Origin of the sequence: Cupriavidus sp. HMR-1 (assembly GCF_000319775.1) — a bacterium.
GTDB lineage: Bacteria > Pseudomonadota > Gammaproteobacteria > Burkholderiales > Burkholderiaceae > Cupriavidus > Cupriavidus metallidurans.
Genome location: NZ_ANKP01000071.1, coordinates 1 through 53123 on the forward strand (window position 1 = coordinate 1; position 53123 = coordinate 53123).

48 protein-coding genes are annotated in these 53123 nt (G+C 63.1%); 23 read left to right on the top strand and 25 right to left on the bottom strand.

Translation table 11 applies throughout. The features are described from left to right. Window positions 1-237, bottom strand: a 237-nt coding sequence (locus D769_RS10725; RefSeq protein WP_008644891.1) for an NAD-binding protein, incomplete at its 3' end; no start/stop codon positions are given. A 10-nt stretch (window positions 238-247) separates the two neighbouring features. Here D769_RS10725 and D769_RS10730 point away from each other — a divergent pair. Continuing rightward, window positions 248-1303 (top strand): CDP-6-deoxy-delta-3,4-glucoseen reductase, encoded by a 1056-nt coding sequence (locus D769_RS10730; RefSeq protein WP_008644894.1) that lies wholly within the window; start codon window positions 248-250, stop codon window positions 1301-1303. Between the two features lie 277 nt (window positions 1304-1580). Further along, window positions 1581-2768 carry an acetylornithine transaminase gene (locus D769_RS10735; RefSeq protein WP_008644896.1) on the top strand — a complete coding sequence of 396 codons (1188 nt, stop codon included), beginning with the start codon at window positions 1581-1583 and terminating at the stop codon, window positions 2766-2768. Window positions 2769-2880: 112 nt separating this feature from the next. On the opposite strand, the gene D769_RS10740 is transcribed toward D769_RS10735, so the two are convergent. The 7 genes from D769_RS10740 to D769_RS10770 all read right to left on the bottom strand — a co-directional run bounded on the left by D769_RS10740 (window position 2881) and on the right by D769_RS10770 (window position 10088). After that, entirely contained in the window at window positions 2881-3597 is a 717-nt protein-coding gene (locus tag D769_RS10740; RefSeq protein ID WP_008644899.1) for an ABC transporter ATP-binding protein, read from the bottom strand. A 16-nt stretch (window positions 3598-3613) separates the two neighbouring features. Next, window positions 3614-4390: an ABC transporter ATP-binding protein gene (locus tag D769_RS10745; RefSeq protein WP_008644902.1), complete on the bottom strand. Its 777-nt coding sequence runs from the start codon at window positions 4388-4390 to the stop codon at window positions 3614-3616. Between the two features lie 13 nt (window positions 4391-4403). Then, a complete protein-coding gene (locus D769_RS10750; protein ID WP_008644903.1) occupies window positions 4404-5558 on the bottom strand; it encodes an ABC transporter ATP-binding protein in 1155 nt (384 codons plus the stop codon). A gap of 13 nt (window positions 5559-5571) precedes the next feature. Further along, window positions 5572-6507, bottom strand: a complete 936-nt coding sequence (locus D769_RS10755) for a branched-chain amino acid ABC transporter permease (RefSeq protein WP_008644904.1) — start codon at window positions 6505-6507, stop codon at window positions 5572-5574. Window positions 6508-6724: 217 nt separating this feature from the next. After that, a complete protein-coding gene (locus D769_RS10760; RefSeq protein WP_008644905.1) occupies window positions 6725-7930 on the bottom strand; it encodes a branched-chain amino acid ABC transporter substrate-binding protein in 1206 nt (401 codons plus the stop codon). A gap of 674 nt (window positions 7931-8604) precedes the next feature. Next, complete coding sequence (ispH, locus tag D769_RS10765; RefSeq protein ID WP_008644906.1) at window positions 8605-9597, bottom strand: 4-hydroxy-3-methylbut-2-enyl diphosphate reductase; 993 nt, start codon at window positions 9595-9597, stop codon at window positions 8605-8607. After that, the gene (locus D769_RS10770) at window positions 9597-10088 is read right to left on the bottom strand and encodes a peptidylprolyl isomerase (RefSeq protein ID WP_008644907.1); all 492 of its coding nucleotides are present in this window, start codon (window positions 10086-10088) and stop codon (window positions 9597-9599) included. Before D769_RS10770 ends, ispH begins: the two co-directional genes overlap by 1 nt. A gap of 382 nt (window positions 10089-10470) precedes the next feature. On the opposite strand from D769_RS10770, the gene rpmB reads away from it, so the two are divergent. The 3 genes from rpmB (at window position 10471) to nadB (ending at window position 12677) form a co-directional block, all read left to right on the top strand. After that, on the top strand, window positions 10471-10704 hold the full coding sequence (rpmB, locus tag D769_RS10775) for a 50S ribosomal protein L28 (protein WP_008644908.1): 234 nt from the start codon (window positions 10471-10473) through the stop codon (window positions 10702-10704). Window positions 10705-10717: 13 nt separating this feature from the next. Continuing rightward, a complete protein-coding gene (gene rpmG / locus D769_RS10780; protein ID WP_008644909.1) occupies window positions 10718-10888 on the top strand; it encodes a 50S ribosomal protein L33 in 171 nt (56 codons plus the stop codon). Window positions 10889-11069: 181 nt separating this feature from the next. Then, entirely contained in the window at window positions 11070-12677 is a 1608-nt protein-coding gene (gene nadB, locus D769_RS10785) for an L-aspartate oxidase (protein ID WP_008644910.1), read from the top strand. Window positions 12678-12704: 27 nt separating this feature from the next. Here the strand turns inward: nadB and nadC are convergent, their stop codons facing one another. The 6 genes from nadC to purN all read right to left on the bottom strand — a co-directional run bounded on the left by nadC (window position 12705) and on the right by purN (window position 19776). After that, window positions 12705-13568, bottom strand: coding sequence for a carboxylating nicotinate-nucleotide diphosphorylase (gene nadC, locus D769_RS10790; protein ID WP_008644911.1), 864 nt, complete (start codon window positions 13566-13568; stop codon window positions 12705-12707). Further along, window positions 13565-14719 (bottom strand): quinolinate synthase NadA, encoded by a 1155-nt coding sequence (gene nadA / locus D769_RS10795; protein WP_008644912.1) that lies wholly within the window; start codon window positions 14717-14719, stop codon window positions 13565-13567. Before nadA ends, nadC begins: the two co-directional genes overlap by 4 nt. Window positions 14720-14860: 141 nt before the next feature. Beyond that, a complete protein-coding gene (locus tag D769_RS10800; RefSeq protein ID WP_008644913.1) occupies window positions 14861-16051 on the bottom strand; it encodes an acyl-CoA desaturase in 1191 nt (396 codons plus the stop codon). 295 nt (window positions 16052-16346) lie between these two features. Continuing rightward, complete coding sequence (locus D769_RS10805) at window positions 16347-17717, bottom strand: mechanosensitive ion channel domain-containing protein (protein WP_008644914.1); 1371 nt, start codon at window positions 17715-17717, stop codon at window positions 16347-16349. After that, complete coding sequence (locus D769_RS10810; protein WP_008644915.1) at window positions 17717-19117, bottom strand: class I SAM-dependent methyltransferase; 1401 nt, start codon at window positions 19115-19117, stop codon at window positions 17717-17719. Before D769_RS10810 ends, D769_RS10805 begins: the two co-directional genes overlap by 1 nt. Then, a complete protein-coding gene (gene purN / locus D769_RS10815) occupies window positions 19114-19776 on the bottom strand; it encodes a phosphoribosylglycinamide formyltransferase (protein WP_008644917.1) in 663 nt (220 codons plus the stop codon). Before purN ends, D769_RS10810 begins: the two co-directional genes overlap by 4 nt. A 237-nt stretch (window positions 19777-20013) precedes the next feature. On the opposite strand from purN, the gene D769_RS10820 reads away from it, so the two are divergent. Further along, the gene (locus D769_RS10820; RefSeq protein WP_008644919.1) at window positions 20014-20673 is read left to right on the top strand and encodes a response regulator transcription factor; all 660 of its coding nucleotides are present in this window, start codon (window positions 20014-20016) and stop codon (window positions 20671-20673) included. A 65-nt stretch (window positions 20674-20738) separates the two neighbouring features. Here the strand turns inward: D769_RS10820 and D769_RS10825 are convergent, their stop codons facing one another. Next, window positions 20739-22577, bottom strand: a complete 1839-nt coding sequence (locus D769_RS10825) for a hybrid sensor histidine kinase/response regulator (RefSeq protein ID WP_008644921.1) — start codon at window positions 22575-22577, stop codon at window positions 20739-20741. A 1385-nt stretch (window positions 22578-23962) separates the two neighbouring features. On the opposite strand from D769_RS10825, the gene ltrA reads away from it, so the two are divergent. The 7 genes from ltrA (at window position 23963) to dut (ending at window position 33263) form a co-directional block, all read left to right on the top strand. Next, on the top strand, window positions 23963-25663 hold the full coding sequence (gene ltrA / locus D769_RS10830; protein WP_008644923.1) for a group II intron reverse transcriptase/maturase: 1701 nt from the start codon (window positions 23963-23965) through the stop codon (window positions 25661-25663). A 123-nt stretch (window positions 25664-25786) separates the two neighbouring features. Continuing rightward, window positions 25787-26770 carry a bifunctional riboflavin kinase/FAD synthetase gene (locus tag D769_RS10835; protein ID WP_008644925.1) on the top strand — a complete coding sequence of 328 codons (984 nt, stop codon included), beginning with the start codon at window positions 25787-25789 and terminating at the stop codon, window positions 26768-26770. Window positions 26771-26889: 119 nt separating this feature from the next. Then, window positions 26890-29769, top strand: a complete 2880-nt coding sequence (gene ileS, locus D769_RS10840; RefSeq protein ID WP_008644928.1) for an isoleucine--tRNA ligase — start codon at window positions 26890-26892, stop codon at window positions 29767-29769. Further along, the gene (gene lspA / locus D769_RS10845) at window positions 29769-30305 is read left to right on the top strand and encodes a signal peptidase II (RefSeq protein WP_008644930.1); all 537 of its coding nucleotides are present in this window, start codon (window positions 29769-29771) and stop codon (window positions 30303-30305) included. The genes ileS and lspA overlap by 1 nt, the downstream gene beginning before the upstream one ends. 121 nt (window positions 30306-30426) lie before the next feature. After that, window positions 30427-31626 carry a bifunctional phosphopantothenoylcysteine decarboxylase/phosphopantothenate--cysteine ligase CoaBC gene (gene coaBC / locus D769_RS10850; RefSeq protein WP_008644932.1) on the top strand — a complete coding sequence of 400 codons (1200 nt, stop codon included), beginning with the start codon at window positions 30427-30429 and terminating at the stop codon, window positions 31624-31626. Between the two features lie 18 nt (window positions 31627-31644). After that, entirely contained in the window at window positions 31645-32664 is a 1020-nt protein-coding gene (locus tag D769_RS10855; RefSeq protein WP_008644934.1) for an LLM class flavin-dependent oxidoreductase, read from the top strand. A 104-nt stretch (window positions 32665-32768) separates the two neighbouring features. Then, window positions 32769-33263 carry a dUTP diphosphatase gene (dut, locus tag D769_RS10860; protein WP_008644936.1) on the top strand — a complete coding sequence of 165 codons (495 nt, stop codon included), beginning with the start codon at window positions 32769-32771 and terminating at the stop codon, window positions 33261-33263. A gap of 55 nt (window positions 33264-33318) precedes the next feature. On the opposite strand, the gene D769_RS10865 is transcribed toward dut, so the two are convergent. The 4 genes from D769_RS10865 to clpS form a co-directional block, all read right to left on the bottom strand. Then, entirely contained in the window at window positions 33319-34164 is an 846-nt protein-coding gene (locus tag D769_RS10865; protein WP_008644937.1) for a VOC family protein, read from the bottom strand. A gap of 14 nt (window positions 34165-34178) precedes the next feature. Beyond that, window positions 34179-35183 carry a tripartite tricarboxylate transporter substrate binding protein gene (locus D769_RS10870; RefSeq protein ID WP_024569074.1) on the bottom strand — a complete coding sequence of 335 codons (1005 nt, stop codon included), beginning with the start codon at window positions 35181-35183 and terminating at the stop codon, window positions 34179-34181. A 207-nt stretch (window positions 35184-35390) separates the two neighbouring features. Continuing rightward, a complete protein-coding gene (gene clpA / locus D769_RS10875; RefSeq protein WP_008644941.1) occupies window positions 35391-37688 on the bottom strand; it encodes an ATP-dependent Clp protease ATP-binding subunit ClpA in 2298 nt (765 codons plus the stop codon). Then, on the bottom strand, window positions 37685-38011 hold the full coding sequence (clpS, locus tag D769_RS10880) for an ATP-dependent Clp protease adapter ClpS (RefSeq protein ID WP_008644942.1): 327 nt from the start codon (window positions 38009-38011) through the stop codon (window positions 37685-37687). The genes clpA and clpS overlap by 4 nt, the downstream gene beginning before the upstream one ends. A 565-nt stretch (window positions 38012-38576) precedes the next feature. On the opposite strand from clpS, the gene D769_RS10885 reads away from it, so the two are divergent. Next, a complete protein-coding gene (locus D769_RS10885; RefSeq protein ID WP_008644945.1) occupies window positions 38577-38786 on the top strand; it encodes a cold-shock protein in 210 nt (69 codons plus the stop codon). 406 nt (window positions 38787-39192) lie between these two features. Here the strand turns inward: D769_RS10885 and icd are convergent, their stop codons facing one another. After that, window positions 39193-40443, bottom strand: a complete 1251-nt coding sequence (gene icd, locus D769_RS10890; RefSeq protein ID WP_008644947.1) for an NADP-dependent isocitrate dehydrogenase — start codon at window positions 40441-40443, stop codon at window positions 39193-39195. A 238-nt stretch (window positions 40444-40681) separates the two neighbouring features. Here icd and D769_RS10895 point away from each other — a divergent pair, with 238 nt between their 5' ends. From D769_RS10895 to D769_RS10905, 3 genes are all read left to right on the top strand, one after another. Next, window positions 40682-41326 (top strand): pseudouridine synthase, encoded by a 645-nt coding sequence (locus D769_RS10895; protein ID WP_008644949.1) that lies wholly within the window; start codon window positions 40682-40684, stop codon window positions 41324-41326. Between the two features lie 106 nt (window positions 41327-41432). Then, window positions 41433-41633, top strand: coding sequence for a hypothetical protein (locus D769_RS10900; RefSeq protein WP_008644951.1), 201 nt, complete (start codon window positions 41433-41435; stop codon window positions 41631-41633). A gap of 155 nt (window positions 41634-41788) precedes the next feature. Then, window positions 41789-42229 (top strand): DUF192 domain-containing protein, encoded by a 441-nt coding sequence (locus D769_RS10905; protein WP_008644952.1) that lies wholly within the window; start codon window positions 41789-41791, stop codon window positions 42227-42229. Window positions 42230-42285: 56 nt separating this feature from the next. Here the strand turns inward: D769_RS10905 and D769_RS10910 are convergent, their stop codons facing one another. Beyond that, entirely contained in the window at window positions 42286-42771 is a 486-nt protein-coding gene (locus D769_RS10910) for a YajQ family cyclic di-GMP-binding protein (protein WP_008644954.1), read from the bottom strand. A gap of 134 nt (window positions 42772-42905) precedes the next feature. Here D769_RS10910 and murB point away from each other — a divergent pair, with 134 nt between their 5' ends. Then, window positions 42906-43916: a UDP-N-acetylmuramate dehydrogenase gene (murB, locus tag D769_RS10915; RefSeq protein WP_008644956.1), complete on the top strand. Its 1011-nt coding sequence runs from the start codon at window positions 42906-42908 to the stop codon at window positions 43914-43916. A 56-nt stretch (window positions 43917-43972) separates the two neighbouring features. On the opposite strand, the gene D769_RS10920 is transcribed toward murB, so the two are convergent. Together D769_RS10920 and argF are read right to left on the bottom strand one after the other, a co-directional pair. After that, a complete protein-coding gene (locus D769_RS10920; protein WP_008644958.1) occupies window positions 43973-44284 on the bottom strand; it encodes a pyrimidine/purine nucleoside phosphorylase in 312 nt (103 codons plus the stop codon). Window positions 44285-44375: 91 nt separating this feature from the next. After that, entirely contained in the window at window positions 44376-45299 is a 924-nt protein-coding gene (argF, locus tag D769_RS10925) for an ornithine carbamoyltransferase (protein ID WP_008644959.1), read from the bottom strand. Window positions 45300-45735: 436 nt separating this feature from the next. On the opposite strand from argF, the gene D769_RS10930 reads away from it, so the two are divergent. Next, the gene (locus tag D769_RS10930; protein WP_008644961.1) at window positions 45736-46041 is read left to right on the top strand and encodes a DUF3579 domain-containing protein; all 306 of its coding nucleotides are present in this window, start codon (window positions 45736-45738) and stop codon (window positions 46039-46041) included. Between the two features lie 182 nt (window positions 46042-46223). Here the strand turns inward: D769_RS10930 and rpsT are convergent, their stop codons facing one another. Beyond that, window positions 46224-46490: a 30S ribosomal protein S20 gene (rpsT, locus tag D769_RS10935; protein WP_008644962.1), complete on the bottom strand. Its 267-nt coding sequence runs from the start codon at window positions 46488-46490 to the stop codon at window positions 46224-46226. Between the two features lie 388 nt (window positions 46491-46878). Here rpsT and murJ point away from each other — a divergent pair, with 388 nt between their 5' ends. Continuing rightward, on the top strand, window positions 46879-48429 hold the full coding sequence (gene murJ, locus D769_RS10940; protein ID WP_008644966.1) for a murein biosynthesis integral membrane protein MurJ: 1551 nt from the start codon (window positions 46879-46881) through the stop codon (window positions 48427-48429). Between the two features lie 13 nt (window positions 48430-48442). Beyond that, entirely contained in the window at window positions 48443-49291 is an 849-nt protein-coding gene (locus D769_RS10945; protein WP_008644968.1) for a SirB1 family protein, read from the top strand. Window positions 49292-49321: 30 nt separating this feature from the next. Here the strand turns inward: D769_RS10945 and D769_RS10950 are convergent, their stop codons facing one another. Continuing rightward, window positions 49322-49969, bottom strand: coding sequence for a VTT domain-containing protein (locus D769_RS10950; protein ID WP_234818943.1), 648 nt, complete (start codon window positions 49967-49969; stop codon window positions 49322-49324). 137 nt (window positions 49970-50106) lie between these two features. On the opposite strand from D769_RS10950, the gene mutL reads away from it, so the two are divergent. Further along, the gene (gene mutL / locus D769_RS10955; RefSeq protein WP_008644972.1) at window positions 50107-52065 is read left to right on the top strand and encodes a DNA mismatch repair endonuclease MutL; all 1959 of its coding nucleotides are present in this window, start codon (window positions 50107-50109) and stop codon (window positions 52063-52065) included. Between the two features lie 17 nt (window positions 52066-52082). Further along, entirely contained in the window at window positions 52083-53030 is a 948-nt protein-coding gene (gene miaA, locus D769_RS10960; protein WP_008644973.1) for a tRNA (adenosine(37)-N6)-dimethylallyltransferase MiaA, read from the top strand. Window positions 53031-53123: the final 93 nt, after the last annotated feature.

Genomic DNA, 53123 nt, shown 5'->3' on the forward strand with positions numbered 1-53123 from the left:
CGCCAGCGTGGCGGGCCGATCCAGGTCCGCCACCAGCGGCACCGCGCCGGCTGCGCGAAGCTCGGCCCGGCGTTCTGGTTGTGAAGTGACGGCGAATACGCGCATACGCGCGGACAGCAGGCGCAGGATGCGCGTGCCGACATCGCCGCAACCGACGATCAGCAGGCGCGGACGACCCAGGCGCCGTGCGCCCCGTGGGGAAGACAATGCCGTTCGCGGCGACAGAATTTGGCTCATAGATCCGATTATGGCGTATCAAGTCACCGTAATGCCCAGCGGCCACAAGTTCGAAGTGGCCACCGATGAAACCATCCTTGGCGCGGCCCTGCGCCACAGCATTGGCTTGCCCTACGGGTGCAAGAACGGTGCGTGTGGCTCCTGCAAGGGCCGCGTGCTCGAAGGCACGATCCACCAGGGCGACCACGCTGCCGCGGCCCTGACCGCCCAGGAAAAAACGGAAGGCCGCGCGCTGTTCTGCTGCGCCAACGCCACTTCCGACATCACGATCGAATGCCGCGAGGTGCATGGCGCCGGCGATATTCCGATCAAGAAAATCCCCTGCCGCGTGACCTCGGTGGAGCGCCTGGCCGACGACGTCATCGCCATCAAGCTGCAACTGCCCGCCACCGAGCGCATGCAGTACCTGGCCGGCCAGTACGTGGAATTCCTGCTGCGTGACGGCAAGCGCCGCAGCTACTCGATCGCCACGCCGCCGCACGAGGAAGGCCCGATCGAACTGCATATCCGCCACATGCCCGGCGGCGCGTTCACCGATTACGTATTCGGCGCCAAGGAAGGCGCGCCGGCCATGAAGGAGCGCGACATCCTGCGCTTCGAAGGCCCGCTCGGCAGCTTCTTCCTGCGCGAGGAATCGGACAAGCCGATCATCCTGCTGGCCTCCGGCACCGGCTTCGCCCCGATCAAGGCGATTGTCGAACATGCCGCGTACACGGGCATCACCCGTCCGATGACGCTGTACTGGGGCGGACGCCGTCCGCGCGACCTGTACATGCACGCGCTGTGCGAACAGTGGGCGCGCGACCTCCCGAACTTCAAGTACGTGCCAGTGGTATCCGACGCGCAGGCTGAAGACAACTGGACCGGCCGCACGGGGTTCGTTCACCAGGCGGTGATGGCCGACCATCCGGACCTGTCCGGCCACGAGGTCTACGCCTGCGGCGCGCCCGTGATGGTGAACGCCGCGCGCGGCGACTTCTCGGCGCAATGCAAGCTGCACGAGGACGCGTTCTTCGCCGACTCGTTCACGTCAGAAGCAGACCTGCACAAAGGTGGCGCGGCCTGAGGGCATTGCCCCCAGAACGCCACTCGCCGTTCCGCTGACACAACAATGGCACCCGGGCCTGCCAAATTTCGCTTTGACACCCGGGCCCATGCGTCTTATATTGGCCGCCATGAACACCGCCAACTTCATCCGACGCCGCGCTCGTACGTTGCTCCCATTCGGGGTGCCGCGCGGCTGACCGTCAACAGCGTCTGTTCAGGTCAACAAGCCACGGGCAATCCCCGTGGCTTTTTGCTTTTTTCGACTTTTAGTTTCATGCCGACCCCAGGAGTCCGCCATGGCATTTGCTGAGTTTCCCGTCCAATCCCTGATGTACATCACCAACCGGCCCGAACTGGTTTTCACCGAAGGCAAGGGGTCGTGGCTGACGGACCATAACGGCAAGCGCTATCTCGATTTCGTGCAGGGTTGGGCGGTCAACGCACTGGGCCATTCGAACGAAGGCATGATCCAGGCGCTGGAAAAGCAGGCGCGCAAGCTGCTGAACCCAAGCCCGGCGTTCTACAACGAGCCGATGCTGAAGCTGGCACAGCAGCTCACCGATAACAGCTGCTTCGACAAGGTCTTCTTCGCCAACAGCGGCGCGGAAGCCAACGAAGGCGCGATCAAGCTCGCACGCAAGTGGGGCCGCAAGCACAAGAACGGCGCGTACGAGATCATCACGATGGACCACAGCTTCCATGGCCGCACGTTGGCGACCATGAGCGCGTCGGGCAAGGCCGGCTGGGACACGATCTTCGCGCCGCAGGTGCCGGGCTTCCCGAAGGCCGAGCTGAACGACCTGGCTTCGGTGGAAAAGCTGATCACCGACAAGACCGTGGGCATCATGCTCGAGCCGGTGCAAGGCGAAGGCGGCGTGATTCCCGCCACGCGCGAATTCATGCAGGGCCTGCGCGCGCTGGCCGACAAGCACAAGCTGCTGTTCATCGTCGATGAAGTGCAGACCGGCTGCGGCCGCTGCGGCACGCTGTTCGCGTACGAACTGTCGGGTGTGGAGCCGGACATCATGACGCTCGGCAAGGGCATTGGCGGCGGCGTGCCGCTGTCCGCGCTGCTGTGCAAGGCCGATGTCGCCAGCTTCGAAGCCGGCGACCAGGGCGGCACGTACAACGGCAACCCGCTGATGACGGCCGTGGGCAGCTCGGTCATGGAACAACTGACCGCGCCGGGCTTCCTGGACGACGTGAAAGCCAAGGGCGAATACCTGCGCGAGCAACTGCTGGTGCTGACGAAGGAATTCGGTCTGGGTGGCGAGCGTGGTGAAGGCCTGCTGCGCGCGCTGGTGCTGGGCAAGGACATCGGCCCGCAACTCGTGGAAGAAGCACGCGAAATGTCGCCGGTGGGCCTGCTGCTGAACGCGCCGCGCCCGAACCTGCTGCGCTTCATGCCCGCGCTGAACGTGACCCGCGAAGAGATCGACCAGATGATCGGCATGCTGCGCGAGTTGCTGAAGAAGCTGGCCTGACTTCACGCCACGCAATGAAAAATGCCTCGCTTTCGCGAGGCATTTTTTGTTTGAGGCACCGGGTGTCTGCTCCCCTCTCCCGCAAGCAGGAGACAGGAGCACCATCGGCCTTTTACTCACCCAGATACGCGGCCCGCACCTTCGGGTCGTCGAGCATCTGCTTTGCGTCGCCGCTCATCGTGATCAGGCCGGACTCCATCACGTAACCGCGATCGGCCGCCTGCAGCGCCAGGCGCGCGTTCTGCTCGACCAGCAGCACAGTCACGCCCTGCGACGACACCGTGCGCACCACCTCGAAGATCTTCTCGACCATGATCGGCGAGAGGCCCATCGACGGCTCATCCAGCAACAGCAGCTTCGGCTGGCTCATCAGCGCGCGGGCCATCGCCAGCATCTGTTGTTCGCCGCCGGACATCGTGCCAGCAAGCTGGTCGGCACGCTCCTTCAGGCGCGGGAACGTTTCGAACATGCGGTCGATGTCGGCCTTGATGCCGGCCTCGTCATTGCGCGTGTACGCACCCATCTGCAGGTTCTCGGTGATCGTCATGCGCGCGAACACGCCGCGGCCTTCCGGCACCATCGCCAGCCCTTGCTTGAGCAGCGCATAGCTGGGCACGCCCTTGATCGACTTGCCCATGTACTCCACGTCGCCGCCGGCCCAGCCCTGCAGGCCGGTGATGGCCTTCATGGTGGTGGTCTTGCCGGCGCCGTTGGCGCCGATCAGCGTCACGAGTTCGCCGTCTTTGATATCCAGGTCCACGCCCTTGACGGCCTGGATGCCGCCGTAGGCCACTTTCAGGCCCGAGATCTTCAGGATCGTCTGTGTCATTTGCGTCTCTCCCGCCTTAGTGCGCCGCTGCGCCGAGGTAAGCCTCGATCACGGCAGGATTGTTCTGCACTTCGTGCGGCAGGCCCTGCGCGATGACCTTGCCGTAGTCCAGCACGGTGAGGCGGTTGCACAAGCCCATCACAAGCTTGACGTCGTGTTCGATCAACAGGATGGTCTTGCCATCGTTCTTGATCTTCTCCAGCAGGCCACGCAACTCCACCTTCTCGGTGGCGTTCATGCCGGCGGCGGGTTCATCCAGCGCCAGAAGCTTTGGCTCCGTGGCCAGCGCGCGGGCGATCTCCAGACGACGCTGGTGGCCGTACGACAGGTTGCGCGACGTGAAGTTGGCGTACTTGCCAATGCCAACGTACTCGAGCAGATCGTGGGCCATGTCTTCAACGGCCTCTTCTTCCTGACGCACCGAAGGCGGACGGAAGATGGCGCCGAACAGGCCTGCCTTGGTGCGCACGTGCCGGCCCACCATCACGTTTTCCAGCGCGGTCATGTCGCCGAACAGGCGGATGTTCTGGAACGTGCGCGCGATACCCGCCTTGGCCACTTCGTGGACGGCAGTCGGCTGGTACGGCTTGCCGCCCAGCACGAACTCGCCGGAGTCCGGCGTGTACAGGCCCGTGATCACATTGAAGAACGTGGTCTTGCCGGCGCCGTTCGGGCCGATAAGCCCATAGATCTCACCCGGCTTGATCTGCAGGCCCACATCGGACAGTGCCTGCAGGCCACCAAAACGTTTGTTGACCCCCTGTACGGACAGGAGGAAATCGGAATTGCTCATGTTGTCCCCCTGTTCAGAAACGACCGACACTGCCGGCACGACGCACAACCGGACGGTCTTCCTTGCGTGGTGATGGCCACAAGCCGGCCGGGCGATACAGCATCACGCCCACCAGGGCCAGACCGAACAACAACTGGCGCAACACTTCGGCATCGACAATGACCTGGCCGAAGATGCCGGTCTGAATCGGTTCCGCCACGGCGCGCAGCAGCTCCTGGAAGCCCACCAGAAGGATGCCGCCCAGGATCACGCCCGGGATGTGGCCCATGCCGCCCAGCACCACGATCGCCAGGACGTAGATCGATTCCCACAACGTGAACGATTCCGGCGAGACGAAGCCCTGGAACGCGCCAAAAGTCGCACCCGACGCACCGCCAAACGAGGCGCCCATGGCAAAGGCCAGCAGCTTGATGTTGCGCGTGTTGATACCCATCGCCTTGGCGGCGATCTCGTCTTCGCGGATGGCCACGAAGGCACGGCCGATACGCGAGTTCTGCAATCGCAGGCAGATAAACACGATGACAATGACCAGCGCCACCAGCAGGTAGTAGTACATGAACACCGGTGTGAACTTGAGCCCGAAGATCTCGTGCGACTTCGAGAAGTCGAAACCGAAGATGTGGACCGGATCCACTGCCGTGATGCCCTTGGGGCCGTTGGTGATGTTCACCGGACGGTCCAGGTTGTTCATAAAGATGCGGACGATCTCGCCGAAGCCCAGTGTCACGATGGCCAGGTAGTCCCCGCGCAGTTTCAGCGTTGGCGCACCCAGCAGCACGCCAAACGTGGCCGCCACCACCACCGCTATCGGCAGGACGAACCACATCGACAGGTGCAGTCCGTTAGGGAACAGCTGGTGGATCCACTCGAACTGATTGGACAGGTGAGGCGAGCCGAGCAACGCCATCATGTAGGCGCCTACCGCATAGAACGCGATGTAGCCCAGATCAAGCAGACCGGCAAAGCCGACCACGATGTTCAGGCCCAGCGCCAGCATGATGTAGAGCAGCGCGAAGTCGAGCACGCGCACCCAGTAGTTGCCGCCGAAGGTCTGAACGAAGAATGGAGCGCAGAGCGCGACCACCAGGAAGCCGACCAGCGCGGCCAGCGTCTTGGCCGGCACGCGCGACGGCGCCGCCACGGCTGTGGATGGAATCGGAGTATTCATGGATTCTCTCCCCTCAGGCGCGGTCAGCCACACGTTCGCCCATGATGCCGGACGGACGGAACACGAGCACGATGATCAGCACGATGAAGGCGAACACGTCCTGGTAGTTCGAGCCGAACACACCGTTGGTCAAGTCGCCGATGTAGCCCGCGCCAAGCGCCTCGATCAGGCCCAGCAACATGCCCCCGACCATTGCGCCGGCCAGGTTGCCGATGCCGCCGAGCACCGCGGCAGTGAATGCCTTCAGGCCCGGGATGAAGCCCATGTAGAAATGGGCATTGCCGTAGTTGGTGGCCATCATCACACCGGCCAGCGCCGCAAGCGCCGCACCGATCATGAACGTGGCAGAAATCACGAAGTTGGGGTTGACGCCCATCAGGCCCGCCACCTTCTGGTTCTCGGCGGTGGCGCGCATGGCGCGGCCGAGCTTGGTACGGTTCACCAGGGCCAGCAGGCCCGCCATCACCATCACGGCCAGGCCGATGATGACGATTTCCTTGCCGGTGATCGTGGCGCCGGTGGAGCCGATGTCGATCGGGCTCGACGGCAGCAGTTGCGGGAACGTCAGCGGGTTGCGCGACCAGATCAGCATCCCCATGGTCTGGAGAATGATCGAGACACCGATCGCGGTAATAAGCGGGGCCAATCGAGGTGCGTTGCGCAACGGCCGGTAGGCCACGCGTTCGATGGTATAGGCCAGAACTGCACAGACGGGCATGGCGATCAGCGTGGCGATCACCAGCGTCAGCCATTCGGGCAGGCCGGGGGCGAACTTTTGCAGCCCCATGATTGCCGACAAAGCGGTCAGCGCGCCAATCATCAGCACATCGCCGTGCGCGAAGTTGATGATGCCCAGAATGCCGTAGACCATGGTGTAGCCCAGTGCGATCAGCGCGTAGATGCTGCCGAGCACAAGACCGTTCACGATCTGCTGGATAAAGATATCCATGAAAACTCCTGCTTCAGCCCCGATCCGGCAGGCATGGTGTGGATGCCTCGGGTGGGACGGTAATGTTGGATGGGTCAGGTATGGGTGTTGCTCTGCTGGTGTGCCTCCCGCCCTGTTCCACCCTTGGTAAGGATGCTGTCAACACGTTGGCGAGACTAAAAAGAACGGCACCGTAAAAGTGCTCACGGTGCCGTTCGTCTGGGCTGGTAAGCCCTGATTACATCTTCACGACGTCGAGGACGGACTTCTTCTTGTCCTTGTAGTCGTACAGCGTGATGGTGCCCTCCTTCATGTCGCCCTTTTCGTCGAAGGCGATGTTGCCGATCACGCCCTTGTAGTTCGTCTTCGGCATCTCGGCCAGGATGGCCGCCGGGTCGGTCGAATTGGCGCGCTTCATCGCGTCGACGATCACCATGACGGCGTCATAGGTGAACGGCGCGTAGATCTGCACCGGCGAGTTGAAACGTGCCTGGTAGCGCTTCTCGAAGTCGGCGCCCTTCTCCATCTTGGACAGTGCCAGACCGGCTTCCGAGCAGATGAGGTTGTCCACGGCATCGCCAGCCAGTTCGGCCACCTTGTCGGTACAGACACCATCGCCGCCAACGATCTTCGCCGTGATGCCCAACTCCTTCGCCTGCTTGGCGAACGGGCCGCCGGTGGCGTCCATGCCACCGTACATGATCACGTCGGGCTTCTTGCCCTTGATCTTGGTCAGAATGGCCTTGAAGTCGGTGGCCTTGTCGTTGGTGGCTTCACGTGCCACTACGTTCACGCCATCGGCCTTCGAGGTCTTCTCGAACTCGTCGGCCAGGCCCTTGCCGTAGGCAGTGGCATCGTCGACGATGGCCACGGTCTTGGCGTGCAGGGTCTTGGCGGCGTAGTTGGCCAGTGCCGGACCTTGCTGGGCATCGGTCGCCACCACGCGATAGGTGGTCTTGAAGCCCTGCTTGGTGTAGTCGGGGTTGGTCGACGACGGCGAGATCTGGACGATGCCGGCATCGCTGTAGATCTTCGAAGCCGGGATCGACACGCCCGAGTTCAGGTGGCCCACCACGGCCACGACCTTGGCGTCCACCAGCTTCTGGGCCACGGCGGTACCGGTCTTCGGATCGGCCGCGTCGTCTTCGCCAACCAGTTCCAGCTTGATCTTTTTGCCGTTGATGGTCAGGCCATCCTTGTTGACCTCTTCCACGGCCAGGCGGGCGCCGTTCTCGTTGTCCTTGCCAAGGTGGGCAATGCCGCCGGTCAGGGGCGCCGCGTGACCGATCTTGACGATGGTCTCGCCGCCACTCGTGTCGGCTGCCGCCGTGGCAGCGGGTGCCGGTGCGGCCGATTCAACCGGCTTTTCTTCTTTCTTGCCACATGCAGCGACCAGCGCCACAGCGGCCGCGATCGGCAGAATCTTGGCAAACGTGAATTGCATGAGTGATCTCCTAGGATTCACAAAAACAGGGAATAAAACACGCCTCCCGGACGTATTCCCCGAACCGCCTTTGTTTAGTTTCAATTTGAAACGCGCGAATTGTATCCCCTTTCTTTGTAGATGCAATACGCGACGCAACAACCTGAACCTTTTACCCGCCAATTGAGCTAGGGAATTTCCCCAATGCACAAAATGGGGCAATCTCCGCTCACTTGGCAGACCCGTCACATACCCTTACAAGAATCGTGCCCAGCGCCCGCCTGACCAAGCGGCGCCGCCATATAAGCATTGCCGGAGCCACCTATAATCACCAACTATTAATTAGGCATTTCATTTCAAATGCAAGGTTGCCTCTCTAATGTGCAGAATATGTCGCCGCCCCAAAATAGGGAAAACCCCAGCATCGGGGATTACCCTGTATTGTCTGCGTGTATAGACACGCGAGAAACGCATTAATAAAGAAACGGCTATTACAGAAGTATTGGACGAGGAACAAATGCGCGTCGGCAGCGAACGTGCGGAATGACACCCAAGCACCAATCATGGGCGGGAGAAACGCGGTGCGGATTGCTGGGGAGGGATTTTGGTGCGGACACCGTCACGCGTGCGCGTGAGGTGTCCGACAGGGACGAGGCAGGCAGGGCGCCCAGCCTCGGGAACTCAGGACTTCAGAATCAGGACTGGACCGACACGCTGGCCAGGCCACGCGGCAGCGGGAACGACATGTTCTCTTCCACGCCCTCGAGCGCGCGCACGCTCTTGACGCCGAAAGTCCGCAGACGCTCGACGATCGCCTGGGCGAGCGCCTCGGGCGCCGAGGCGCCGGCCGTCAGGCCGATGCGGCGCTTGCCAGTCACCCATTCCGGCTTGAGCTGCTCTGGATCGTCCACCATGTACGCTGGCACGCCCAAACGGTCGGCCAGTTCGCGCAGGCGGTTCGAGTTCGAACTGTTCGGGCTGCCCACCACGATCACCACTTCCACCTGCGGCACCATGAACTTCACGGCGTCCTGGCGGTTCTGCGTCGCGTAGCAGATGTCCTGCTTCTTCGGCTCGCGGATCTGCGGGAAGCGTGTCTTGAGCGCGGCCACGATCTCGGCGGTCTCGTCCACCGACAGCGTGGTCTGCGTGACGTAGGCCAGCTGTTGCGGATCGGCAACGACCAGACGATTCACGTCGTCCACCGATTCCACCAGCAGCATCCCTTGTTCGGATTGGCCCATGGTGCCTTCCACTTCAGGGTGGCCCCGGTGGCCGATCATGATGATCTCGCAACCCTCGCCGCGCATCTTGCCGACTTCCACGTGCACCTTGGTCACCAGCGGGCAGGTGGCATCGAAAACGGTCAGGCCGCGCGCGGTGGCGTCGGCGCGCACTTCCTTCGATACGCCATGGGCGCTGAAGATGACCGTCGAGCCCTGCGGCACTTCATCGAGCTCGTCGACGAAGATCGCGCCCTTCTTGCGCAGGTCGGCCACCACGTAGGCGTTGTGGACGATCTCGTGGCGCACATAGATGGGAGCGCCGAAGCGCGACAGCGCGCGTTCGACGATTTCGATCGCACGATCGACGCCCGCGCAGAAGCCGCGCGGTTGCGCCATCAGGATCTCGGCATCGGCAGGGACAGTGGTTTCGGTCATGCTGCGTTCCGTTACAACGGCAGACATCAGAGAATTCCGATCAGCTGAACATCGAACAGAATTGCCTGTCCGGCCAGCGGGTGGTTGAAATCGAAAAGCGCGGCGGTCTCGCCGTACTCCTTGAGCACGCCGGCGTACTTGCCGCCGCCAGGCGCGTTGAATTCGACAAGGTCGCCCGGCGCGTAGTCTTCCTCGAACGAGCTGTTCTCGCGCAGCGTGGCCAGCGAGACCCATTGCAGCAGTTCGGGATTACGCGGACCGAACGCCTGTTCGGGGGCCAGGCGATAGAGGGTGCGCTCGCCTTCGGCCATCCCCAGCAGCGCCTGTTCCAGCGTCGGAACGAGCTGACCCTGGCCAAGCAGCAGCGTGGCGGGCTTTTCCTCGAACGTGCTCACCACTTCGGTGCCGTTCTCGAGGGCGATGCTGTAATGAAGCGTCAGGAAGGAGTCTGCCTGGACGGTCTTGCGCGCAGGCGCGGCGTCACGTTCGGCCTGGGCCGCAGTAGATTGCAAAGTCATGGGAGTCAACCGGTCAACAGCCGCCATTGTATGCGACTAGACCATCCGCCGTTGGGCTGCTCGTGCTGGCAACTCGGAAAACCTTGAGGAAGCGCATCCCGGAAGAGACTGGACAGCACTCGCCGGGGCCGTTACATTGTGGGCCCCGTCGATCTCCGGTCGACGGCAGAACATGACCGGCCCATCCGTCAGCCCATGACGTGACGCAAGCAGCACGATGCAACGGCCCGCTTCCGAATCTGTCGGAAGGCATTGATTCGTCGCTCGTTTCCGGTCTATAATGTTCGTTTCGCTGAAGTACCAATCCGCTGCAGTCCGGGCCCGCGCGCCTTTTGTTGATCTGTTGCGAACATTGTCCACGAATAAGATTTAGGAGTGCTTCATGGCACGCGTCTGTCAAGTGACCGGGAAAGCGCCGATGGTCGGCAACAACGTTTCCCACGCAAACAACAAGACCAAGCGCCGTTTTCTGCCCAACCTGCAGAACCGCCGCTTCTTCGTTGAATCGGAAAACCGCTGGGTGAGCCTGCGCGTCTCGAACGCCGGTCTGCGCCTGATCGACAAGAAAGGCATCGACGCCGTGCTCGCAGACCTGCGCGCACGCGGCGAAGTCTAATTAGGAGTACACCATGGCCAGCAAAGGCGGACGCGACAAGATCAAGCTGGAATCGACCGCAGGTACCGGTCATTTCTACACGACCACCAAGAACAAGCGCACCATGCCGGAAAAGATGGAGATCTCGAAGTTCGATCCCGTCGCCCGTAAGCATGTGCCTTACAAGGAAACCAAGATCAAGTAATTGATCTACGGTCTTCAGCCAAAAGCCCCGCACTTGCGGGGCTTTTTGTTTCTGGGCGACCGTCCGGCAATCGCCGCCAAACCTTGCCGGCCAAGGGGAAGGTGTAACAGTCTGGTGCGGGTGGGTGTAGACTTGCGAGCTTTCCCCCAACGCTCTTTCGCGCTCGCGCGATCCCTGCACCATGAACTACGACGTCGCGATCGTCGGCAGCGGGCTGGCCGGCCTTACCGTCGCTTTGCAGCTTGCCGATACCCACCGGGTTGTCATCCTCAGCAAACGCGCCATGACAACGGGGGCAAGCGATTGGGCCCAGGGCGGCATCGCCGCGGTGCTCGACTCGGGCGATAGTCACGACGAACACACGCAGGACACGCTGGTTGCAGGTGCAGGCCTTTGCGACGAGGAAGCGACGCGCTTTATCGTGGAGCATGGCCGCGAAGCGATCCAATGGCTGATCGACCGCGGGGTGCCGTTCACGCGCGACGAACAGGCCGAACTCGGCTTCCACCTCACCCGCGAAGGCGGGCATAGCCGTCGCCGCATCATCCACGTTGCCGACGCCACCGGCCATGCGGTGGTGACCACGCTGGCCGAGCAGGCCCGCCAGCATCCGAACATCACGATCCTCGAAGACCAGTTCGCAGTCGACCTGATCACGTCCGCCAAGCTCGGCTTGCCCGGCAACCGTTGCTATGGCCTGTACGTGCTCGATGCGGAAACGGGCGAAGTGCGCACGCTCACAGCCACGCATACGGTGCTGGCCGCCGGCGGCGCGGGCAAGGTCTACCTCTATACGACCAACCCCGACACGGCTACCGGCGACGGCATCGCCATGGCCTGGCGCGCGGGCTGCCGGGTGTCGAACATGGAATTCATCCAGTTTCATCCGACCTGCCTCTATCACCCCTACGCGAAGTCGTTCCTGATCTCGGAAGCCGTGCGCGGCGAAGGCGGCCTGCTGAGGCTGCCGGATGGCACGCGCTTCATGCCCGAGCATGACGACCGCGCTGAACTGGCGCCGCGTGACGTGGTAGCTCGCGCCATCGACTTCGAAATGAAAAAACGCGGCCTGGATTGCGTGTATCTCGACATCACGCATCAGCCCGTATCGTTCCTCAAGGAACACTTCCCGACGATCTACGCCCGCTGCCTGGAACTTGGCATCGATATCGCGAGCGAGCCGATTCCCGTGGTGCCGGCCGCGCACTACACCTGTGGTGGCGTGGTCACCGATACGGCGGGCCGCACCGATCTCGGCAATCTCTACGCGGTTGGCGAGACGGGCTGCACGGGTCTGCACGGCGCCAACCGCCTGGCGTCGAACTCGCTGCTCGAATGCATGGTGATCGGCCGTGCCGCGGCTGCGGACATTGCCTCGCAAGGCAAGGCCGACGCGCCGGACATCACGCTGCCGGCCTGGGATGAGAGCCGCGTATCGGATGCCGACGAGGAAGTCGTCGTCTCGCACAACTGGGATGAGCTGCGCCGCCTGATGTGGAACTACGTCGGCATCGTGCGCACCGACAAGCGGCTGGAGCGCGCGCAGCACCGGATCGGCATGCTGCGCGAGGAGATCGCCGAGTACTACGCGAATTTCCGCGTTACCCGCGATCTGTTGGAATTACGCAACCTGGTGGAAGTGGCATCGCTGATCGTCGACAGCGCCTATTCACGCCACGAAAGCCGTGGCCTGCATTTTAGCCGTGACTATCCGGAAACGCTGCCGAAGGCGCTGCCTACCGTGCTGCAACCGCTGACGGGCCGCGCGGCAAGCCGCCGGAAGGTCTGAACCTCCGGCGACAGCCCAGGACCAGGCTCAGCCGACGATGCGCAGCGAGAAATCGGTCGCGCGCACATCCTTGGTGAGGGCGCCGACCGAGATCCGGTCGACGCCGGTTTCGGCGAAGCGGCGAATCGTTTCGTAGTTCACCCCGCCCGACACCTCGAGCAGCGCGCGCTCACGGTTGATCGTCACGGCCTCGCGCATCATTTCGAGCGAGAAGTTGTCGATCAGCACGGACTTCGCGCCTGCCGCCAGCGCCTCTTCCAGTTCGGCGATCGATTCGACCTCGATCTGGATTGAAGCCTCGGTGCCGAGCGCCAGTGCCGCTTCCATCGCCGCCGCGATACCGCCCGCCGCCGCGATGTGGTTCTCCTTGATCAGGATGCCGTCGTACAAGGCCAGGCGCTGATTCTCCCCACCCCCGACCCTCACCGCATACTTCTGCGCAAGACGCAGGCCCGGCAGCGTCTTGCGCGTATCGAGCACGCGTGCGCGCGTATCGGCGATCAGATCGGCGTAACGGCGGGTGGCCGACGCCACGCCGGAGAGCAGTTGCAGGAAATTCAACGATGGCCGCTCGGCGGTCAGCAACGCGCGTGCCGGCCCGGCGATTTCGCAGACCACGTCGTCCGGCGCCAGACGCGCGCCCTCTTCCTTTTGCCACGTCACCAGCAGCCTCTCGTCGATCGCTTGCATGCAGGCATCGAACCACGGGCGACCGCACAGCACGGCAGCTTCGCGAACAATCACGCGGGCGTGCACGGGCTTGTCGGCCGGCACCAGCAGACCAGTCAGGTCACCAGTCCCCACATCCTCGGCAATCGCTGCCTTGACGTTGGCGGCCAGCGCCACACGCAGCGCAGGGCCGTAGCTATCGAATACAGAGTTCACGCTCATGCCGGGCCGACTCCGCTGAACAGTGCCGATTCCCTGGCGAGATCGGCTGCGGGGCGAACATTGGCTTTCTGCTGCGCGGCGAAATCGAGCATCCGGTTGATACACGTTACGGCGCGTTGTCCGATGTCGGCGTCGACGTGAATTTCGTTGCGGCCGGTCTCGAGGACTTCGGCCAGGTTGGTCAGCGCATTCATGGCCATCCACGGGCAATGCGCACAGCTCTTGCAGGTGGCGCTGTTGCCGGCGGTCGGGGCCTCGATGAACATCTTGCCGGGCGCGGCCATGCGCATCTTGTGCAGGATGCCGTTATCGGTGGCGACGATGAACTCGTTGGCGTCCAGTTGCTGGGCTGCGGCGATCAACTGGCTGGTCGAGCCGACCACATCAGCCTGCGCAACCACGTTGGCCGGCGATTCCGGGTGGACCAGGATCTTGGCTTTCGGATGCTCGCGGCGCAGCAGATCGAGTTCGATACCCTTGAACTCGTCGTGCACCAGGCACGAGCCCTGCCACAGCAGCATGTCGGCGCCGGTCTGCTGCTGGATGTAGCTGCCCAGATGCTTGTCCGGTGCCCACAGGATCTTCTCGCCGCGCGCATGCAGATGCTCGACGATCTTCAGGCCGATGCTCGACGTCACCATCCAGTCGGCGCGCGCCTTCACCGCCGCGCTGGTGTTGGCATAGACCACCACGGTGCGATCCGGGTGCGCATCGCAGAATGCCGCGAAATCGTCGGCCGGGCAGCCCAGGTCCAGCGAGCAGGTGGCGTCCAGATCCGGCATCAGGATCGTCTTCTCGGGGCTCAGGATCTTGGCGGTCTCGCCCATGAATCGCACGCCGGCCACCACGAGCGTCTTGGCCTCGTGATCGCGCCCGAAACGGGCCATCTCCAGCGAATCGGACACGCAGCCGCCGGTTTCCTCGGCAAGATCCTGCAGGTCGGCATCGACGTAGTAATGCGCCACCAGCACCGCATTGCGCTCTTTCAACAACTTGCGAATGCGTGACTTGAGCGCCTGGCGCTCATCGGGTGTCAGCGCCGGGGGCACCTTGGCCCAGGCGTGCGCGACGCAGCTACCACCGGCGGCCGCGTCAGGGTCCGTCAGGTTCGGCTTTTCGAACTCGACGCTCTTGATCGTTTGTGGGGTCATCTCTGCAGTACTCCTCGGCGCACCGTTGGCTGCCGCGCTGTGGACGCGCGGTCTGTGCCATCACATGGAGAAGTTTAGCCAAAAGAAAAGCCCCGCCTGGGGCGGGGCTTTATAGCCATGACGGGCGCGTCGGCGATTGTATCAGGCGTACCGGCGCAGGCGCAGCGAAAACTCCTGCAGCGCCTGGATGCCGCTGGCTTCGGCGCGATGGCACCAGGCCTGCAGCTGAGCCAGCAGTTGCTCGCGCGTCAGGTTCGAGCGGCCCCAGATCACAGCCAGTTCGCGGCGCATTTCCACGAACGTGCTCAGCATCTTGTTTTGCTCGACGATGGTCGCCAATTGCTGACGTTGCGGCGCAGCCAGCTTGGTTTCCTCGCGGTGGAACCACTTGCGGGCCGGCTTGAAGCTCGAGTACTCGGGCGTATTGCCTTCCTTGTGCTTGCGCAGTTCATCCTTGTAGGCGGACTTCAGCGTCTTGGCGTAGCGGGCCATCACGTCGTAGCGGTTAGCGATGATCGCTTCCAGCGTGTTGTGATCCACCGGACGGGCCTCCACCAGGCGAGCCTTGGGCGGGGTCTTCTTGACCTTGGCCAGGCCCACCGACTGCATCGCGCGGATGTACCACCAGCCCACGTCGATCTCGTACCACTTGATCGAGAACTTGGCCGACGTCGGGTACGTGTGGTGGTTGTTGTGCAGCTCTTCACCACCGATGATGAAGCCCCACGGCGACACGTTGGTCGATGCGTCTTCGCAGTCGTAGTTGCGATAGCCCCAGTAGTGGCCCAGGCCGTTGATGATGCCGGCCGCATGGATCGGGATCCAGAGCATCTGCACTGCCCACACGGACATGCCGACCAGGCCGAACAGGGCCAGGTCGATGATCAGCATCAGCGCCACGCCTTGCCAGGAGAAGCGCGAGTACAGATTGCGCTCGATCCAGTCATCGGGCGTGCCGTGGCCGAACTTGGTGATGGTTTCCTTATTCTTGGCCTCGGCGCGATACAGCTCCGCGCCTTCCAGCAGCACCTTGCGGATGCCGCGGGTCTGCGGGCTGTGCGGATCGTCTTCGGTTTCGCACTTGGCGTGGTGCTTGCGGTGAATCGCGGTCCACTCCTTGGTCACCATGCCCGTGGTCATCCACAGCCAGAAACGGAAGAAATGCTGGGCGATCGGATGCAGGTCCAGCGACCGGTGCGCCATGCAGCGGTGCAGGAAAATGGTCACGCCGGCGATCGTGATGTGCGTCATCACGAGCGTGTAGATCACGATCTCCCACCAGGACCAGTTGGCGAGGCCGTTGGCGGCCCAATCAAGAATTGAGTCGAACAAACTGTGTTCTCCGTCTAAAAAACGAGGGATGCAGTGCGGCACTACCATGCAACGCACCAAACGCGCAGAAAAAAGACTGCAAATTCAACGATTGCGATAGCTTTCTGGCGCTGGCGCAATCCTGCGTAGGTGGCAGGAGCCGGGCCGAGGCACGAACCGCTGCAATCTGGCGGTTGTCTGGAAGTGGGGCTGACGGGTTGGTCTGCAACCCGCGTTCAGCCCGATATTCTACCGGATCGACGCGGGTCAGACATCCGCTTTTTCCCCGACTTTGAGAGGCTGGCGCGGGAAACGTTCAATTCTGTGCGGCATCCGCCACGACAAGTGGCGTCGTCGGATTCAGCATCCGCACCTCGCGCTGCGGATATGGGATCGAAATGCCATTTTCGTGAAACGCGCGCCAGATGGCCCGATTCATCGCCGACTGCACGCCGAGCTTGCCGTTCTGTGGATCCGCGATGTAGACGGCAGTTTCGTACTCGATGCCGCTGTCGGCAAACATCACCAGGAACGCGGCGGGTGCCGGCGTTTCTAGCACACGTGGCAAATTGCGCACACAATCCTGCAGCAATCCGATCACCATTTCCGGATCGGCGGCATAGTCCGCTTGCACCCGGGTGGCCACGCGCACATTCGTTCCAGAGAACGAATGGTTCTGCACCGACTGGGCCACAAGTTGCTCATTCGGCACAAGCGTCTCGCCGTCACCATTGCGCACAACGGTGTAGCGTGTGCGAATCTGCGACACGATGCCGGTGTACTTGTCGACCGTGATCTGGTCGCCAAGCTTGACCGAGCGATCGAGCAGGATGATGAAGCCCGATATGTAGTTGCTGGCGATCTTCTGCAGGCCAAGACCGAGGCCGACGCCCAGTGCGCCACCAAACACCGAGAGCACAGTCAGGTCGATGCCCACCAGCGACAGGCTCAGCAGCAGCGACACCAGCAACAGCAGCGCCTTGGTGATGCGCGTCAGCACGACCTTCAGATTCGAATCGAGCGTGGTCGCGCGCATCAGGCGCTCTTCCAGCCACGAACCAAACCACATCGCCACCAGCACGGTCAGGAGAATCCAGACCATTGCCATCAGCGAATCGGCCAGGTTGATATGTTGCTTGCCGCCAATCGAGAACCGCACGTCCCGCATCCATGCGACCACGTCCGGCAGCACGCCAAGCACGTACAAACCCATGGCGATCCACGTCAGGGTTGTCAGTACCTTCTCCACCAGCACAAGCATGCCGTGAAGCTGGCCATGTCCCGATATCACGCGCCGGAGGATGTAGAACGTCACATACAACGAGGTGATGCCGAACAGCGGCACCAGCGCCAGCCGCAGAACGCTGATCGGGATCAGCGACTCCAGCGAGAAACGCGCCACCAACACCAGCAGCCAGCTGATGAGTGGGAACACCGCCCGCTCCAGACTGACCGCGGCCATGCGCAGCGAGAAGCTTGCCGACTGGTGGCGAACCTCCAGCCGCTTGACCACGCGCCGCGACAGCGGCCACGCGATCAACAGGCAAATGGCCAGTACCCCGATCTGCCAGAAAAACCCCGGGCCGCCCGCATCGTGGATCAGGTCCTGAACCATCTTGCCGAACATCGCGTGCGAACGTTTCAGCTCGGCGAGCGTATCGGGGTTCATCAGCGTGCCATCCGCCATCAGCGCGTGCGCTCCAACACCGCGGCGAAGAAGCCATCGGTCTGATGGATATGCGGATAAAGCGCCAACATGCCGCCTTCCGCCGGCAACTCCGGCACCTCGATCTTCTGCTCGGCCAGCACTTCGCCCACCGGCACAAGGCGGAAATTCTCGTGGGATGCCAGGAAATCACGGATGATCGCCTCGTTTTCGGCCTCCAGCACGCTGCACGTGGCATACACGACACGCCCACCGCCCTTCACCAGCTTCGCCGCGGCATCGAGGATGGCCGCCTGCTTCGCGGTGAGTTCCACAACCGATTCCGGCGTCTGGCGCCACTTCAGATCGGGATTGCGGCGCAGGGTACCCAGGCCGCTGCAAGGCGCGTCCACCAGCACACGATCGATCTTGCCGGCCAGGCGCTTGACCTTGGCATCGCGCTCGGAGTCGATCAGCACCGGGTGCACGTTCGACAGGCCGCTACGAGCCAGACGCGGCTTCAGATTGGCCAGGCGCTTCTCCGACACATCGAATGCATAGAGCCGCCCAGTCGAACGCATGGCCACGCCCAGCGCCAGCGTCTTGCCGCCAGCGCCCGCGCAGAAGTCGACCACCATCTCGCCGCGACGCGGCGCAAGCAGATGGCACAGCAGCTGACTGCCCTCATCCTGCACTTCCACGCCACCGTTGATGAACAGCGGGAGCTGGTTCAACGCGGGCTTGCCCTTGAGGCGGATGCCAGCCGGCGCCATCGGGGCCAGTTCGGCGGCGATACCGGCAGTCTGGAGTTCGGCCAGTGCCTCTTCACGCGACAGCTTGGCGGTGTTCACGCGCAGGTCGAGCGGCGCGGGACGCAGCCAGGCATCGCCAAGCGCAGCAGTAAATGCCTCGCCATGACGCGCCACCAGATCGTCATACAGCCACTCGGGCAGGTTGGCGCGCACGCGTGGCGCCAGGCTGGAGCGCTCGATCGTGGTCAGGCGGTCGAGCCAGACAGCTTCGTCGGGATGAAGGAACGGCGAAAGCACATCGCGGCCGAGCGTCGCGGCCAGGCCCAGCAGCCCGAGGCGACGCGTGGCCGAACCTGTGCCACTTTCGGCAAATTGACCAAATTCGACGCGTCGGCGCAACACTGCAAAAATTGCTTCGGCGATGATGCCCCGGTCACGATGACCAAGTTTGCTATTTTCGCGGAAGTAATGGCTGACCACCGCGTCGGACGGGCGCGCGAACAACAGCACCTTGCCGAGCAGGCGGTCGATATGTTGCAGATGGAAAGCCTGCAGGCCGCCGGGCGTGCGCGACGCGCCGTCAGCGCCCTGCTGCCGGGCGTTGGGCGACTTGCGGATCGGGCTGGCCTTGCCTTTGCTCGGACGCGAGCGCTGACGATTGTCCTGGGAAGTTGCGGGATTGCGACTCATGGCTGTTTTCCTGCCGCTTGGGGCGAGATGGCCATGAACCATTGGGGCTCGGCCGGTTGAACTACTTGAACGACACCGTCCTGCACGTGCAGACGGTCTTCGACGAACCAGCGCACAGCGCGCGGGTAAATGACATGTTCGCTATCGAGCAAACGATCGGCCAGCGACTCCGGTGTGTCGCCAGGCAGAACATCAAGTGCCGCCTGCAACACGATCGGTCCATGATCGAGCTCTGGCGTCACGAAATGCACCGTCGCGCCATGCAGCTTGACGCCCGCCTCCAGCGCCTGCCTGTGCGTATGCAAGCCGGGGAAGCTCGGCAGCAGCGACGGATGGATGTTGAGCATTCGCCCGGCGTAATGCTCGACGAAGCCAGGCGTCAGGATCCGCATGAAGCCTGCCAGCACGACGAGGTCGGGCTGGTAGACGTCGATGGCGTCCTGCATCGCGGCGTCGAAACTCTCACGTCCGGAAAACTGCTTGTGGTCCACCACACCGGTGGCAATACCGTGGCGCGAGGCGAACTGCAGGCCCGAGGCATCGGGGCGGTTCGACAGTACCGCTGCCACGCGCGCCGGCCATTTCTCGGCGGCGCAGGCCCGGACGATCGCTTCCATGTTGGAGCCACGCCCGGAAATCAATATCACAATATTCTTCATCGCCGCGATTCTACCAAGCTGTGGTGCAAACACTTGCAAACCATGCGCATTAGGTACTTAATTACCGCCAAACGCACATGGGGCAACAAAAACAGGCGCGCCCACCAATCCCGGTACCCCCGTGTGATGGATTGTGACGCGCAACCCGCTCTGTTAGAGTGGGCCCTACGCCCACGCGCCGCGACACAAAAAGACGGTGACAACAAGGGCGAAATGGGAACTTAGACGGGAATACGCATGTTGAACGCTGCACCGACTTTGTTGGTGGTCGATGATCATCCTATGGCGCTCTCGGGCACAACCGCCTTCCTGGCGGAAGTGATGCCCGACGTCGCCGTTCATTCCGCTGGCAGCGCCAAGGAAGCCCTCCACTCCCTGAACCAGGGGCTCCGTCCCGATATCGTGCTGCTCGACATCTGGCTGAACGATGGTACTGGCTTCGATGCCATGCAGTCGTTCAAGAGCGTGATCCCGGGCGCCCGCTTCATCTTCATGTCGGCGGAGGCCACACCCGAGATCGTGGGCCGCGCCCGCGCGCTATCGGCCTGCGGTTTCGTCGGCAAGCATCTGGACGCCAACGCGTTCACTGCGGCCGTGCGCAAGGTCCTGGCCGGCGACACCAGTTTCCCATCCGATGAGGCCCTGTCCGGCCGATCGCAATCGTTCGGCCCTGCCCACGGCATTCCCGTCACGCCGGCCGAACTCGGCCTCACGCCGCGCCAGGGCTCGGTGCTCGCGCTGGTGCTCGAAGGACTGCCGAACAAGGTCATCGCCCGCAAGCTGGGGCTGACCGAGAACACCGTCAAGGAACACGTCTCGGCCATCCTGCAACGGCTGGGCGTGCGCACGCGCATGCAGGTCATGTCGCGCATGGAGCGTTTCCGCCTGCGCCAGTGAGGCAGTGAACATCGCCACGCATGAATGACAACGCCGCCTCAAGGGCGGCGTTGTCATTCATGCGTTCATGCCGTGGGCAACCAGCGACGCAGCAACATGCGCAGGTTCGCCGGGTCCACCGGTTTCGGCAGGACAAAGTAGCCTGCCTCCTCGGCGGCCTGCAGCGCCGCGGACTTCAGATCGCCCGTCAGCAGCGCACTGCGAGCCTGAGGCTGCGAGGTCTGCCAGCGCTCCAGCAAATCGAGCCCGTTCTCGTTGCCGGGCAAGCGCAGGTCACAGAAGATGATGTCCGGCTTGAGACCCTTGGCGAAGAGTCGGTCGGCCTCTCCCCCGTGCGCGGCACATGCCACGCGAATGCCCCAGGCTTCCATCAACGCGATCCACGCCTTGCGAATCTGGCTATCGTCATCGACCACCAGCACGGTGCCACGCAAGCGATCGTGCCGCGCTTCTTCCGCCTGCGCATTTGCCCGCATCGCCCGAACACTGGCTACGGTCTCCTCGGGCACCGGCGCCAGCGCGAACCAGAATACCGATCCCTTGCCCGGCACCGAGCGCACGCCGTAAGTCCCGCGCATCAGACGCACGCACTCCCGGAAGATCGCGAGCCCCAGACCAAGACCCTGCGACGGATCGCGCTGCGGATTGTGAACCTGGTAGTACGGCGAGAAGATCTCGGGCAGGTGCTCGGGCGTGATGCCCGCACCGGTGTCCCAGACCTCCAGCCGCACGTGCTTGCGGCGCTGTCGCGCGGTCACCAGAATGCCGCCGCGCTTCGTATAGCGCAGCGCGTTCTGCACGAGGTTGAACAGCGCCCGCCGCAACAGCACCGGCTCGGCCATGGCGAACAGTTCGTCAGGCACGCGTGGCGTCAGCGTCAGACCGCTTTCGCGCGCATCAGCAGCGAACTGGCTCATCACGTCATGGATCAGCGAATTGAGTTCGCATGGCTCCAGCGTCGGCAACACCTTGCGCCCCTCAAGCTTGGACAGGTCAAGCAGGGACCGGAACAGCAGATCGATAGTCTGCGTCCCGGCGGCCACCTGCTCGACGAGCGGGTGGAGCGAACTCGATTGGTTGCGCGCACGCAACGCTTCGACCAGCATCACCAGGGCATGAACAGGCTGGCGCAGGTCGTGACTCGCGGCCGCCAGGAAGCGGGACTTCTCCTCACTGGCATGAAGTGCCCGTTCCTTCTCTTCCTGAAACTGCTTGGCGAGCCGGCGGCTTTCGGATTCGAGCTGGATGGCGCGCACCAACGTGTGCTGCAGATTCAGCGAATGCCGGGCCAGCATCAGCGCATAGATAGCCAGCAGCAATTGCACATACGTGCCATGGCCCGGAAAGGCAAAGTCGGCCAGCAGCACATTCGGCACAAGGATCGGCACGCCGGCAAAGACCAGGTTCGATGGGATGGGCGACTGCGACGTGGCGCCGCCCGCGAGCACGCCCAGCGTCAGCAGATACAGCACGCTCGAAAACACCACGGACGACGAATACAGGTGCAGCAGCGCCGAACTGCCCCAGGTCAGTCCCGTCAGGAACGCGATGGCGCGCATGTTGTTCCACCACTTGCGCGTGTGCGCCGAGCGGCTCAACCTGCCCATATCGCGCTGGAACCCAAGGTAGAACCACGTCCCGCCGATGGTCAGCAGCAACATGATGGCGCACCAGATCACCAGCGCCACGTGGTTGGCTTCGTTCCAGAACGTGTACGCGGTCAGCCCCGGCAGCAGGGCTGAGGATGCGATGCCCGTGGGGGAGACACGATGAACGGTGACGAGCAGCTTGGCTCGCGTTTCGGTGTCCAGTTGCGGCCCGGGCGGGGGCAGGATCTTGTTGAGCAGCGCGTTCAAGTGTGGCGTGGCACGTAAGGCGACGTTCTTCGTCGCTGCAACTGGCATCAGACAAGTCTGCCGACGTTGCAGAAATCGCGCAATTTTGTTGCAAGTGGGGCATATCATGCCGATTTTTGCGGCGCCGCGCCATTGCGAGGCACCCCAATAACCCACAAATTTGTCAAAAGCACCACGTTTGTGGGGGACGTGTGTCGAAAGCGCGCGCCAGACCGGCGTCAAATTGGTCGGCCGGCAGGCTTTTCGGGCGGCAAACCGGTGGTTCGCCTTATAATGCCCCCTTTCGTGCGACACGCACCCTCGTGTCCGGTAGCTCTACGTTAAGAGCATCGACCTTTGTTGAGACAAGGGGAGGCTTCGGCCAGAACCGTCCAATCTCAACCATTTCTTGCTTTGACAAACCCGGCCGCAAGGCCGGAGCGAGTCCATGTGTTGCGAGGAGGCCAAAGTATCGGCCAACTCAAAGCTTGCTTTCTGCTGGATGGATTTCCAGCCATTGCCCAAAGGCGGGGACGCTTGCCTTTGGGCAGGTGTCTTTGCAGTACGCACTCTCTACGGAGGTGTGGGCGAATATGCGGCGGTAATTTGCTGCGTCTTCGCTACATAGCATTCAACCCGGCCCAGTAGGGTCGGCGCTACGTCTTTGGGATGGAGGCGGGCGCGTCAGCGCCTGTCTTCTTCGAGCGCCTGCCAGTATGGAGGCACTGAAGTATTGAAGTGAGGTTTCCGGAGCGTTTAGCTCTGCGCGTTATGGTTCGGTCGAATACACCCGCGAGGGTGCCTCGATAGAGAACCTGCTATGCGACTAGCAGTAGCCTAGGGAGACATGCGTCACGGGTAACGGTGGGGTGTGAAGCTCTCCTGACAACGAAGCCCCCGCAAGGGTGCGTAACTGCCGAGAGGTAGAGACGCAGAGACTCCTAGCAGCAATGGGGTCGAGGAGCCAGGCTGGCTGGTATGGGCAACATATGTGAACTGCTGATAAACACCGTAAGCATTGCAGTGCCAAAGCTGCTGATAGGCACTAACCAAAAAAGGTATGTGGTCGGTTGTTCCGCTGAAAGTTCGGAACACGTCGCCATTCGGACCACCGGTGAAGAGGCAGGCCCTAACCCAGTCGTGTAATGCGCAGGGAACGTGGTAAGCCCGTATGGCTGCCGGAGCGCGGTATGGCTCAGGCAGGCGAACCGCAAGGAACGCTGTTGGCTGTGCGGGTATGGGAGGTTGGAAAAAGCGAATGCCGGGCTGTAATGGTCCGGATAGGGGTTGAGACATTACCTCACGCGAAAGCGGGCAGACTTCCAACTGGTCTTTCGTCGCAAGACGGCTGACTGAACTCGCTTGTTTAATTTTCTTCCCTTGGGGGGTGATATGCCCCTCAAGGGGCATGTTGTCTCCGTCGTCTTGGGAAGTCCTCAAGATAGGAGAGCAGCATGGAAGCATTGATCCGTGAGGATGAATCTGCGCCCTCCGGCATCCCGCAGCGATGGGGCGACATCAATTGGCGCCGCGTCGAACGGAATGTTCGGGCAATGCAGATTCGAATTGCGAAGGCAACACAGGAAGGGGATTGGCGCAGGGTGAAAACCTTGCAACGGTCCCTGACCCGCTCGTTTTCTGCCAAGGCATCGGCGGTAAGGCGAGTGGCGATGAACCAAGGGGCGCGGACGGCTGGTGTCGACCGCGTTGCGTGGGACTCGCCTGAAGCTCGATGGGAAGCCATTGGGAGGTTGAAGCGCCGGGGGTATCGTCCGCTGCCGTTAAGGCGGGTGTACATCCCGAAGGCGAATGGGAAGGAGCGCCCCTTGGGCATTCCAACTCTGCACGACCGAGCCATGCAGGCGCTATACCTGCTGGCGCTGGAGCCGGTGTCCGAGGGGACGAGCGATCCGAACTCTTACGGGTTTCGGATTAATCGTTCGACTGCGGATGCCATGTCCCAGCTGTTTGTCTCCTTGTCCAAAAAGGCTTCGGCCCAATGGGTGCTGGAGGCAGACATTAAAGGGTGCTTCGACCATATCAGCCACGACTGGCTGGAGCGCAATGTCCCCATGGACAAAGCAATCCTTCGGAAGTGGCTGAAGGCTGGCGTGGTATTTCAAGGCCAGTTTCAGGCGACCGATGCTGGAACACCACAGGGGGGCATCATCTCCCCAACCTTGGCCAACGTGGCACTGAATGGACTGGAACGTGACCTGATGAAGTTCTTACGAACGAAACTCGGGACTGTCCAGGCCAACAGGCTAAAGGTGAATGTCGTGCGGTACGCGGACGACTTCGTGATCACCGGCAATACGCCGGAAGTTTTGGAGCACGAAGTGAAGCCGTGGGTAGAACAGTTCCTAGCTGTACGGGGACTCACTCTTTCCCCGGAGAAAACGCGAATCGTGAACATCGCCGATGGCTTTGACTTCCTTGGGTGGAATTTCCGGAAGTATTCGGGAACGCTGCTCATCAAGCCGAGCAAGAAGAACGCACTAGCGTTCTATCGCAGGGCCAAGGAGGTTATCAGGACACACCATGGGAAAAAGCCGGAGGATCTGATCCGAACGCTGAACCCGATGCTGAGGGGTTGGGCACAGTATCACGGCCCAGTGGTTGCAAAGGCGGCGTTCACCCGAATGGAGCACCTGATCTTCAGGTGTCTATGGAGGTGGGCAAAACGGCGACACCGAGGGAAGAATACCGAGTGGGTGCGGAGGAAGTACTTTGCCTCAATCGGAATGCGGAACTGGGTGTTTGGAACCAACGTTTTGGGTAAGGCTGGCGAACGCTACTGGATGGAGTTGTATTCGATACCGAGTACGCCTATTCGGAGGCACAAGAAGGTTCGAGGGGACTACAACCCCTTCGACCCAGCGCAGGAAATGTATGGCGAAACACTGCGGCAGGAACGTATGGCAGAAAGCATGTCGTACCGACAGCAGTGGGCAAAGCTGTTCATGTCCCAGCGGGGCTTATGCGCGGTATGCCAAGGCAAGATAACCAAAGAGACAAGATGGCATGACCATCACATCGAACCACGGGTTTCCGGTGGCTCGGACGCTCTAGGGAATCGAGTTCTGGTGCACCCCGACTGTCATGTCCAAGTTCACTCCTATGGTCAAGTTGCAGTGAAGCCGGTGTTTGATTAACTCAATCATTTTGTAGAGGCTTGAGCCGTATGCGGGGAAACTCGCACGTACGGTTCTTAGGGGGGAGCATTGCCAGTGATGGTATGCTCCTACCCTCCCCAAAAACGCTCGTCCGCCGTCCTCGTGAAAGTCTTCCGCGGTCTGCCCAATGCCGAAAGCCGGGCGCCTTGCGCGCTTACCATCGGCAATTTCGACGGTGTGCATCGCGGCCACCAGTCGTTGCTCGCGCGCGCCCGCGCGGCCGCCGATGCACGCGGCCTGCCGCTGTGCGTGATGACATTCGAGCCGCATCCGCGCGAATTCTTCGCCCCCGAGCACGCTCCCACCCGTATTGCCCTGCTGCGCGACAAGCTTGACGCGCTGCGCCGCAACGGCGTGGATCGCGTGGTGGTGGAGCATTTCAACGCGCATTTCGCCGCCCAGTCACCTCAGGCTTTCGTCGAGAACGTGCTCTGGCACGGCCTGCACGCCCGATGGGTGCTGGTTGGCGACGACTTCCGCTTCGGCGCCAAGCGCGCCGGCGACTTCTCTTATCTGCAGGAGGCCGGCCGGCAGTTCGGTTTCGATGTCGAGCAGATGGGATCGGTCTCCGAAGGCGGCATCCGCATCTCCAGCTCCGCCGTGCGCCAGGCACTGGCCGGTGGCGACCTGGAACATGCGCGCCGGCTGCTCGGCCACGGCTACGCGATCAGCGGCCACGTGATCCATGGGCGCAAGCTCGGCCGTGACCTCGGGTTTCCGACGCTGAACCTGCGGATCTCGCACAAGCGCCCGGCCGTGAACGGCATCTTCGTAGTGCAGGTGCATGGCATTGCCGACCATCCGGTGCAAGGCGTGGCCAGCATCGGCGTGCGGCCGACCGTCGAGGACGCCGGCCGCGTGCTGCTGGAAGTGCACCTCTTCGACTTCAACGAAAACCTGTACGGTAAGCTGATACGGGTGGAATTCATGAAGAAGCTGCGTGACGAGAAGCGCTATGACACGCTCGAAGCGCTGACCGCGGCCATCGCCAAGGACGCCGCCGACGCGCGCGCATTCTTTGGCCAGACCGCGCCGGATGCCGGCCGGCGCGACTTCGCCACCTCCGCCACCGACCGAATTAGCTAGCGGCCGGCAGCGCGCTCGATCAACGAGCCGCGGCCGGGACCCGCCCTGCCTCACCCCGAATGACACGCGCGGTGGTCATGCACGCGCCGCGCCCTACCGAATTGCCTTGAGAATCAACCATGTCCGACGACAAACGCGCCAAGCCTGAAAAAAGCAAGTATCCGGTCAATCTGCTGGATACCCCGTTCCCGATGCGCGGCGATCTGCCCAAGCGCGAGCCGCAATGGGTCAAGCAATGGCAGGACAAGCAGCTCTACAAGAAGATCCGGGCCGCCCGCCATGGCGCCAAGAAGTTCGTGCTGCATGACGGCCCGCCGTACGCCAATGGCGATATCCACATCGGCCACGCAGTCAACAAGGTCCTGAAGGACATGATCATCAAGGCGCGCGGCCTGACCGGGTTGGACGCCGTCTACGTGCCGGGCTGGGACTGCCACGGCATGCCGATCGAGATCCAGATCGAAAAGCAGTTCGGCAAGGGTCTCCCGGTGCAGGAAGTCCAGTCGAAGGCGCGCGCCTACGCCACCGAGCAGATCGCCCGCCAGCGCAAGGACTTCGAGCGTCTGGGCGTGCTCGGCGACTGGGAGAACCCGTACCTGACCATGAACTTCAGCAACGAGGCCGACGAGCTTCGCGCGCTGGGCAAGATCATGGAGCGCGGCTACGTGTTCCGCGGCCTGAAGCCGGTCAACTGGTGCTTTGACTGCGGCTCGGCGCTGGCCGAGGCGGAGGTCGAGTACAAGGACAAGGTCGACCTGTCGATCGACGTCGGCTTCCCGTTCGCCGAGACCGACAAGATCGCTCACGCATTCCATGTGCCGCTCGCCCAGATCGAAGGCAAGCCGGGCTGGATCGTGATCTGGACCACCACCCCGTGGACCATCCCGTCGAACCAGGCGCTGAACATGCACCCGGAGGTGGAATACGCGCTGGTCGACACGCCGCGTGGCTTCCTGATCCTGGCCAAGGATCGCGTCGAGGAACAACTCAAGACCTACGCGCTGGAAGGCACGATCGTTGCCACCGCGCGCGGTGACGCGCTGACCGAAGTGCGCTTCCACCACCCGCTGGCGAAAATGGACGCCGGCTACGTCCGTACGTCGCCGGTCTACCTGGGCGACTACGTGACCACCGACACCGGTACCGGCATCGTCCACTCGGCGCCGGCCTACGGCGTGGAAGACTTCCAGTCGTGCAAGGCGCACGGCATGCCGGATTCGGACATCATCAGCCCCGTGATGGGCGATGGCGTCTACGCCAGCACGCTGCCGCTGTTCGGTGGTCTGTCGATCTGGGATGCCAATCCGAAGATCGTCGAGGTGCTGCGCGAGTCGGGCAACCTGTTCAACTCGCACAAGTACGAGCACAGCTACATGCACTGCTGGCGTCACAAGACGCCGATCATCTACCGCGCCACGTCGCAGTGGTTCGCGGGCATGGACGTGGACCCGGTGGACAACGGCCCGACGCTGCGCGAAACCGCGCTGGCTGGCATCGAGGCTACCGAGTTCTACCCGGCCTGGGGCAAGCAGCGCCTGCACAACATGATCGCCAACCGCCCGGACTGGACGCTCTCGCGCCAGCGCCAGTGGGGCGTGCCGATGGCCTTCTTCGTCCACAAGGAAACGGGCGCCCTGCATCCGCGCACGCCCCAGCTGCTCGAGGAAGTGGCCAAGCTTGTGGAGAAGCACGGCATCGAGGCCTGGCAGACGCTCGACCCGAAGGACCTGCTCGGCGACGAAGCCGCGCAGTACGAAAAGAACCGCGACACGCTCGACGTGTGGTTCGACTCCGGCACCACGCACTGGACGGTGATCCGCGGCTCGCACCGTGACGAGCTGTACGATCCGGCCGCCGACCTGCCGGATGGCCGCCTTGCCGACCTCTATCTGGAAGGCTCGGACCAGCATCGCGGCTGGTTCCACTCGTCGCTGCTGACCGCGTCGATGCTCTATGGCAAGCCGCCCTACAAGGCACTGCTGACACACGGCTTCACGGTCGACGGCGAAGGCCGGAAGATGTCGAAGTCGGTCGGCAATACAGTGTCGCCGCAGGACATCTCGAACAAGATGGGCGCCGAGATCATCCGCCTGTGGGTGGCATCGACCGACTATTCGGGCGAGCTGTCGATCTCCGACGAAATCCTGAAGCGCGTGGTGGAAGGCTATCGCCGCATCCGCAACACGCTGCGCTTCCTGCTGGCCAACCTGACCGACTACGACCACGCCAAGCACGCGCTGCCGGCGTCGGAATGGCTCGAGATCGACCGCTACGCCGTGGCGCTGACCGACCGTCTGCAGAAGGAGGTGCTGTCGCACTACCAGGCCTACGAGTTCCACCCGGTCGTCGCCAAACTGCAGACGTTCTGCTCCGAGGACCTCGGCGGCTTCTACCTGGACGTACTAAAGGACCGCCTGTACACCACGGCCGCCGACTCGAAGGCTCGCCGTGGCGCGCAGAACGCGCTGTATCACATCACCCAGGCGATGCTGCACTGGATGGCGCCGTTCCTGACGTTCACGGCCGAGGAAGCGTGGCAGATCTTTGCCCACGGCACCGAGCACAAGGACACGATCTTCACGAGCACGTACTATGCGATCCCGTCGGTGGATGACGGCGACACACTGCTGCAGAAGTGGCACGAGATCCGTACCGTGCGCGCCGAAGTCACGCGCCAGCTCGAAGCCGTGCGCGTGGAAGGCGACATCGGTTCGTCGCTGCAGGCGGAAGTCACGATCGCCGCGGGCGGTCCGGTGCTGGCCGCGCTGCAGAGCCTGGAAGACGACCTGCGTTTCGTGCTGCTGACGTCGGCCGCCAAGGTTACGCCGGCGCCAGAAGGCGGCGACCTGCTGGTGACGGTCACGCCGTCGCAGCACGCCAAGTGCGAGCGTTGCTGGCACTACCGCGCCGACGTGGGCCACAACCCCGAGCATCCGACGATCTGCGGCCGCTGCGACAGCAACCTGTTCGGCGCCGGTGAACACAGGAGCCACGCCTGATGGCATCGTCCACTCGTTCGACGCGTTCGACGCCGGCCCGCGGCAAGAGCAAGGGCGCCAGCAGCAACGTCACGCCGTGGCTGTGGATGGCCTTCGCCCTGCTGGTGGTGATGATCGACCAGTTCTTCAAGGTGGTGATCACGCGCTCGTTCCAGTACGGCGAGTCGCGCCCGGTCACCAGCTTCTTCAACCTGGTGCTGGTCTATAACAAGGGCGCCGCGTTCAGCTTCCTGGCGGATGCGGGCGGCTGGCAGCGCTGGTTCTTCACGCTGCTGGGCGTGGTGGTCGGCGCGTTCATCATCTGGCTGCTCTATCGCCATACCGGGCAGAAGCTGTTTTGCCTGGCGGTATCGCTGATACTCGGTGGCGCCGTGGGCAATGTGGTCGACCGGATCATCCACGGCCACGTGATCGACTTCCTGGACTTCCATCTTCGTAACACGCATTTCCCGGCATTCAACGTGGCGGACTGCGCGATCACGCTCGGGGCGATCCTGCTGATCGTCGACGAGCTGCGGCGCGTGCGACGTCACTGACGCCTGTCATACGCCCCTCTCCCACAAACGGGAGAGGGCGCCAGCCAACTATCCCTTCCAGCGCGTCGCCTCTCCCAGCGGTATCATGCGCAGACTCCCGTCTCCCTGAAGAGCTCTCCCCATGGATTTGCGCGGCAAGCACATCGTCCTTGGTCTGACTGGCGGCATCGCCTGCTACAAGTCAGCCGAGCTGGTCCGACTGCTCACCAAGGCTGGCGCCACGGTGCAGGTGGCGATGACCGAAGCGGCAACGCACTTCATCACGCCTGTCACGATGCAGGCGCTCTCCGGACGCCCGGTGTTCCTCTCCCAATGGGACGCCCGCATCGACAACAACATGGCGCATATCGACCTCTCACGAGAGGCGGACGCCATCCTGATCGCGCCAGCATCGACCGATTTCCTCGCCAAGGTGGCCAACGGCCTCTGCGACGACCTGCTGACCACGCTGTGCATCGCGCGTGAATGCCCGCTGCTGGTGGCACCGGCGATGAACCGGCAGATGTGGGCTGCCGCGCCAACGCAACGCAATGCCGCGCAGCTACGCGCCGACGGGGTCATGATTCTCGGCCCCGGCACGGGCGACCAGGCCTGTGGTGAAATCGGCGATGGGCGGATGCTCGAACCGGAAGAACTCGTCGAAGATCTGATCGCGTTCTTCCAGCCCAAACCGCTGGCTGGAAAGCGCGTGCTGATCACGGCTGGCCCGACGTTCGAAGCGATCGATCCGGTACGCGGCATCACGAACCTGTCGTCGGGCAAGATGGGATTCTCGATCGCGCGCGCCGCACGTGAAGCGGGTGCCGAGGTACTGCTGGTGGCTGGCCCGACCGCGCTCGACACGCCCCGTGGCGTCACACGCACCGATGTGCGCAGCGCCCAGCAGATGCACGACGCGGTCATGGCGCAACTGCGCGATGTCGACGTGTTCGTCGCCGTGGCCGCCGTGGCGGATTGGCGTCCCGCGGAGGTCGCGCAGCAGAAGCTCAAGAAGGCCAACGACACCGACACGCCGACCCTGCAATTCGTGCAGAACCCGGACATCCTGGCTGCCGTGGCCGCCCGTGCCGATGCCCCCTATTGCGTCGGCTTTGCGGCCGAGAGCGAGAACCTGGAGCAATACGGCGAGCAGAAACGCAAGCGCAAAGGCGTGCCGCTGCTGGTCGGCAATATCGGCCATCGCACGTTCGGTCTCGACGACAACGAGATCGTGCTGTTCGATGCCAACGGCATGACGCGCCTGCCGCGCGCGGACAAGCTCTCGCTGGCGCGCGAGCTTGTCACCGCAATCGGCCAGCGTCTGCCGCGCAAACCCGTGTAATCCGCCGCCCTGCCTGCCATGAGCCAACCCCGCCCCAAGCTGCGCCTGTCGGTGCTCGACCAAAGCCCGGTCATCGCCGGCCATACCGCGCGCGACGCCGTGGCTGCGACCGTCGAACTGGCCCAGATGGCCGACGATCTCGGCTATACCCGCTACTGGTGCGCCGAACACCACGGTCTGCAAGGCGTCTGCAATCCCGCGCCCGAAGTCATGCTGGCGCGGCTGGGCAGCGCGACGAAGCGCATCCGCGTGGGCTCCGGCGGCGTGATGCTGCCCTACTACAGCCCGTTCAAGGTGGCCGAGCAGTTCCGTATGCTCGAAGCGCTGTTCCCGAACCGCGTCGACCTGGGCGTGGGCCGCGCGCCCGGCGGCGATATGCGCACCGCGCAGGCGGTGGCCATGGGGCAGTACAACCGTGGCGACCAGTTCCCGCAACAGGTGCAGGACCTGGCATGGCTGCTGCGCGGGGAAGTCCCGCCCGACCATCTGGCCGAAGGGGTGCTGCTGCAGCCGGTGATCGACACCAAACCCGAACTCTGGGTGCTTGGCTCGAGCGATTTCGGCGGCGCACTGGCCGCCCGTCTCGGGCTGCGATTCGCGTTTGCCCACTTCATCAATGCGCACAGCGGGCATCTGGTGGCGCAGCAATATCGTGAAGTGTTCGAGCCCGGCTACGAGGATAAGCCTTACAGCGCCGCGGCAATCTTCGTGATCTGCGCCGATACCGAACAGGAAGCCGCGACGCTGGAACGCGCGGTCGATATCCGCCGGCTGCAGATGGCCTATGGCGTGAACGCGCCCATTCCTTCGCTGGCGCAGGCGGCTGACTTCACGCCGACCGAACGTGACCGGATGATCATCGAGCGCGAACGGCCGCGCACGATCTGCGGCACGCCCGAGCAGGTTGCCGAGCGGATGCTGGCGCTCAAGGACCGGTTCGCGGCGGACGAACTGGTCGTGCTGAGCGTGACGGCCTCCTACAAGGCGCGTCTGCGCACCTACCAGTTGCTGGCCGAGGCATTCGACCTGGCCGCCTGACTCCAGGCCATCCGGCGCGGCGCGGTATGATTCGGCCTTTGGTCAGTCCGTGCTTTCGCCGGACTGACCAGCCCATCTTTCACGCATTGCAGGAAACCGCTTCCATGACCGTAGCCGCCAATCCGACCGTCGAAATCAAGGTGCTCGACGCCCGCCTGAATGACTGGGGCCTGCCCGCCTACCAGAGCGACATGGCCGCCGCCATCGACCTGCACGCTTGCGTGGACGGTCCGGTCACGATCGAGGCCGGCACGCCTGCGCAACTGATTCCGGCCGGTATCGCGGTGCATATGGCCAACCCGTACATGTGCGCCACGATCGTGCCGCGCTCGGGTCTGGGCCACAAGAAGGGGCTCGTACTCGGTAATTCGATCGGTGTGATCGACGCGGATTACCAGGGGCAAATCATGGTCAGTGTGTGGAACCGCAACGCGCCCGGCACCGAACCGATCGTGATCCAGCCCGGCGAGCGTATCGCCCAGATGATGTTCGTGCCGGTGCTGCGCCCGGTATTCACGACGGTGGAAGAATTCTCGGAGGATTCGACGCGTGGTGCCGGTGGCTTCGGGTCGACCGGCGTCGCGCACGCAAAAGCGTAATGCCAGAGAGAGTGGTGCTCTCCCTCTCACGCACAGCGAGAGAGGGAGAAAAACTTCAGCGCTGCTCGAAGATCAGCGCTACACCGTTGGCCTGCATCGCCGGGATCAGCGTGACTTCCGGTGACAGGTCGATAGATTCGACACCCTGCTCGCGCCAGTGAGCGCGCGCGCCAGCCAGGTTGGACGTGGCAAGGCGAATAGCCGCGTAGCCGCGCTCGGCGTGTTGCAATTGCGGTGCGCCAGCGGCAACCGCCAGCGCCTGCGGCGCCACGATCACGAACCTGGCGTCGCCAATGGCGATCGTGGCAGCCTCATCGGTCGCCTCGATGATCGCCCCGCCCGTCAGCACAGCATAGGCCTCGGCCGTCGGGCTCACCTGCTCCGCCTCCACCACCAGATACGTTGCCGCAATGGCCCGAGCGCCATTGGCGTGCGCCATCCATTCCGGGCGCCACAGCAACTCCGGCGTGCGGTGTTCGCAGACGAAGTAGCGCGCGCCCGGCGCGCCATCAAGTGCCGTGACGCGGAACGTGGCTGGATGCTCGCTGCCATCATCGAGCCGGACCGGGCGTGAGAACTCGATCGGATCGGACGGCTGGAAGCCCGCCGCACGCAGGCGGTCGGCCGTGGCGAACGCATCGCTGCTCTTGCAGGACATGGCCGCGCAGCCATCCCCGCGCTGCTGGGCGTCCCAGTAGTACTGACGACTCGGGCTCGGCGCGGTGACGTGCAGCAGTTCCAGGTAATCACGCGCCAGCATGATGCAGTGGTTCTGCGATCCCAGAGTGTGATAGCCGCGCGGCGTCAGTGTGAATCCCAGCGCGCGCCAGTTGGCAACCGCGGCGTCCAGGTCGCCGCAAACCACCACGGCATGATCGAAAGGTTCAGGCAGACCGCTCATTGCTGACTCGACATTTACTCGAACTGGATATTGGCCTTGCGAGCCACCGCCTGCCATTTGTCATGCTCGTGGCGCACCAGGTTGCCGAGGTCGGCAGGTGTGCCAACCGCAATTTCGAAACCCTGAGCCGTCAGCGCCTCAACCACCTTGGGCTGGCGAATCGCGACGCCCAGCGCATCGTGCAGGCGGGTCACGGTATCGGGCTGCATATGAGCCGGGCCGAAAACGCCGATCCACGAGTAGGCCTCGAATCCCTTGAAGCCCTGCTCGGCCACGGTCGGCACCTGCGGAAGCTGTTTGATGCGGCTCGATCCGGTCACGCCGAGCACCTTGATCGTCTTGGCGGCGATGTGGGCCTGCACGGCGGCGTAGCTGCTGAAGAACAGGTCGACTTCCCCCGCCAGCACGGCTTGCACGGCCGGGCCGCCACCCTTGTAGGGCACGTGGAGGAACTGGACGCCCGCGTCGGTGGCCAGCGCTTCCGCGGCAAGCTGGTTCAGGCTGCCGATGCCAGACGAGGCATAACGCACGCCCTTGGGATTGGCGCGGGCCAATTCCACGAGCTCACGCACGTTCGAGGCCGAAAGCGCGGGATTGGCAGCGATCACCAGCGGGAAGCGCACCAGTTGGGAGATCGGCGTGAAATCCTTGAACGTGTCGTACGGCAGGTTCTTGTACGCAAATGGATTGATCGCGTGCGTATCGAAAGCCATCAGTAGCGTATTGCCATCCGGCTTGGCACGCGCCACGGTACTGCTGGCAATCAGTCCGCCAGCGCCAGGCTTGTTATCGACGACGACGGTCTGGCCGAGTCCACTCTTCAGCCCGGGCTGCAGTTGGCGCGCAACGATGTCCACGCTGCCACCCGGCGGGAACGGCAACACCATGGAAATGGGACGGCCACTCGAGGCAGGTTCTGCCGCGCGGGCGAGACTGGAGATCGAAGCGACGGGCACGGCACCCATCGGCAAGGTCTTGAGCAGCAGACGGCGCAGCCGCATGCGGTCTGGAGAGGACATCGGTGACTTGAGCTGTGCGGCCACAGGGCCGCGTGACAAAAAAGAAAGGGCGACATGCCGCCCGCCCGTATTTTGCCCGATGATCGCTCACGTTGCAGGCAATGCCTTCGCTGATCGCCCAAAAGCCCACGAAGCTGGAACAATCGCCCAAGAAAAACGGCCGGGGATGACCCGGCCGATATCCAATTTTGCTGATATGTCAGACGCTCAGACTTCTGCGCGCTGCTCGCTTTCCGGCGCCTCGGGCGGCTCCGGATCCGCCTCGGAGAACGTCAGCTTGATCTGGTCGTCGTCGTCCAGGTCCACCGCGACCTTGCCGCCGCTGACAAGCTTGCCGAACAGCAGCTCGTCGGCCAGCGCCTTGCGGATCATGTCCTGGATCAGGCGCTGCATCGGACGGGCACCCATCAGCGGATCGAAGCCCTTCTTCGCCAGATACTTGCGCAGCTTTTCCGAGAAGCTGGCATCCACCTTCTTCTCGTGCAGTTGCTCTTCCAGCTGCATCAGGAACTTGTCCACCACGCGCAGGATGATTTCCTCATCCAGCGAACGGAAGCTGATCATCGCATCGAGCCGGTTACGGAACTCGGGTGTGAACATCCGCTTGATATCGGCCATCTCATCGCCCTGCTCGCGGGCGGTGGTGAAGCCGATCGTGGCACGGTTCATCGTCTCGGCGCCCGCATTGGTGGTCATGATGATGATCACGTTGCGGAAGTCGGCACGGCGACCGTTGTTGTCGGTCAGCGAACCGTGGTCCATCACCTGCAGCAGGATGTTGAAGATATCCGGATGTGCCTTTTCGATCTCGTCGAGCAGGAGCACGCAGTGCGGCTTCTTCGTGACGGCCTCGGTCAGCAGGCCGCCCTGGTCGAAACCGACATAGCCCGGGGGGGCGCCGATCAGGCGGCTCACCGCGTGGCGCTCCATGTATTCGGACATGTCGAAGCGCAGCAACTCAATGCCCATGATGAACGCGAGCTGCTTGGCCACTTCGGTCTTGCCGACGCCGGTCGGGCCCGAGAACAGGAACGAGCCGATCGGCTTGTCGGTCTTGCCCAGGCCAGCACGCGACATCTTGATCGCCGAAGCCAGCGCCTCGATGGCCGGGTCCTGACCGAACACCACCGACTTCAGGTCGCGTTCCAGCGTCTGCAACTTGCTGCGGTCGTCCTGGTTCACGCTTTGCGGCGGGATACGCGCGATGCGCGACACGATGTCCTCGATCTCGGCCTTGCCGATCGTCTTCTTCTGCTTCGACTTCGGCAGGATGCGCTGTGCCGCACCCGCTTCATCGATCACATCGATCGCCTTGTCCGGCAGATGACGGTCCGTGATGAAGCGTGCCGACAGTTCGGCCGCCGCGGTCAGCGCCGAGGCTGCGTACTTGACGCCGTGATGCTCCTCGAAGCGCGACTTCAGGCCACGCAGAATCTGCACGGTCTGGTCTACCGAAGGCTCGACCACGTCGATCTTCTGGAACCGGCGCGATAACGCCGCATCCTTCTCGAAGATGCCACGGTACTCGGTAAACGTGGTCGCGCCGATGCACTTGAGCTGCCCCGACGACAGCGCCGGTTTCAGCAGGTTACTGGCGTCCAGCGTGCCGCCCGATGCGGCGCCCGCGCCGATCAGCGTGTGGATCTCGTCGATGAACAGGATCGCGTTCGGATTGTCCTTGAGCGACTTCAGCACGCCCTTGAGGCGCTGCTCGAAGTCACCACGGTACTTGGTGCCGGCCAGCAGCGCGCCCATGTCGAGCGAGTACACCACGGCCTTTTCCAGGATATCCGGCACCTCGCCCTTGGTAATGCGCCAGGCCAGCCCTTCGGCGATCGCCGTCTTGCCCACACCGGCCTCGCCGGTCAGCAGCGGGTTGTTCTTGCGGCGGCGGCACAGCACCTGGACGACGCGCTCGACTTCGCTTTCGCGGCCGATCAGCGGATCGATCTTGCCGGCCTTGGCCAGCGTGTTCAGGTTCTGGGTGTATTGCTCGAGCGGGCTTTCCTTGCCGTCACCGCCCTCGCCTTCGGCGTTGCCGTCGCCATGCTTGGCGGGCTCGGCCTGATCCTTGCGGATGCCGTGGCTGATGAAATTCACCACGTCCAGGCGCGTGACGCCCTGCTGCTGCAGGTAGTAGACCGCGTGGGAATCCTTCTCGCCGAAGATCGCCACCAGCACGTTCGCGCCAGTCACTTCCTTCTTGCCATTGGAAGTCGACTGCACATGCATGATGGCGCGCTGGATCACTCGCTGGAAACCGAGTGTCGGCTGTGTGTCCACTTCATCGGTGCCGGGCACGACCGGCGTGTTGTCGGCGATGAAGTTCTTCAGACTGGTGCGCAAGTCCTCGATGTTGGCTGCGCACGCGCGCAGCACCTCGGCCGCCGTGGGGTTGTCGAGCAACGCCAGCAGCAGGTGTTCCACGGTGATGAACTCGTGGCGCGCCTGGCGAGCCTCGACGAAGGCCATGTGCAGGCTCACTTCCAATTCTTGCGCAATCATGCTTCCTCCATCACGCACTGCAGCGGGTGCCCCGCCTGCCGCGCATGGGTTGATACAAGCTCGACTTTGGTCGCCGCGATATCACGCGTATAGATACCACAAACGCCCTTACCTTCCCGGTGGACGGTCAGCATGATCTGCGTCGCCGTTTCCCGGTCCCTGCTGAAATACTGCTGCAGGATCATCACGACGAACTCCATCGGAGTGTAGTCGTCGTTGAGCAGGACCACCTTGTACATCGCCGGCGGCTTGAGCTGCTGCTCCTTCCGTTCGATGACAGTGCCTGTTTCGCGTTGGGGGGTGTTCGCCAGCCGTGTCGCCATGGCTTTTATTCTAACCCTTGTTCACAAGTCTGCAATTTGGGGAACTGGGCTGTTATTCAAGCCCCGCACCCGGTAAATTCTCTGCGTGGCCCGCCACACAAAGGACGTTCGGCGCACGTTGGCGGAGCACGCCGCACACGAGCGGGACGGCTCCCTGGCACCAGTCCGGGGCATTCGGGAAAATCCGTACGCCCCGGCGCCAAAGGTACCACTGGTGGCCGTTTCAATCCCGCCACACCCCGCGCCGAGTGGGGATTCTGCCAGCTTGACAGTATGTAGGTTTGCCGAAAGAATCGTTCGCGCATTCGGGCATGACCACGCGAGCCAAGCAACAAGGTCAGTCCGGATGATTCCGTGAGCAGGGGAGGCCCACGACCGGCGTCGGTCATGCACCCGCATGCCAGCATTTGACTGGTAACCGGGCGCCGACCACGCGAATCTCATCGATACGGCGCCTTCTGGCTGCCGGTGCCGCAGGGCGCCGACGCTGGAAGCCCGTCGAAGTGTTTTTCAGCTGGCCATCGGTTTCCCCCGCTTGAAATCTGCTTTTTCGTTGGGGGAGTTTATGGCAAGCGGTATCGTCAAATGGTTCAATGACGCCAAGGGTTTCGGCTTTATCAAGCCGGACGACGGCGAGGAAGAACTGTTTGCGCACTTTTCGGCAATTCAGATGTCGGGTTTCAAGACGCTGAAGGAAGGCCAGCGTGTGGTGTTCGAAATCGTGCAAGGCCCGAAGGGCAAGCAAGCTACGAACATCCAGGACGCGAACCAGTAAGAGTGCGCCGCGACCGAACCGGCCGCAGAGCCGCGTCGGTCCGTCAGGATGCTGGGGGATGTACCCCCGCGGAACGGGATCCAGTGCCACGGTACGGCAATGCCGACCAGCGGCACGCTGCTTTTAGCGGTACGCCACGCATCCGATGGAACGCCCGGCCTCGTGCCGGGCGTTCTGCTTTCTGCTCCTCGCGCTCACTCCCACCGTCCGTCGATATTCCGACCGCTCGCCCGCTGGGCGTCTTCGCGGCTGACTATCCGCAACGCAAGGACCGAAGACCTTGCCCCCAATCGAATTTCGCTATCAGGCCAACGCTGCGACGATCGAGTGATCTACGTCGGCCGTTAGACGTGAAAAAGCCCCGCATCTGCGGGGCTTCCTGTCTCCGGCGGAGTGGCCGTCGCGCTTACATATTGTCGATCATCACCTGACCAAACCCCGAGCACGACACCTGCGTCGCACCTTCGAGCAGCCGGGCGAAGTCGTACGTGACCTTCTTCGACTGGATCGACTTCTCCATCGAGCGAATGATCAGGTCGGCCGCTTCGGTCCAGCCCATGTGGCGCAGCATCATTTCCGCGGAGAGGATTTCCGAACCTGGGTTCACGTAGTCCTTGCCTGCATACTTCGGCGCGGTGCCGTGCGTGGCTTCGAACATGGCGACCGAATCGGACATGTTCGCGCCCGGCGCGATGCCGATGCCACCCACCTGGGCAGCCAGGGCGTCGGAAATGTAGTCACCGTTCAGGTTCAGCGTGGCGATCACCGAATACTCAGCCGGACGCAGCAGAATCTGCTGCAGGAATGCGTCGGCGATAGCGTCCTTGACGACGATATCGCGGCCAGTCTTTGGATTCTTGAACTTGCACCACGGGCCGCCATCGACCAGCTCCGCGCCAAACTCCTGCTGCGCGAGTTCATAGCCCCAATCGCGGAAGCCGCCTTCGGTGAACTTCATGATGTTGCCCTTGTGCACGAGCGTCACCGACGGCTTGTCGTTGTCGATCGCGTACTGGAGCGCCTTGCGCACCAAGCGCTGCGTGCCCTCCTTCGAGACGGGCTTGATGCCGATGCCGGACGTTTCCGGGAAGCGGATCTTCTTCACGCCCATTTCGTTCTGCAGGAAGGCGATCAGCTTCTTCGCGCCTTCGCTTTCGGCTTCCCACTCGATACCGGCATAGATGTCTTCCGAGTTCTCGCGGAAGATCACCATGTCGGTCTTCTCGGGCTCGCGCACCGGGGACGGCACGCCCTTGAAATAGCGCACCGGGCGCAAACAGACATAGAGATCGAGCTGCTGACGCAGTGCCACGTTCAGCGAGCGGATGCCGCCACCGACCGGCGTGGTCAGCGGGCCCTTGATCGACACCACGTATTCCTTGACCACTTCCATGGTCTCTTCCGGCAGCCACACATCCGGGCCGTAGACCTTGGTCGACTTCTCGCCGGCGTAGATCTCCATCCACGAGATCTTGCGCTTGCCGCCATACGCCTTGGCCACGGCGGCATCCACCACCTTCAGCATCACCGGAGTGATATCGACACCCGTGCCGTCACCTTCGATGTAGGGAATGATCGGATTATCCGGCACGTTCAGCGAAAGATCGGTGTTGACCGTGATCTTCTCGCCTGCCGGCACCTTGATGTGCTGATACATATTCGTCTCCAACTGCGGATGGGGGTAAGGACAGCACCAGGCCGCAGAGCCCGGCAATGCGATTGTGTCGTGCAAGGCATTGTAACGGGCGAATTGGATTCGCCACGTGAACGGCCGCGATCACATCTCGCTCGGCATTTCATGTCAGTCTTATATAAGACCCAAGAGCATCCGCATATTATGCATAAACGCCGTGGGCACGCCAAATGATTCGGCGGCTCGTGCATACTTCGCGCCCATGACCCTGATCGCGCTAAACAAACCCTACCAGACCATGAGCCAGTTCTCCGCGCACCCCTCGCGCGCGACGCTGGCTGACTGTGTCGATGTGCCTGGCGTCTATCCTGCCGGCCGGCTCGATGCGGACAGCGAAGGCCTGCTGCTGCTCACCGACGATGGCGCGCTGCAGGCACGCATCGCCGATCCGCGACACAAGCTCGTCAAGACGTACCTCGCTCAGGTGGAAGGCGTTCCAGACGAGGCTGCGCTTGCCACCCTTCGCGCCGGCGTGGACCTGGGAGATTTCAAGACGCTGCCAGCAAAGGCGCGCGTCGTCGATGAGCCGGCATGGTTGTGGGAGCGCCATCCTCCGATCCGCTATCGCGCAGCCATTCCCACTACGTGGATCGAGTTGTCGATCCGCGAAGGCAAGAACCGACAGGTGCGTCGCATGACTACCGCGGTGGGGCTCCCCACGCTTCGACTCGTCCGCATATCTATCGGCAATCTGAAACTGCCGGAGCTGGGACTGATGCCCGGCCAATGGTGCGAAACAGATGTCTCGAAACTAGGACTTTCAAGCAACAATCCGCATGTTTCGACTGCAAGACCTGAGCGCGCGCCCACATCGGGACCGGCAAGACGCAGTTACAAATTCAAGTAAATATGGCGTCAACGGCCAGCCTTGCCGCTTCGTTTTTTCGAGTGACACGTTCTACTACGCGTCGCACTCACCAAATGCTGGACACAAATTCTCGAGGTACTCGCAAATGAAAAAACTGATCGCTGCCCTGGTTGTTGGTCTGTTCGCTACCGGCGCTTTCGCCCAGGCTTCGGCTCCCGCCGCTGCTGATGCTGCCGCACCGGCCGCCAAGGAAGCCAAGCCCGCGAAGTCCACCAGCAAGAAGCATCACAGCAGCAAGAAGCATAGCTCGAAGAAGACTGAAGCTTCGGCTCCGGCTGCTCAGTAAGGCGGTTCGCGCGCGACTCGCCGGCATCGGTCCGGCGCTCACGCGAAGGGCAGGCACGTTTCGACGGCCTGCCTTTTTTATTGCGCGAACGACTGACGCACGCGCGCTGCGCTATGCTCTCGGCTGCAGTCGACCCACTCACTTCCGATAACGCCATGCATCGCATGATCAAGACTCTGCTGGCCGCAGGCACCACGGTGCTGGCCACGCTCGCCCACGCACAAAGCGCGCTGCCTGTGATTCCGCTGACCGCTGGCATGTATGCCATCCAGGCGGAGGTGGCAGCCTCGCCCGAGGCACGCGAACGCGGCCTGATGTTCCGCAAGAACATGCCAGCCAATGCCGGCATGCTGTTCGTGTTCGAGGATAAGGCCGGCCACTGTTTCTGGATGAAGAACACCGACCTGCCGCTGTCGATCGCCTTCCTGGCCGATGACGGCAGCATCGTGAACATCGAGGAAATGAAGCCGCAGACCGAGGACAATCACTGCCCGCGCGCGGCCGTGCGCTACGCGCTGGAAATGAACAAGGGCTGGTTTGCCCAGAAGGGCCTCAAGCCGGGCGCGAAGATCGGCGGACTGCCTCAGCCGAAGTAGCAACAATAGCGCTGTAAGGCAGCCCGCGAGCTGGGTGGTTGCGGGCTGCGACGCGCTTAATCGCGGAAGTTGTTGAAGTCGAGGGGTGCCTCGTTGGCGTCCTTGCGCAGCATGGCGATCACCGCCTGCAGATCGTCGCGCTTGGTGCCCGATACGCGCACCGCATCGCCCTGGATGCTGCCCTGGACCTTGATCTTGCTGTCCTTGATCATGCGCACGATCTTCTTGGCGAGATCGCCGGTCACGCCCTTCTTGATCGTGATGACCTGCTTGACCTTGTCGCCGCTAATCTTCTCGACCTTGCCGTAGTCCAGGAAGCGCACGTCCACGTTGCGCTTGGCCATCTTGTTGATCAGGACGTCCTTGACCTGATCCAGCTTGAAATCGTCATCGGCAAAGGCGATCAGCTCGCCCTCCTTCTGCTCGACCCGGGCATCGGAACCCTTGAAGTCGAAACGCGTGGAGATTTCCTTGTTGGCCTGCTCCACGGCGTTCTTCACTTCGACCATATTGGCTTCACACACTACGTCAAACGACGGCATTTCAATTCTCCTGGTATTGCATGGCCGCTGGCACAAAGCAGCGGCCGGTCCGTAACGGTTACGTATAATCGGGCCTGCCTCTCAGTCCGGGGAGGCCATTCCGCCGCTTCGGCGCCCGCTTTTCCCGTCCTTGCATGGCAGATTTCCTCGAATTCTATCCCCTGCGCACCCACAATACATTCGGGTTCGATGCGCGCGCGCGCCTAGCCGTCCATATTCGCAACGAATCGGATCTGGTTTCGGCCCTGTCCGACCCTCGGATCGGCAATCTGCCCATCGTCGTGCTCGGTGGCGGCAGCAACGTGGTGCTGACCGGCGATCTCGATGCATGTGTGCTGCTGATGGAAATCCCCGGGTACGACGTGGCGGAGGATGATTCCAGCTGGCTCGTCACGGCCGGCGCTGGGGAAACCTGGCACGGGCTGGTGAACCGCACGATCGACGAAGGGATGCCTGGCCTGGAAAACCTGGCGCTGATCCCGGGCACGGCCGGCGCCGCCCCGATCCAGAACATTGGCGCATATGGCGTGGAACTGCGCGAACGCTTCGCCCGGCTACGTGCCTATGACCGGCAATCCGGCGACTTTGTCACGATCGACCTGAACACATGCGCGTTCGGCTACCGGGACAGCCTGTTCAAGCGCGAAGGCCGCGAGCGCTACATCATCACCGCCGTCACGCTGCGGCTGCCAAAAACCTGGCAACCGGTACTGAACTACGGCGAGCTGGCGCGTGAGCTGGACGGTGTGCGCACGCCCGATGCGGCGCAAGTCCGCGACGCGATCGTCGCGATCCGCTCGCGCAAGCTGCCGGATCCGGCAAAGATCGGCAACGCCGGGAGCTTCTTCAAGAATCCGGTCGTCGACGCCGCGCTGCGCAATGCCCTGCTGGCCGACCATCCTGCCCTCGTCAGCTATCCGCAACCCGATGGCAGCTACAAGCTGGCCGCAGGCTGGTTGATCGACCAGTGTGGATTCAAGGGTGTCGACGACGGCCCGGTGGGCGTCTACGGCAAACAGGCGCTGGTGCTGGTGCACCACGGCGGTGGAACCGGCGCGGCGCTGCTGGCGCTGGCTAACCGCATCGCGGACGCAGTGCAGGCGCACTTCGGAGTCCGGATCGAGCCGGAACCGGTGATTCTGTAGAGGGTGTCTGCTCCCCTCTTCCACAACGTGGGAGAGGGGAAAGTTCTCAGTACGGCTTAACCGAAGTGGCAGACGTAATCCAGGGTCTCGGTCACTTCGATGTCGAAGCTGCTGTTGCCCGGCACGTCAAACTGCTGACCAGCGCCATAGGTCTTCCACTCGTCCGAACCCGCCAGACGCACGCGGCAGACGCCGGCATTAATTTCCATGATTTCGGGCGCGCCGGTGTTGAACGTCAGCGCGGCCGGGAAAATCACGCCGAGCGTCTTGCGCGTGCCGTCGGCAAAGGTCACCGTGTGGCTGACGCACTTGCCATCGAAATACAGGTTGGCCTTCTTGACCACGGATACGTTGTCGAACTGGCTCATCTCAATCTCCTCGAGTCTTCGGGTTTCATCAAATCGGTGGGCGTAAAAAAGGGAGCCTGGACGGCCCCCTTTGATCGGCTCCGGCAGGTGCTTAGTAGCGGCCGCAGAGCAGGTATTCCATCAGCGCCTTCTGCACGTGCAGGCGGTTCTCGGCTTCTTCCCACACGACGCTGCGCGGGCCGTCGATCACCGCCGCTTCCACTTCCTCACCACGGTGCGCGGGCAGGCAGTGCATGAACAGGGCGTCGTCCGCGGCGCGATCCATCATCGCGGTCGTCACCATCCAATCCTTGAACGCACGCTTGCGCGCATCGTTCTCGGCCTCGAAGCCCATGCTGGTCCACACGTCGGTGGTGACCAGATGTGCGCCCTGGCAAGCGTCGAGCGGATTATCGAACACCTTCACGCGCGACGCGGCCCAGTCCGGCACCATCGCCGGATCGAGCTGATAGCCCGGGGGCGCCGAGAAATGGAACGTGAAATCAAGGCGCTCGGCGGCCTGGATCCAGGTGTAGGCCATGTTGTTGGCATCGCCGATCCACGCCACCGTCTTGCCGGCGATGGCGCCGCGCTGTTCGATGTACGTGAACACGTCGGCCAGTACCTGGCACGGGTGGTATTCGTTGGTGAGCCCGTTGATCACCGGCACACGCGAGTGCTTGGCAAAGCGGTCGATGATGTCCTGTCCGAACGTGCGGATCATGATGATGTCGACCATGCGCGAAATCACCTGGGCGGCATCCTCGATCGGCTCGCCACGGCCCAGTTGCGAATCGCGGGTATTCAGGAACACCGCGTGACCGCCGAGCTGGTGGATGCCGGCTTCGAACGACAGGCGCGTGCGCGTGGAATTCTTCTCGAAGATCATGGCCAGCGTGCGGTCATGCAACGGGTGCCACGTTTCGTAGTTCTTGAACTTCGCCTTGAGGATCTGCGCGCGGTCCAGCAGGTACTCGTACTCGTCGGCACTGAGATCGCTGAACTGGAGGTAATGCTTGATCGGGGTTGGGCTCATAAAACAAATAAGGCGGCTCGGTTTGGACACGTGGCCCGGACGCCAGACTGGGCGATCCTTCAGGGCCAGAGCGTGTCGCGGAGCCGCCTTTCGCGTCGCTTACGCAATGTAATTGCAAGAATCATAAGGGATTATTCCTGCTTTGGCGAGCCCGTAGCGCCCACTGGCGACACGCGCCGGGGCCCCCATTGACAGGTTTCCGACAGGATTTCCCGCTATGCGCAACTCTTATATAAGATATAATACTCGCTGATTCACGCGGGGCCCGGCATACCCATGCCACCGCCCGCCGCCGGCATCAAAAGTGCCCCCGCCGACACCACCGCCCTGCTGCTCCAGCCCGGATGCGCGAGAACCTTTGCGCTCCGGATGCGTCAAACGGGCGCCCGTTGAAGCGGGTTTACCGTCGAGTCACCAAGCAGATCCCCGCAGTCCCATGACGACCCCCCAAGTTCGCGAATATTTCATCCAAGGTGTGACCAAGGAAGGCAAGACCTTCCGCCCGAGCGACTGGGCTGAGCGACTGTGCGGGGTGATGGCGCAATTTCGCCCCGAGGGCGACACCGGCGACCCTCGCCTGACCTACTCGCCGTATGTGCGACCGATGATCGTGGCCGGGGTCAAGAACGTTGTGGTGGACACCCGCCTGCGGGATATCGAGCCCAAGGCGCTCGACTTCGTCCTGAACTTCGCGCGCGATAACAACCTCCAGGTCGTCGAAGCCTGCTCGTTCGGCGAATAAGCGACGGGAGCACGGGTCGCGGCAGGCGCGGCCCGGACAGAGCCGTCAGGCAAACCCAACAGGAAGCAAGGGGAAGGAAAGCGGACCCGAAGCCGGAATCAGTAGCCGGAAAACAAAAAAAGCTCGTCGCAATGACGAGCTTTTTTTGTACCACAGGGTCACCGGAGTGACCCAGGCAGCTATCAGGCAGCCATGGCCTTGATGGCGGCCGACAGGCGCGACTTGTGACGTGCAGCCTTGTTCTTGTGCACGATCTTCTTGTCGGCGATGCTGTCGATCACGACTTGCGACTGCTTGTAGATCTCAGCAGCAGCGGCCTTGTCACCAGCGTCGATAGCCTTGCGAACGGCCTTGACGGCAGTGCGCAGGCGCGAGCGCAGGCTGGAGTTGTGGGCGTTCGCGGCGACGGCTTGGCGCGCGCGCTTGCGAGCTTGTGCGGAATTTGCCATGTATCTCTTCCTGAATTCAGAATGCGCGCCCGGGGCGACGCAACAAAATGGGACGCAACAATTAAGTCACATCTGCGACCCGGGATGTTCGGACAAACGAATCCGGAACGCGACTGTCCTTGCGAATCGGCGATTATACACACATCGCAACAGGACAGGCAAGAACAACCCGTACCTGTCGCACCACGCCCGCCCCTGCCCCGCCGTACGGGGGCAAGTCACGGTCGATCCGCAAGGCTGCATCCGTATAATACCCGCCACATGAGCAGTCGCAGCCGCGCAGGAAGCGTGGTGTCGCGGCAACTTTACGGCCGGCCGAGCGTCTCAAACCCGTTTGCCGCCCCGGCGCAGACCGCACGCCGGCCTCACGCTTCCCCGAATTCTCATCTTGAACCTGCTCAAAGCGCTTGCCACCATCAGCAGCCTGACGATGCTCTCCCGCATCACCGGCCTGGTGCGCGAAATCCTGATCGCCCGTGCCTTTGGCGCCTCGGACATGACCGACGCCTTCAACGTGGCGTTCCGCATCCCCAACCTGCTGCGCCGCATTTTTGCCGAAGGCGCGTTCTCGCAGGCCTTCGTGCCGATCCTGAACGAGTACCACGGCAAGCGCGGCCATGACGAGACCATGAGCCTGGTGGATGCCGTGGCCACGGTGATGACCTGGGTGCTGGCCGCAGTATCGCTGCTCGGGGTGATCGGCGCGCCGATCGTCATGACGGTGGTCGCCACCGGCTTCCGTGGCGACTCCGAAACCTACAACGCCGCCGTCTTCATGACGCGCGTGATGTTCCCGTACATTGGCCTGATCTCGATGGTGGCCCTGGCCTCGGGCATCCTGAACACTTGGCGCAACTTCGCCGTGCCAGCGTTCACGCCCGTCCTGCTGAACCTCTGCCTGATCGTGGCCGCCCTGTTCGTGGGCCCGCACATGAGCCAGCCAATCTACGCGCAGGCGTGGGGCGTGCTGGTCGGTGGCGTGCTGCAGCTGGTGATCCAGGTACCCGCGATGCGCAAGCTCGGCGTGATGCCGCGTGTGTCGCTCAACCTGCGCGCCGCCTGGGCAAACCCTGGCGTGCGCCGCGTGATCACGCAAATGCTGCCGGCGCTGCTGGCCGTATCGGTGGCGCAGATCAGCCTGATCATCAATACCAATATCGCGTCGCGACTCGGAGCCGGCGCGGTGTCGTACATCACCTATGCCGATCGGCTGATGGAATTCCCCACCGCGCTGCTCGGCGTCGCGCTAGGCACGATCCTGCTGCCTAGCCTGTCGCGGGCAAGCGCCGAGGACAATCGCGAGGAATACTCCGGCCTGCTCGACTGGGGCCTGCGCCTGACGTTCCTGCTGGCGCTGCCATGCGCGGCCGGACTGATGCTGTTCGGCACGCCGATCACGTCGGTACTGTTTCACTATGGCCGGTTCGACGCCCATGCGGTCGAAATGACGCAGCAGGCATTGACCACCTACGGCGTCGGGCTGCTTGCGCTGATTCTGATCAAGATCCTGACGCCGGGCTTCTACGCGCGCCAGGACATCCGGACGCCGGTCAAGATCGCCATTCTCGTGCTGATCATCACGCAGGCATCCAACTATGTGTTCGTGCCGATGCTCCAGCACGCGGGCCTGCCGCTGTCGATCAGCTTTGGCGCCACGGTGAACGCCCTGCTGCTGTTCTACGGCCTGCGCCGACGCGGCTACTACCACCCGGCGCCGGGCTGGGGCCTGTTCCTGCTGCGACTGGTGGCCGCGATGCTGATCCTGTCGGGCATGCTGCTCTGGTTCGCACGCAACTTCGACTGGATCGCGCTGGGCGCCACCCCGGGGTTGCGCATCGCGCTGATGGGCGCCTGCCTGGTACTTGCGGCGACGGTCTACTTCGGTACACTGTGGCTCATGGGCCTGCGCTACTCCTCCTTCCGGCGCCGCGCGGGCTAGTCAGGAACCCGCCATGACCTCCACGAAAGTCCTGGACTACTTCGCCAGCCTCGTGGCCGACGACGACGCGATCCCGCTCACCGAGACCGCGCTGGCGATCGCCCAGGACGCCTATCCTGACTTGGACCTGCAAGCCGAACTGGCAGCCCTGGATGTTCTGGCCCTGCGCCTGAAGCGCCGGATCGCGGAGGGGACGGCGGCCATCCAGCGCCTGCGCCTGCTCAATCATTTCTTCTACCGCGATCTCGGCTTCGGCCCCAACGCGAACGACTACTACGACCCGGACAACTCGTACCTGAACGTGGTGCTCAAGCAGCGCCGGGGCATTCCGATCTCGCTGGCCGTCCTCTACATGGAACTCGGCCAGCAGATCGGCCTGCCGCTCAAGGGTGTTGCCTTCCCCAGCCACTTCCTGGTTCGCATGACGATTCCGGCGGGCGAGGTCGTGCTCGACCCGCTGACCGGCGAGACGCTGTCGAAGGAACAGTTGCAGGAAATGCTCGACCCCTATCTCGAGCGCGAGGGGATCACCAATTCGAGCGAAGTGCCGCTTGGCCTGTTTTTGCAAACGGCCAGCCATCGCGAGATCATCGCGCGGATGCTGCGCAACCTGAAGGCGATCTATTTGCAGGAGTCACGCTGGCAGCGGCTGCTGGCGGTGCAGAACCGCCTGGTGATCCTGTTGCCGGACTCGATCGAGGAAGTACGCGACCGGGGGCTGGCGTATGCCAACCTGGAATGCTTCCGCCCGGCGCTGGAGGACCTGGAAGCCTATGTCCAGGCCCGCCCGGATGCGGCCGACTCGACGCAGATCCGCGATCGGATGCCGGCCTTGCGGATGATGAGCCGCAGCCTCAACTAACGGCTGCAGGCCCATCCGGCCCCGCCCCGCTCAGGAAGCGCGCGTATCGCGCGCCTTGCCACGCACCAGCTTCCACAACCCGCCCAGCACCAGCGGCACCACGGCCGCGCCAATACCAGCCAGCACGATCAGGTTCAGGTATTGCTTGATGAACGGCAGGTTGCCGAAGAAGTAACCGGCGAATACCAGGCCGAACACCCAGATCACCGCGCCGATCACATTGAACAGCTGGAATCGCGCGAACGTCATCTGCGACACACCGGCCACGAACGGCGCGAACGTGCGCACGATCGGGATAAAACGTGCCATCACCAGCGTCTTGCCGCCATGCTTCTCGTAGAACATGTGCGTCTTGAGCAGCGCCTTCTGGTCCAGGAATCGCCATTGGTGGTCAAATACCTTCGGCCCGATCCAGCTCCCGACCATGTAGTTGACCGTATTGCCGGTCACGGCCGCCACCAGCAGCAGCCCCGCCAGCACCCATTCGTTCATCGCGCCCGTCGCGCACATCGCGCCGGCAATGAACAGCAGCGAGTCGCCCGGCAGGAAGGGCAGCACCACCAGCCCGGTCTCGGCAAAGACGATCGCAAACAGGATGCCGTAGACCCAGACGCCATAGTCCAGGACGAACTGTCCGAGGAATTTGTCGACATGGAGAACCATGTCGAGCAGTTGCAATGCGGTATCCAAATTTGTCCCCATTCAATGAAGGTCCACATCATACAAGAGCGCCCGGTTTGATCCGTCACCTGGCGCCCGGAAAAGTGCCCAGGACTGTGCCGAATTCGTGTCCTCGCGCACGTATAATCGCCCACATGCCTGCCGAAGCCGACCGTACCCATCCTCGCACCGCCCAACCCAACCGCCCCATTCGCCCGCTGCCGGACCAGCTGATCAGCCAGATCGCCGCCGGTGAAGTGGTGGAACGGCCCGCGTCGGTCGTCAAGGAACTGCTCGAGAACGCACTCGACGCCGGCGCCACGCAACTGGGTATCCGGCTCGAGGAAGGCGGCGTGAGACGCATCGTCATCACCGACAACGGCTGCGGCATCCCCGCCGACGAACTGCCCGTCGCGCTGATGCGCCACGCCACCAGCAAGATCGCCTCGCTGGACGAACTCGAATCGGTCCTGACACTGGGCTTCCGCGGCGAGGCGCTGGCCTCGATTGCCTCGGTCTCCCATCTCGTGCTGACCAGCCGCACGGCCACCGCCACGCACGCCACCCAGATCAGCGCCGACACAGGCCATCTGCAACCCGCTTCAGGCGGAGTTGGCACGATGATCGACGTGCAGCACCTGTACTTCAACACGCCAGCCCGTAGAAAGTTCCTGAAATCGGAACAAACCGAGCTGGGGCATTGCCTGGAGATGATCCGCCGCGCCGCGCTGGCACGGCCCGACGTCACGATTTCGGTGCATCACAACGGCAAGCCGCTGGAGCACTGGAATGCCGGTGACGTGGCCACGCGCACGGCGCAGGTGCTCGGCAGCGACTTCGCGCGCGCCCGCCTGCCGCTCGACGAACAGGCCGACGCGCTGCACCTCTATGGCTTTGCCGGACTGCCCACCGCATCGCGAGGCCGGCCGGACCAGCAGTATTTCTTCGTCAATGGCCGTTTCGTGCGCGACAAGCTGCTCAACCATGCTGTACGCAGCGCCTATCAGGACGTGCTGCATGGGGACCGATTCCCATCGTATGTGATCTGCCTGGACCTGCCGCCCGAACTGGTCGACGTGAACGTTCACCCTTCCAAGATCGAGGTTCGCTTCCGCGAATCGCGTGCGGTGCACCAGTTTGTCTATCACGCAGTGCAGCGATGCCTGGCACGCCAGGCCGGCGAGCAAGGCGACAGCCTGCATTCGGAGATCGCCGATGAGGCAGGACGGCCTTCGATGCCTGCGGCCCGTCCAGGCGGCGCGCCGGGTGCGCCGGGCGCCGCGCCGCAGTGGGTCAATTATTCGGCAGGCCGCCAGACCGAGCTTGGTATCGCGCAGCCGCGTCAAGCCTATCTGGGCATGGTCCGCGACGCCGCCGGGCAAGGTGGCGCGCGGCCCTGGCAACCCTCACCACAGCCACCGGCCTGGTTGGCCGACGCACAGGCAGCACGCGCAGACGAACCGCCGGGCCTGCTCGATCGATTACCGCTGCAGCCTTCCACCCTGCCCGCGGCAGACGAAGGCGACGACGATCATCCGCTCGGTTACGCAGTGGCGCAGCTACACGGCATCTATGTGCTGGCGCAAAACGCCCGGGGGCTCGTGCTGGTCGATATGCATGCAGCTCACGAGCGCATCCTGTACGAACAGATCAAGACCGCCCTCGACGCGCGCGAACTGGCGGTGCAGCCGCTGCTGATTCCGGTGACGCTGCCGGCCAGTCCGGTGGAAATCGGCGCAGCCGAAGAACATCAGGAAACGCTGCGACTGCTCGGCTTCGACATCAAGCCCGTATCCCCCACGACGCTCGCCGTGCGCGCGATTCCCGCACTCCTCAAGCAGGCCGATACCGAAGCCTTGGCCCGCGACGTGCTGCGCGACCTGCAGGCCTACGGCGGTTCGCGCGTGCTGGCCGAGCGCCAGAATGAACTGCTGGCCACGTTGGCTTGCCACAGCGCCGTGCGCGCCAATCGCAAGCTGACCGTAGAAGAGATGAACGCCCTGCTGCGCCAGATGGAGCAGACCGAGCGCGCCGACCAGTGCAACCACGGCCGCCCGACATGGGTGCAGTTGACGGTTGCGGAACTCGACCGCCTGTTCCTGCGCGGCCAGTAATCTCCCCCAGCTTCAAGATGTCCGCACAGTCCCACCCGCCCGTCGTCTGCCTGCTCGGCCCCACCGCATCGGGCAAGACGGCGGCCGCGCTCGAACTGGCCGCGCGCACGCCGGTCGAGATCATCAGCCTCGATTCAGCGCTGGTCTATCGCGAGATGGACATCGGCACGGCCAAGCCCACGCGCGAGGAACTGGCCAGCGTGCCGCATCACCTGATCGACATCATCGATCCGCTCGAAAGCTATTCAGCGGCGCAGTTCGTGACCGACGCCGAGCGGCTGATCGGCGAGATCCGCGCACGCGGCCGCACGCCGCTGATCGTCGGCGGCACGATGCTCTATTACAAGGCGCTAACGCAAGGGCTCAACGACCTGCCTCAGGCCGATGCCACGGTGCGCGCGGAACTCGACGCGCTGGCGGCCGAGCGCGGCTGGCCGGCGCTTCATGCGATGCTGGCCGAGGTCGACCCCGTCACGGCGGCGCGGCTCGCGCCCAACGATGCCCAGCGCATCCAGCGCGCGCTGGAAATTCATCGCCTCAGCGGTCAGCCGATGTCCGCGCTGCTGGCACGGCAAGCCGACGCACGCACGTTCACGGGTGCGGCCGACGCACGCTACCGCGTGATCGCCCTGGAGCCGTCGGACCGCGCCGTGCTGCACGCGCGCATTGCCGACCGCTACGACGCGATGCTCAAAGGCGGGTTGATCGAGGAAGTGGAGCGCCTGCGCGCGCGCGGCGACCTCCACCTGGGTCTGCCGTCGATCCGCTGCGTGGGCTATCGTCAGGTGTGGGAATACCTCGATGGCGACTGCGACTTCGCGACGATGCGTGAGCGCGGCATCGCCGCCACGCGCCAGCTATGCAAGCGACAGCTGACCTGGTTGCGCAGCACCCCGGAGCGCATCGGCATCGACTGCCTGGCGCCAGACTACGTTGCAAGGGTTGCCGACGCGGCGGGGTGGTGACGGCGTGCGGAGTGGAAGATAATCGTCGCTCAAACCTTTTTGGCCTGCTTTCCGCCCGCCCCAGATGACCACGTTCACCATCCGCCCCGCCGC

Excerpts from the sequence above, each read along its gene's own strand:
- D769_RS10730 (WP_008644894.1), top strand. The coding sequence starts at position 248 with ATGGCGTATCAAGTCACCGTAATGCCCAGCGGCCACAAGTTCGAAGTG.
- D769_RS10735 (WP_008644896.1), top strand. The coding sequence starts at position 1,581 with ATGGCATTTGCTGAGTTTCCCGTCCAATCCCTGATGTACATCACCAAC.
- D769_RS10740 (WP_008644899.1), bottom strand. The coding sequence starts at position 3,597 with ATGACACAGACGATCCTGAAGATCTCGGGCCTGAAAGTGGCCTACGGC.
- D769_RS10745 (WP_008644902.1), bottom strand. The coding sequence starts at position 4,390 with ATGAGCAATTCCGATTTCCTCCTGTCCGTACAGGGGGTCAACAAACGT.
- D769_RS10750 (WP_008644903.1), bottom strand. The coding sequence starts at position 5,558 with ATGAATACTCCGATTCCATCCACAGCCGTGGCGGCGCCGTCGCGCGTG.
- D769_RS10755 (WP_008644904.1), bottom strand. The coding sequence starts at position 6,507 with ATGGATATCTTTATCCAGCAGATCGTGAACGGTCTTGTGCTCGGCAGC.
- D769_RS10760 (WP_008644905.1), bottom strand. The coding sequence starts at position 7,930 with ATGCAATTCACGTTTGCCAAGATTCTGCCGATCGCGGCCGCTGTGGCG.
- ispH (WP_008644906.1), bottom strand. The coding sequence starts at position 9,597 with ATGTCTGCCGTTGTAACGGAACGCAGCATGACCGAAACCACTGTCCCT.
- D769_RS10770 (WP_008644907.1), bottom strand. The coding sequence starts at position 10,088 with ATGACTTTGCAATCTACTGCGGCCCAGGCCGAACGTGACGCCGCGCCT.
- rpmB (WP_008644908.1), top strand. The coding sequence starts at position 10,471 with ATGGCACGCGTCTGTCAAGTGACCGGGAAAGCGCCGATGGTCGGCAAC.
- rpmG (WP_008644909.1), top strand. The coding sequence starts at position 10,718 with ATGGCCAGCAAAGGCGGACGCGACAAGATCAAGCTGGAATCGACCGCA.
- nadB (WP_008644910.1), top strand. The coding sequence starts at position 11,070 with ATGAACTACGACGTCGCGATCGTCGGCAGCGGGCTGGCCGGCCTTACC.
- nadC (WP_008644911.1), bottom strand. The coding sequence starts at position 13,568 with ATGAGCGTGAACTCTGTATTCGATAGCTACGGCCCTGCGCTGCGTGTG.
- nadA (WP_008644912.1), bottom strand. The coding sequence starts at position 14,719 with ATGACCCCACAAACGATCAAGAGCGTCGAGTTCGAAAAGCCGAACCTG.
- D769_RS10805 (WP_008644914.1), bottom strand. The coding sequence starts at position 17,717 with ATGGCGGATGGCACGCTGATGAACCCCGATACGCTCGCCGAGCTGAAA.
- D769_RS10810 (WP_008644915.1), bottom strand. The coding sequence starts at position 19,117 with ATGAGTCGCAATCCCGCAACTTCCCAGGACAATCGTCAGCGCTCGCGT.
- purN (WP_008644917.1), bottom strand. The coding sequence starts at position 19,776 with ATGAAGAATATTGTGATATTGATTTCCGGGCGTGGCTCCAACATGGAA.
- D769_RS10820 (WP_008644919.1), top strand. The coding sequence starts at position 20,014 with ATGTTGAACGCTGCACCGACTTTGTTGGTGGTCGATGATCATCCTATG.
- D769_RS10825 (WP_008644921.1), bottom strand. The coding sequence starts at position 22,577 with ATGCCAGTTGCAGCGACGAAGAACGTCGCCTTACGTGCCACGCCACAC.
- ltrA (WP_008644923.1), top strand. The coding sequence starts at position 23,963 with ATGGAAGCATTGATCCGTGAGGATGAATCTGCGCCCTCCGGCATCCCG.
- ileS (WP_008644928.1), top strand. The coding sequence starts at position 26,890 with ATGTCCGACGACAAACGCGCCAAGCCTGAAAAAAGCAAGTATCCGGTC.
- lspA (WP_008644930.1), top strand. The coding sequence starts at position 29,769 with ATGGCATCGTCCACTCGTTCGACGCGTTCGACGCCGGCCCGCGGCAAG.
- coaBC (WP_008644932.1), top strand. The coding sequence starts at position 30,427 with ATGGATTTGCGCGGCAAGCACATCGTCCTTGGTCTGACTGGCGGCATC.
- D769_RS10855 (WP_008644934.1), top strand. The coding sequence starts at position 31,645 with ATGAGCCAACCCCGCCCCAAGCTGCGCCTGTCGGTGCTCGACCAAAGC.
- dut (WP_008644936.1), top strand. The coding sequence starts at position 32,769 with ATGACCGTAGCCGCCAATCCGACCGTCGAAATCAAGGTGCTCGACGCC.
- D769_RS10865 (WP_008644937.1), bottom strand. The coding sequence starts at position 34,164 with ATGAGCGGTCTGCCTGAACCTTTCGATCATGCCGTGGTGGTTTGCGGC.
- D769_RS10870 (WP_024569074.1), bottom strand. The coding sequence starts at position 35,183 with ATGTCCTCTCCAGACCGCATGCGGCTGCGCCGTCTGCTGCTCAAGACC.
- clpA (WP_008644941.1), bottom strand. The coding sequence starts at position 37,688 with ATGATTGCGCAAGAATTGGAAGTGAGCCTGCACATGGCCTTCGTCGAG.
- clpS (WP_008644942.1), bottom strand. The coding sequence starts at position 38,011 with ATGGCGACACGGCTGGCGAACACCCCCCAACGCGAAACAGGCACTGTC.
- D769_RS10885 (WP_008644945.1), top strand. The coding sequence starts at position 38,577 with ATGGCAAGCGGTATCGTCAAATGGTTCAATGACGCCAAGGGTTTCGGC.
- icd (WP_008644947.1), bottom strand. The coding sequence starts at position 40,443 with ATGTATCAGCACATCAAGGTGCCGGCAGGCGAGAAGATCACGGTCAAC.
- D769_RS10895 (WP_008644949.1), top strand. The coding sequence starts at position 40,682 with ATGACCCTGATCGCGCTAAACAAACCCTACCAGACCATGAGCCAGTTC.
- D769_RS10900 (WP_008644951.1), top strand. The coding sequence starts at position 41,433 with ATGAAAAAACTGATCGCTGCCCTGGTTGTTGGTCTGTTCGCTACCGGC.
- D769_RS10905 (WP_008644952.1), top strand. The coding sequence starts at position 41,789 with ATGCATCGCATGATCAAGACTCTGCTGGCCGCAGGCACCACGGTGCTG.
- D769_RS10910 (WP_008644954.1), bottom strand. The coding sequence starts at position 42,771 with ATGCCGTCGTTTGACGTAGTGTGTGAAGCCAATATGGTCGAAGTGAAG.
- murB (WP_008644956.1), top strand. The coding sequence starts at position 42,906 with ATGGCAGATTTCCTCGAATTCTATCCCCTGCGCACCCACAATACATTC.
- D769_RS10920 (WP_008644958.1), bottom strand. The coding sequence starts at position 44,284 with ATGAGCCAGTTCGACAACGTATCCGTGGTCAAGAAGGCCAACCTGTAT.
- argF (WP_008644959.1), bottom strand. The coding sequence starts at position 45,299 with ATGAGCCCAACCCCGATCAAGCATTACCTCCAGTTCAGCGATCTCAGT.
- D769_RS10930 (WP_008644961.1), top strand. The coding sequence starts at position 45,736 with ATGACGACCCCCCAAGTTCGCGAATATTTCATCCAAGGTGTGACCAAG.
- rpsT (WP_008644962.1), bottom strand. The coding sequence starts at position 46,490 with ATGGCAAATTCCGCACAAGCTCGCAAGCGCGCGCGCCAAGCCGTCGCC.
- D769_RS10945 (WP_008644968.1), top strand. The coding sequence starts at position 48,443 with ATGACCTCCACGAAAGTCCTGGACTACTTCGCCAGCCTCGTGGCCGAC.
- mutL (WP_008644972.1), top strand. The coding sequence starts at position 50,107 with ATGCCTGCCGAAGCCGACCGTACCCATCCTCGCACCGCCCAACCCAAC.
- miaA (WP_008644973.1), top strand. The coding sequence starts at position 52,083 with ATGTCCGCACAGTCCCACCCGCCCGTCGTCTGCCTGCTCGGCCCCACC.